56 protein-coding genes (2 of these 56 cut by a window edge) are annotated in these 57,671 nt (G+C 64.1%); 51 read left to right on the plus strand and 5 right to left on the minus strand.

From position 1 onward, the window contains the following. Positions 1-630, minus strand: the 5' portion of a protein-coding gene (locus ACN50D_RS04370) for a neutral zinc metallopeptidase (protein WP_042448761.1). The gene continues 294 nt to the left of window position 1, outside the view; the window shows 630 of its 924 coding nt (coding positions 1-630); the start codon lies at positions 628-630; its stop codon lies beyond the left edge, outside the window. Positions 631-793: 163 nt separating this feature from the next. Between ACN50D_RS04370 and aspS the strand changes: the two genes are divergently transcribed. The 3 genes from aspS (at position 794) to ACN50D_RS04385 (ending at position 4,959) form a co-directional block, all read left to right on the plus strand. Beyond that, a complete protein-coding gene (gene aspS / locus ACN50D_RS04375) occupies positions 794-2,602 on the plus strand; it encodes an aspartate--tRNA ligase (RefSeq protein ID WP_050656336.1) in 1,809 nt (602 codons plus the stop codon). 18 nt (positions 2,603-2,620) lie between these two features. Continuing rightward, complete coding sequence (locus tag ACN50D_RS04380; RefSeq protein WP_042448764.1) at positions 2,621-3,586, plus strand: DUF389 domain-containing protein; 966 nt, start codon at positions 2,621-2,623, stop codon at positions 3,584-3,586. 191 nt (positions 3,587-3,777) lie between these two features. Continuing rightward, positions 3,778-4,959 (plus strand): kinase, encoded by a 1,182-nt coding sequence (locus ACN50D_RS04385; RefSeq protein ID WP_042448767.1) that lies wholly within the window; start codon positions 3,778-3,780, stop codon positions 4,957-4,959. A 71-nt stretch (positions 4,960-5,030) separates the two neighbouring features. Here the strand turns inward: ACN50D_RS04385 and ACN50D_RS04390 are convergent, their stop codons facing one another. Continuing rightward, on the minus strand, positions 5,031-5,411 hold the full coding sequence (locus tag ACN50D_RS04390) for a nuclear transport factor 2 family protein (RefSeq protein ID WP_211920206.1): 381 nt from the start codon (positions 5,409-5,411) through the stop codon (positions 5,031-5,033). 96 nt (positions 5,412-5,507) lie between these two features. Here ACN50D_RS04390 and ACN50D_RS04395 point away from each other — a divergent pair, with 96 nt between their 5' ends. From ACN50D_RS04395 to aroQ, 11 genes are all read left to right on the plus strand, one after another. Continuing rightward, positions 5,508-6,947 (plus strand): replication-associated recombination protein A, encoded by a 1,440-nt coding sequence (locus ACN50D_RS04395; protein WP_370852743.1) that lies wholly within the window; start codon positions 5,508-5,510, stop codon positions 6,945-6,947. Between the two features lie 77 nt (positions 6,948-7,024). Next, a complete protein-coding gene (gene alaS / locus ACN50D_RS04400; RefSeq protein WP_030536427.1) occupies positions 7,025-9,697 on the plus strand; it encodes an alanine--tRNA ligase in 2,673 nt (890 codons plus the stop codon). A 2-nt stretch (positions 9,698-9,699) separates the two neighbouring features. After that, positions 9,700-10,233, plus strand: a complete 534-nt coding sequence (ruvX, locus tag ACN50D_RS04405; RefSeq protein ID WP_003944838.1) for a Holliday junction resolvase RuvX — start codon at positions 9,700-9,702, stop codon at positions 10,231-10,233. Then, the gene (mltG, locus tag ACN50D_RS04410; RefSeq protein ID WP_042445689.1) at positions 10,230-11,540 is read left to right on the plus strand and encodes an endolytic transglycosylase MltG; all 1,311 of its coding nucleotides are present in this window, start codon (positions 10,230-10,232) and stop codon (positions 11,538-11,540) included. The genes ruvX and mltG overlap by 4 nt, the downstream gene beginning before the upstream one ends. After that, on the plus strand, positions 11,530-12,369 hold the full coding sequence (locus tag ACN50D_RS04415) for a shikimate dehydrogenase (protein ID WP_003944839.1): 840 nt from the start codon (positions 11,530-11,532) through the stop codon (positions 12,367-12,369). The genes mltG and ACN50D_RS04415 overlap by 11 nt, the downstream gene beginning before the upstream one ends. A 197-nt stretch (positions 12,370-12,566) precedes the next feature. After that, complete coding sequence (locus ACN50D_RS04420; protein ID WP_307850397.1) at positions 12,567-13,073, plus strand: A24 family peptidase; 507 nt, start codon at positions 12,567-12,569, stop codon at positions 13,071-13,073. 225 nt (positions 13,074-13,298) lie between these two features. Beyond that, the gene (locus tag ACN50D_RS04425; protein WP_007728030.1) at positions 13,299-13,997 is read left to right on the plus strand and encodes a S1 family peptidase; all 699 of its coding nucleotides are present in this window, start codon (positions 13,299-13,301) and stop codon (positions 13,995-13,997) included. A gap of 111 nt (positions 13,998-14,108) precedes the next feature. Then, entirely contained in the window at positions 14,109-15,296 is a 1,188-nt protein-coding gene (aroC, locus tag ACN50D_RS04430; protein ID WP_063316721.1) for a chorismate synthase, read from the plus strand. A 13-nt stretch (positions 15,297-15,309) separates the two neighbouring features. Beyond that, entirely contained in the window at positions 15,310-15,819 is a 510-nt protein-coding gene (locus ACN50D_RS04435; protein ID WP_030536425.1) for a shikimate kinase, read from the plus strand. 25 nt (positions 15,820-15,844) lie between these two features. Further along, positions 15,845-16,954: a 3-dehydroquinate synthase gene (aroB, locus tag ACN50D_RS04440; protein WP_003944873.1), complete on the plus strand. Its 1,110-nt coding sequence runs from the start codon at positions 15,845-15,847 to the stop codon at positions 16,952-16,954. Then, entirely contained in the window at positions 16,951-17,379 is a 429-nt protein-coding gene (aroQ, locus tag ACN50D_RS04445; protein WP_003944916.1) for a type II 3-dehydroquinate dehydratase, read from the plus strand. Before aroB ends, aroQ begins: the two co-directional genes overlap by 4 nt. Positions 17,380-17,466: 87 nt before the next feature. Here the strand turns inward: aroQ and ACN50D_RS04450 are convergent, their stop codons facing one another. Beyond that, on the minus strand, positions 17,467-18,075 hold the full coding sequence (locus ACN50D_RS04450) for a B-4DMT family transporter (RefSeq protein WP_019748369.1): 609 nt from the start codon (positions 18,073-18,075) through the stop codon (positions 17,467-17,469). A gap of 111 nt (positions 18,076-18,186) precedes the next feature. Here ACN50D_RS04450 and ACN50D_RS04455 point away from each other — a divergent pair, with 111 nt between their 5' ends. The 19 genes from ACN50D_RS04455 to ACN50D_RS04545 all read left to right on the plus strand — a co-directional run bounded on the left by ACN50D_RS04455 (position 18,187) and on the right by ACN50D_RS04545 (position 39,064). Next, complete coding sequence (locus tag ACN50D_RS04455; protein WP_003944812.1) at positions 18,187-19,281, plus strand: M24 family metallopeptidase; 1,095 nt, start codon at positions 18,187-18,189, stop codon at positions 19,279-19,281. Positions 19,282-19,315: 34 nt separating this feature from the next. Further along, positions 19,316-19,879, plus strand: coding sequence for an elongation factor P (efp, locus tag ACN50D_RS04460; protein WP_003944958.1), 564 nt, complete (start codon positions 19,316-19,318; stop codon positions 19,877-19,879). Then, positions 19,880-20,377, plus strand: a complete 498-nt coding sequence (gene nusB, locus ACN50D_RS04465) for a transcription antitermination factor NusB (RefSeq protein ID WP_007728014.1) — start codon at positions 19,880-19,882, stop codon at positions 20,375-20,377. A 173-nt stretch (positions 20,378-20,550) separates the two neighbouring features. Then, positions 20,551-21,192, plus strand: coding sequence for a bifunctional pyr operon transcriptional regulator/uracil phosphoribosyltransferase PyrR (gene pyrR, locus ACN50D_RS04470; protein WP_003944977.1), 642 nt, complete (start codon positions 20,551-20,553; stop codon positions 21,190-21,192). Next, complete coding sequence (locus ACN50D_RS04475; RefSeq protein ID WP_003944883.1) at positions 21,189-22,133, plus strand: aspartate carbamoyltransferase catalytic subunit; 945 nt, start codon at positions 21,189-21,191, stop codon at positions 22,131-22,133. The genes pyrR and ACN50D_RS04475 overlap by 4 nt, the downstream gene beginning before the upstream one ends. Positions 22,134-22,159: 26 nt before the next feature. Continuing rightward, positions 22,160-23,467: a dihydroorotase gene (locus tag ACN50D_RS04480; protein WP_003944990.1), complete on the plus strand. Its 1,308-nt coding sequence runs from the start codon at positions 22,160-22,162 to the stop codon at positions 23,465-23,467. A 6-nt stretch (positions 23,468-23,473) separates the two neighbouring features. Next, a complete protein-coding gene (locus ACN50D_RS04485; protein ID WP_003944773.1) occupies positions 23,474-24,040 on the plus strand; it encodes a transporter in 567 nt (188 codons plus the stop codon). Further along, positions 24,037-25,212 (plus strand): glutamine-hydrolyzing carbamoyl-phosphate synthase small subunit, encoded by a 1,176-nt coding sequence (gene carA, locus ACN50D_RS04490; RefSeq protein WP_007728009.1) that lies wholly within the window; start codon positions 24,037-24,039, stop codon positions 25,210-25,212. The genes ACN50D_RS04485 and carA overlap by 4 nt, the downstream gene beginning before the upstream one ends. Beyond that, positions 25,212-28,568, plus strand: coding sequence for a carbamoyl-phosphate synthase large subunit (carB, locus tag ACN50D_RS04495; RefSeq protein ID WP_003945010.1), 3,357 nt, complete (start codon positions 25,212-25,214; stop codon positions 28,566-28,568). Before carA ends, carB begins: the two co-directional genes overlap by 1 nt. Continuing rightward, entirely contained in the window at positions 28,565-29,386 is an 822-nt protein-coding gene (pyrF, locus tag ACN50D_RS04500) for an orotidine-5'-phosphate decarboxylase (protein WP_007728008.1), read from the plus strand. The genes carB and pyrF overlap by 4 nt, the downstream gene beginning before the upstream one ends. Positions 29,387-29,443: 57 nt before the next feature. Next, the gene (locus ACN50D_RS04505; protein WP_230793238.1) at positions 29,444-30,643 is read left to right on the plus strand and encodes a glycosyltransferase 87 family protein; all 1,200 of its coding nucleotides are present in this window, start codon (positions 29,444-29,446) and stop codon (positions 30,641-30,643) included. Between the two features lie 369 nt (positions 30,644-31,012). Beyond that, positions 31,013-31,333, plus strand: coding sequence for an integration host factor, actinobacterial type (gene mihF / locus ACN50D_RS04510; protein WP_003944825.1), 321 nt, complete (start codon positions 31,013-31,015; stop codon positions 31,331-31,333). 36 nt (positions 31,334-31,369) lie between these two features. Next, positions 31,370-31,969, plus strand: a complete 600-nt coding sequence (gmk, locus tag ACN50D_RS04515) for a guanylate kinase (RefSeq protein ID WP_003944801.1) — start codon at positions 31,370-31,372, stop codon at positions 31,967-31,969. Between the two features lie 98 nt (positions 31,970-32,067). After that, a complete protein-coding gene (rpoZ, locus tag ACN50D_RS04520) occupies positions 32,068-32,367 on the plus strand; it encodes a DNA-directed RNA polymerase subunit omega (protein WP_003944996.1) in 300 nt (99 codons plus the stop codon). Then, positions 32,364-33,662, plus strand: coding sequence for a bifunctional phosphopantothenoylcysteine decarboxylase/phosphopantothenate--cysteine ligase CoaBC (gene coaBC / locus ACN50D_RS04525; protein WP_372450099.1), 1,299 nt, complete (start codon positions 32,364-32,366; stop codon positions 33,660-33,662). Before rpoZ ends, coaBC begins: the two co-directional genes overlap by 4 nt. Before the next feature lie 188 nt (positions 33,663-33,850). Beyond that, on the plus strand, positions 33,851-35,065 hold the full coding sequence (gene metK, locus ACN50D_RS04530) for a methionine adenosyltransferase (protein ID WP_003944827.1): 1,215 nt from the start codon (positions 33,851-33,853) through the stop codon (positions 35,063-35,065). Between the two features lie 25 nt (positions 35,066-35,090). After that, positions 35,091-37,109, plus strand: coding sequence for a primosomal protein N' (locus ACN50D_RS04535; RefSeq protein ID WP_080726519.1), 2,019 nt, complete (start codon positions 35,091-35,093; stop codon positions 37,107-37,109). Positions 37,110-37,281: 172 nt separating this feature from the next. Next, positions 37,282-37,950 carry a PadR family transcriptional regulator gene (locus ACN50D_RS04540; protein WP_372450105.1) on the plus strand — a complete coding sequence of 223 codons (669 nt, stop codon included), beginning with the start codon at positions 37,282-37,284 and terminating at the stop codon, positions 37,948-37,950. Between the two features lie 94 nt (positions 37,951-38,044). Beyond that, entirely contained in the window at positions 38,045-39,064 is a 1,020-nt protein-coding gene (locus tag ACN50D_RS04545; RefSeq protein ID WP_211920204.1) for an esterase/lipase family protein, read from the plus strand. Positions 39,065-39,121: 57 nt separating this feature from the next. On the opposite strand, the gene ACN50D_RS04550 is transcribed toward ACN50D_RS04545, so the two are convergent. Next, positions 39,122-39,328 carry a hypothetical protein gene (locus tag ACN50D_RS04550; protein ID WP_003944900.1) on the minus strand — a complete coding sequence of 69 codons (207 nt, stop codon included), beginning with the start codon at positions 39,326-39,328 and terminating at the stop codon, positions 39,122-39,124. Between the two features lie 288 nt (positions 39,329-39,616). Between ACN50D_RS04550 and fmt the strand changes: the two genes are divergently transcribed. From fmt to tpiA, 16 genes are all read left to right on the plus strand, one after another. Next, complete coding sequence (gene fmt / locus ACN50D_RS04555; RefSeq protein ID WP_064075328.1) at positions 39,617-40,540, plus strand: methionyl-tRNA formyltransferase; 924 nt, start codon at positions 39,617-39,619, stop codon at positions 40,538-40,540. Further along, a complete protein-coding gene (locus ACN50D_RS04560; RefSeq protein WP_003944903.1) occupies positions 40,537-41,985 on the plus strand; it encodes an RsmB/NOP family class I SAM-dependent RNA methyltransferase in 1,449 nt (482 codons plus the stop codon). The genes fmt and ACN50D_RS04560 overlap by 4 nt, the downstream gene beginning before the upstream one ends. A gap of 40 nt (positions 41,986-42,025) precedes the next feature. Then, on the plus strand, positions 42,026-42,373 hold the full coding sequence (locus ACN50D_RS04565; protein WP_003944924.1) for an MmcQ/YjbR family DNA-binding protein: 348 nt from the start codon (positions 42,026-42,028) through the stop codon (positions 42,371-42,373). 64 nt (positions 42,374-42,437) lie between these two features. Beyond that, the gene (gene rpe / locus ACN50D_RS04570) at positions 42,438-43,121 is read left to right on the plus strand and encodes a ribulose-phosphate 3-epimerase (protein WP_007727987.1); all 684 of its coding nucleotides are present in this window, start codon (positions 42,438-42,440) and stop codon (positions 43,119-43,121) included. Positions 43,122-43,129: 8 nt separating this feature from the next. Next, the gene (gene ribD / locus ACN50D_RS04575) at positions 43,130-44,182 is read left to right on the plus strand and encodes a bifunctional diaminohydroxyphosphoribosylaminopyrimidine deaminase/5-amino-6-(5-phosphoribosylamino)uracil reductase RibD (RefSeq protein WP_211920202.1); all 1,053 of its coding nucleotides are present in this window, start codon (positions 43,130-43,132) and stop codon (positions 44,180-44,182) included. A gap of 5 nt (positions 44,183-44,187) precedes the next feature. Next, complete coding sequence (locus tag ACN50D_RS04580) at positions 44,188-44,796, plus strand: riboflavin synthase (RefSeq protein ID WP_003944892.1); 609 nt, start codon at positions 44,188-44,190, stop codon at positions 44,794-44,796. A 110-nt stretch (positions 44,797-44,906) separates the two neighbouring features. Further along, positions 44,907-46,181 (plus strand): bifunctional 3,4-dihydroxy-2-butanone-4-phosphate synthase/GTP cyclohydrolase II, encoded by a 1,275-nt coding sequence (locus tag ACN50D_RS04585; RefSeq protein ID WP_003944833.1) that lies wholly within the window; start codon positions 44,907-44,909, stop codon positions 46,179-46,181. Then, positions 46,178-46,675: a 6,7-dimethyl-8-ribityllumazine synthase gene (gene ribH, locus ACN50D_RS04590; RefSeq protein WP_003944999.1), complete on the plus strand. Its 498-nt coding sequence runs from the start codon at positions 46,178-46,180 to the stop codon at positions 46,673-46,675. The genes ACN50D_RS04585 and ribH overlap by 4 nt, the downstream gene beginning before the upstream one ends. Further along, the gene (locus ACN50D_RS04595; protein ID WP_003944987.1) at positions 46,672-47,145 is read left to right on the plus strand and encodes a PH domain-containing protein; all 474 of its coding nucleotides are present in this window, start codon (positions 46,672-46,674) and stop codon (positions 47,143-47,145) included. The genes ribH and ACN50D_RS04595 overlap by 4 nt, the downstream gene beginning before the upstream one ends. Before the next feature lie 74 nt (positions 47,146-47,219). Continuing rightward, on the plus strand, positions 47,220-49,412 hold the full coding sequence (gene uvrC, locus ACN50D_RS04600) for an excinuclease ABC subunit UvrC (RefSeq protein WP_003944805.1): 2,193 nt from the start codon (positions 47,220-47,222) through the stop codon (positions 49,410-49,412). Further along, positions 49,409-50,308, plus strand: a complete 900-nt coding sequence (rapZ, locus tag ACN50D_RS04605; protein ID WP_003944872.1) for an RNase adapter RapZ — start codon at positions 49,409-49,411, stop codon at positions 50,306-50,308. The genes uvrC and rapZ overlap by 4 nt, the downstream gene beginning before the upstream one ends. Next, a complete protein-coding gene (locus ACN50D_RS04610; protein WP_083057211.1) occupies positions 50,305-51,369 on the plus strand; it encodes a gluconeogenesis factor YvcK family protein in 1,065 nt (354 codons plus the stop codon). The genes rapZ and ACN50D_RS04610 overlap by 4 nt, the downstream gene beginning before the upstream one ends. Then, complete coding sequence (gene whiA, locus ACN50D_RS04615) at positions 51,366-52,343, plus strand: DNA-binding protein WhiA (RefSeq protein WP_021344225.1); 978 nt, start codon at positions 51,366-51,368, stop codon at positions 52,341-52,343. Before ACN50D_RS04610 ends, whiA begins: the two co-directional genes overlap by 4 nt. A gap of 158 nt (positions 52,344-52,501) precedes the next feature. Continuing rightward, positions 52,502-53,521 carry a type I glyceraldehyde-3-phosphate dehydrogenase gene (gene gap, locus ACN50D_RS04620; RefSeq protein WP_003944851.1) on the plus strand — a complete coding sequence of 340 codons (1,020 nt, stop codon included), beginning with the start codon at positions 52,502-52,504 and terminating at the stop codon, positions 53,519-53,521. Positions 53,522-53,538: 17 nt separating this feature from the next. Beyond that, a complete protein-coding gene (locus ACN50D_RS04625; RefSeq protein WP_003944901.1) occupies positions 53,539-54,750 on the plus strand; it encodes a phosphoglycerate kinase in 1,212 nt (403 codons plus the stop codon). Positions 54,751-54,756: 6 nt separating this feature from the next. Continuing rightward, positions 54,757-55,542, plus strand: coding sequence for a triose-phosphate isomerase (tpiA, locus tag ACN50D_RS04630; protein ID WP_030536413.1), 786 nt, complete (start codon positions 54,757-54,759; stop codon positions 55,540-55,542). Positions 55,543-55,631: 89 nt separating this feature from the next. On the opposite strand, the gene ACN50D_RS04635 is transcribed toward tpiA, so the two are convergent. Then, positions 55,632-56,432, minus strand: coding sequence for a tyrosine-protein phosphatase (locus ACN50D_RS04635; protein ID WP_211920200.1), 801 nt, complete (start codon positions 56,430-56,432; stop codon positions 55,632-55,634). 209 nt (positions 56,433-56,641) lie between these two features. Between ACN50D_RS04635 and secG the strand changes: the two genes are divergently transcribed. Next, positions 56,642-56,875, plus strand: a complete 234-nt coding sequence (secG, locus tag ACN50D_RS04640; protein ID WP_003944946.1) for a preprotein translocase subunit SecG — start codon at positions 56,642-56,644, stop codon at positions 56,873-56,875. Positions 56,876-56,978: 103 nt separating this feature from the next. After that, positions 56,979-57,671: the 5' end (the start) of a phosphoenolpyruvate carboxylase gene (gene ppc, locus ACN50D_RS04645; protein WP_211920199.1), read on the plus strand. Its footprint extends 2,082 nt past the window's final position; 693 of the gene's 2,775 nt are visible here — the first part of the coding sequence; its start codon is at positions 56,979-56,981; its stop codon lies off the right edge, out of view.

A 57,671-nucleotide genomic window follows, 5' to 3' on the forward strand; every position in this document is an offset into this window, starting at 1 on the left:
GTAGCAATCGGCCTGGAGTTCGGTGCGAACCGCACCCGACTGCTCACCCTGCGGGTCGGCCTGCGCGCGGCCGATGTCGCCGAGCTGATTCTGGATGTGATGTCCGAACTCGTGCGCGACCACGTACTCCTGTGCGAGCGGTCCGGCGCTGGAACCGAAACGGTCGACGAGTAGTTGGAAGAAACTCGTGTCGAAGTACGCCGTTTGGTCCGCCGGGCAGTAGAACGGACCGACGTCACTCGACGCCTGGCCGCAACCGGTGTTGACCGAACCGCTGAACAAGACAACTTCGGGACGCACGTACGCCGTGCCGGTCTGCTTGACCAACTGCTGTTCCCAAACGTCGTCGAGGCTTCCGACGGTCAGCGTTACTCGGCAGTTCACATCGGCGTTGGCCTGAGCGCCGGTGCACTCGTCGACCGACGACAGTCCGGTCGACGAACTCGAAGTCTCGGTGGACGTGCCCAGTAATGAGCCGGGGTCACCGCCGAACAACAGCGCCAGGATCAGAACGATGATGCCGCCCGCGCCACCGCCGATCGCGATTTTGCCGCCGCGGCCACCGCCACCCCCGCCGCCTTGAACCTGAACGCGTCCCGCTTCGCCGCGGGCCCCCTCGTTGAAGGTCATCTATGTCCGCTTTCTGCTGTCGTGAACAAGTGCTTGCCGTCACTTCTGGAGATAGCTTCGCATGCGATGCGGGTCCGCGTTTCCGCTCTGTGCAGTTCGCTCCGTAGGATCGCAGGCAAAGTAGTCGGTCGTCGGTTATTGGAAGTAGTTCGAAAGGAATCCCGTGCTGCGCACACATCTCGCCGGTTCATTGCGACCCGAGCAGGCAGAGCAGACCGTAACGCTCACCGGTTGGGTAGCCAGGCGTCGTGATCACGGCGGAGTGATCTTCATCGATCTCCGTGATGCATCCGGAGTTGCGCAGGTAGTTTTCCGGGCAGGTGACGTGGCCGAGCAGGCGCACCGTCTGCGCGCGGAATACTGCGTTCGCGTGACCGGAACGGTCGAGGTTCGCCCCGAGGGCAACCAGAACTTCGAGATCCCCACCGGAGCGATCGAGGTCAACGCCACAGAACTCGAGGTTCTCAACGAAAGCGCACCGCTGCCGTTCCAGCTCGACGATCAGGTCGGCGAAGAAGCGCGCCTCAAGTACCGCTACCTCGACCTGCGTCGTGAAGGCCCCGGCTCCGCAATTCGCTTGCGCTCCAAGGTAAGTGCTGCAGCGCGCGGCGTTCTCGCGCATCACGAGTTCGTCGAGGTCGAGACTCCGACGCTCACGCGCTCGACGCCCGAGGGTGCCCGTGACTTCCTGGTGCCGTCGCGCCTTCAGCCCGGTAGCTTCTACGCACTGCCGCAGAGCCCGCAGCTGTTCAAGCAGCTCCTCATGGTCGGCGGCATCGAGCGCTACTACCAGATCGCACGTTGCTACCGCGACGAGGATTTCCGCGCCGATCGCCAGCCCGAGTTCACTCAGCTCGACATCGAGATGGCTTTCGTCAACCAGGACGACATCATCCTGCTCGCCGAGGAAATCCTCACGGCGCTCTGGAAGCTCGTCGGCCACGAGATCAAGACGCCGATCGACCGCATGACCTACACCGAGGCAATGCGTCGTTACGGCAGCGACAAGCCGGACCTGCGTTTCGACATCGAACTCGTCGAGTGCATGGACTTCTTCAAGGACACGACGTTCCGCGTGTTCCAGGCGGAGTACGTCGGCGCCGTTGTGATGCCCGGCGGTGCAAGCCAGCCGCGCAAGCAACTCGACGCCTGGCAGGAATGGGCCAAGCAGCGTGGGGCCAAGGGTCTGGCGTACGTGTTGGTCGGTGAAGACGGCACTCTCGGTGGACCTGTTGCCAAGAACCTGACCGACGCCGAGCGTGAGGGCCTGGCCGCCCACGTCGGAGCTCAGCCGGGAGACTGCGTCTTCTTCGCAGCTGGTGCAACGAAGCCGATGCGCGCCCTCCTCGGCGCTGCCCGTGGTGAGATCGCCCGCAAGAAGGACCTCATCGATCCTGACGCGTGGGCCTTCGTGTGGATCGTCGACGCTCCGATGTTCGAGCCGACCGCCGACGCCACTGCATCCGGTGACGTCGCTCTCGGCCACTCCGCGTGGACCGCCGTGCACCACGCGTTCACGTCGCCGAAGCCGGAGTTCTTCGACACGTTCGACACCGATCCGGATTCCGCTCTCGCCTACGCGTACGACATCGTCTGCAACGGCAACGAGATCGGCGGCGGCAGTATTCGTATCCACCGCAAGGACATTCAGGAACGAGTGTTCAAGGTGATGGGTATCTCCGAGGACGAGGCGCAGGAGCAGTTCGGCTTCCTCCTCGACGCCTTCGCCTTCGGTGCGCCGCCGCACGGCGGAATCGCATTCGGCTGGGACCGCATCACCGCGCTCCTCGCCGGCATGGATTCCATCCGTGAGGTCATCGCGTTCCCGAAGTCCGGCGGCGGCGTCGACCCGCTGACGGATGCTCCGGCACCGATCTCGGCTCAGCAGCGCAAGGAATCGGGTATCGACGCGAAGCCCGAGAAGAAGTCAGAGGACAAGAAGTCCGAAGGCGACACCGGCGAAGCCAAGTAGAGCCGACACCGGATCGCCATGCTGCATTTGCGGGTGATCTGCCCGACCGAGCGCACCGAGCAAGTTCTCGGTGCGCTCGCGTCGCAGCGGGGCGCGACACACATCGTCGTGATGCGCGATGTCGCGGTTCATCCTGCCGGCGACATGGTGGAGGCCGACGTCGCCCGTGAGGCGGCAAACGACGTCGTCGATGCCCTGAACGAACTCGGCGTCGCCGAAGACGGCGGAATGACGCTCGTACCGGTCGAGACGGTGTTGTCGGCGTCGGCGCGCAAAGCCGAGCGTGACGTGCCTGGTGATCCCGCGGATTCCGTCGTGTGGGAGGAATTGCTGTCCCGCACTCGCGAAGAGTCGACTCTCAACGGATTGTTCGTCGCGTTCCTGACCATTGCGTGTCTGCTGGCCGCGATCGGCGTCGTCACCGACTCTCAGATCACGATCGTCGGCGCCATGGTCGTCGGTCCGGAGTTCGGTCCGCTGGCTGCTTTGGCAGTCGCACTCGTACGGCGAGATCGACGGTTGCGTCGACGTTCGATTCTCGCGCTTGCCGTCGGATTCCCCATCGCGATGGGCGTGACGCTTGCCGCAACGTTCGTGGTGAAGTTCTTCGGATGGATGGACGTCGTCAGTCTCGAGTCACTCCACGAGGTCGATTTCGTATACAAGGTCGGGCCCATTTCGTTTGTCGTCGCGCTTCTTGCCGGTGCGGCTGGGATGCTGGCACTCGTCTCGTCGAAGTCCGCTGCCTTGGTCGGGGTGTTCATCTCTGTCACCACGGTTCCTGCCGCCGGTTTCGCGGTGGTTGCGGCAGCAAACGGAGAATGGCGGATCGCCGGGTTGTCGTCTCTGCAACTGGCTGTCAACCTGCTCGGGATCGTCACTGCCTGCGTGCTTGTTCTCTGGCTCAGAACCCGGGCCGACGAGGAATTCGAAGCAGCGTTGAAAGGCATTTCTCGATTTGTCGACGAGGACAAGACTCCATGACGTCGCCGGTTCGGAGTTCTGCTCACCGACAGCAAAATTCTCGAGAGAACTGTGTGCCGGTGTGGCGATTGGGGACTTTTGTCATCGCCGCAGGTAGTCGGCAATTTCTGTTGCTGTGAGGCCTTGAATTCTCCGCTGCGAGCGGACGAGCTGGGCATGATCGGAGTCACTAACGGGTAAGTTGGTCGGTGATGACCGCATTACTGGCAGACCCCGTTTCCGAAGTCGTCGCAGCTGCTGAGCAGTTGCTGACACGCCGCACAGGGGCACCCGTAACCCTGGTGGATCCCGTAGATCTCGGGGGGAGTGGCCGCACCGTCGTGCTGCGCGTTCGTGTCGCCGAGAACCCGTTCTCCCTGCCCCGAACTTTGGTGATCAAGCAGGTCCGCGACAACTTCCAGGGAGCTACCAAAACAGCGATTGCGCTCCCGGCCGCGTCCGAAGGTGACTTCGACGTCGAGACCGCATTCCTTCGTGAAGCGGTGTCGTATCAGTTCGCCAACGCGCTTGCCAAGGACGCACGCCCCGGCGCCGAACTGTTGGCGTCCGACCTCGATGCTCGCCTCCTGATCCTGAGTGATCTCGGCGACGCCACCGCAATCAGCGTCCGACTCGAAGACTCCGACCCGGACACCGTCACTTACACGTTGATGGCCATGGCTCAGGCAATGGGACGCATGCACGCCGCGACCGTCGGCCGGGAGGACGACTTCACCGCACTGCTGCGTCGAGCCGAGGTTGCCCATTGCTCCGATGAAGTTGCGGATCAGGTGGGACGCGCAGTGGCCGGTGTTCCCGCGATGCTGGTGGAAAGTCTCGGCATCGATGTGAGTTCGGACATTCTCGAGCAGGTTCAGCACGCGCAGACACTGTTCAGTGGCGGTCGGTTCCGTGCCTTCAGTCCGTCGGACCTGTGCCCCGACAACATCATCGTCAACGACGACGGCGTGCAGTTCCTCGACTACGAGTGGGGTGGCTACCGCGACGCTCTCCTCGACATCACCTACGCGTTGGTGTCTTTTCCCGGCTGCCTGTGCAACATCGACCTGACCGAAGAGCGGGCGTCGGCGATGGTCGATGCCTGGCGGGCCGAGGTAGTGGGGATGTGGCCCGCCCTGGCCGACGAGGCCGAATTGGGGCGCAGGATCGTCGAGGCCCAACTCATCTGGGTCTGGCTCAGTACCTATCTGTACCTGCCCGAGGATCATTCGCGTATCGCCGCCGTCCGCGAACATTATCTCTCGATTCCACGCGCCGACGCACTGGTCGGACGCTGGGCCAGGCTCGCACGCTCGGCTCAGCTCGCCGGCAACGACGCCGTCGAGGCACACGCCCGCGACGTCGTGGCGGCGCTGCGGACCGAGTTCAGCTGAGGCCCTGACCGATCACACACGGAAGGGCGCCCGTGCACGAAGCACGAGCGCCCTTTCTCGGTCGAGTCCGCTCAGTTGTCGGAGACCAGATCGTTCTCGGACAGGTCCGTCGCCGCGAGCGCCGTCGCCAGATCGGGATGCCGGAACGTCGACGTCACCTGGTCGGCCACGACTCGGAAAGCAGAGGCCAGGGTCGCGGACTTGTCCGGTTCGGTCGCCCACGTTGCGGTCTGTTCGACGACGACCACGCCGTGGTGGACGTACATCTTTCCGGGGACGAGCGTGATGCCGGCGTTGGTGGCCCACTCGCGCAGGGCAGCGAGTCCCTGGCTCGCGCCCTTGGGGCCGCCTACCTCGATGTCGTCACTCGACAACTGCAGCAGAGTGTCGACGTCTTGGGAGTTGAGTGCATCGTGCCACGCGAGGACGGTGGCGATCTCGGAGGTGCTCATGGCGACAACGCTATCCAATGCGGATTCACGACTGGGTGAGGGCTGGCGGAACAGCGGATTGTGTCGGGCGTCGGTGGTCTCTAGTAGCGTCGATTCGTGAGCGATTGGCAAGCGGAAGACAGTGTGGGGGCGAAAGACGGCGTGGTGGCGGAAGACGGCCTGTTCGAGGCAACTCCGGAGGAATCCGCGATCGTCGACGAACCAGATGTCGTGTCTGTAGCCGAGCGCGCCCTGTCCTCGGTGCCGCCCGGAGCTCCTCTGGCTGTCCGCATGCGTCCGCTCACTCTTGGTGAAGTTGTCGGTCAACAGCACTTACTCGGGCCCGGCGCGCCACTCCGCAGAATGGTCGAGGGGTCCGGCGCCGCATCGGTACTTCTGTACGGACCTCCCGGCACCGGCAAGACCACGCTCGCATCGTTGATCTCGGGTGCTACCGGCCGCCGGTTCGAGGCTCTGTCGGCTCTGTCCGCCGGAGTCAAAGAAGTCCGCGGCGTCATCGAACTCGCGCGCCGCCGCCTGCTGAACGGCGAACAAACCGTCTTGTTCATCGACGAAGTTCATCGCTTCTCCAAGACCCAACAGGACGCCTTGCTGGCCGCGGTCGAGAACCGCATCGTGCTCTTGGTCGGCGCGACCACCGAGAACCCGTCGTTCTCGGTCGTCTCCGCTCTGTTGTCGCGCTCGTTGGTCCTGCAACTGCAATCGCTCACCGCTGCGGATGTCCAGGAACTGCTCGAGCGCGCTGTCGCCGACGAACGCGGGTTCGGCGGAGCGATCACTATCGACGACGACGCGATGGAACACCTCGTTCGTCTGGCGGCCGGCGACGCCCGCCGAGCCCTGACGGCACTCGAGGCTGCCGCCGGGGCTGCACTGGACACCGCAGGTGACGCTTCGGGCCCGGTGGTGCTCGACCTCGCGACCGTCGAGGCCAGTGTCGACAAGGCCGCGGTTCGGTACGACCGTGCCGGAGATCAGCACTACGACGTCATCAGTGCATTCATCAAGAGCATTCGTGGATCAGACGTCGACGCCGCCCTGCACTACCTCGCACGGATGCTGACCGCGGGCGAAGACCCTCGCTTCATCGCACGGCGTCTGGTGGTTCACGCCAGCGAAGACATCGGCATGGCTGATCCGATGGCGCTGCAGACTGCCACCGCCGCGGCGCAGGCAGTGCAGCTGATCGGTATGCCGGAGGCTCGTCTGGCGCTGGCACAGGCCACCATTCATCTGGCGACGGCTCCCAAATCGGGTGCGGTCATCGCCGCACTCGGCGCGGCCATGGCCGACGTGGCCGCCGGAAAATCCGGACTGGTACCGCCGCACCTGCGTGACGGGCACTACAAGGGCGCCGAGCAATTGGGCAACGCAGTCGGATACAAGTACCCGCACGACACACGTGATGGTGTTCTGCGGCAACAGTATCCACCGGACGATCTGGTGGGTGTCGACTATTACCAGCCCACCGCGCACGGCAACGAGCGGGAGATCGCCGATCGGGTGAGCAAACTTCGCCGAATAGTTCGTGGCTGACGCCTGCCAGGTTCCACCGGCCGACGCGTTAGTCTGGACACCCATAGCTCGACGCTCTTGAAGGTAAGGACCGGTTAGTGCAAACCCACGAGATCCGCAGGCGATTCCTCGACCACTTCGTCAAGGCCGGCCACACCGAGGTGCCCAGCGCCTCGCTGATTCTCGACGACCCGAACCTTCTGTTCGTCAACGCGGGCATGGTTCCGTTCGTGCCGTTCTTCCTCGGGCAGCAGACGCCGTCCTACTCACGGGCGACGTCCGTGCAGAAGTGCGTCCGCACCCTGGACATCGAAGAGGTCGGCATCACCACCCGCCACAACACCTTCTTCCAGATGGCGGGCAACTTCTCCTTCGGTGACTACTTCAAGAAGGAAGCCATCTCCCACGCCTGGCAGTTGCTGACAGGTTCGGTCGAGGACGGCGGATACGGCATCGATCCCACGCGCCTGTGGGCCACCGTCTACCTCGACGACGACGAAGCGTTCTCGATCTGGCGCGACGAGGTAGGAGTGCCCGAAGAGCGCATCCAGCGCCGCGGCATGAAGGACAACTACTGGTCCATGGGCATTCCCGGGCCGTGCGGCCCCTGCTCGGAGATCTTCTACGACCGCGGCGCCGAATACGGCGTCGAGGGTGGCCCCGAAGCCGACGAGGATCGCTACATCGAGATCTGGAACCTCGTGTTCATGCAGAACGAGCGCGGCGAGGGCACCAACAAGGGCGACTACCCGATCCTCGGACCGTTGCCGAAGAAGAACATCGACACCGGCATGGGCGTCGAGCGCGTTGCGTTCCTCCTGCAGGGCGTCGAAAACGTCTACGAGACAGATCTTCTCCGCCCCGTCATCGACAAGGCCGCCGAACTGACCGGCAGTGTCTACGGGACCGACCACACTTCAGATGTCCGTTTCCGCGTCATCGCCGACCACGCACGCACCGCAGCGATGTTGATCGCCGACGGTGTAAATCCGGGCAACTACGGCCGCGGCTACGTCCTGCGCCGGTTGCTGCGTCGCATCGTGCGTTCGGCCAAACTGCTCGGCAGCGAGCAGCCCACCATGCGCGAGTTCATGGTCGTCGTCCGCGACACGATGGCGCCGTCGTACCCGGTTTTGGAAACCGACTTCACGCGCATCGAGAACGTCGCCGTCGGCGAGGAGACCGCGTTCCTCAAGACGCTGGCTTCGGGTTCTGCTCTGTTCGAGAATGCTGCCGAGACGGTCAAGTCGTCCGGAAAGTCGGTCATCGCCGGCGATCAGGCATTTGCACTGCACGACACCTACGGCTTCCCGATCGATCTCACGCTCGAGATGGCGTCCGAGGCCGGTCTCACCGTGGACGAGGACGGCTTCCGCACGCTCATGGCCGAGCAGCGCAAGCGCGCCAAGGACGACGCTCAAGCGCGCAAGCACGCCCATGCCGACCTCACGGTCTACAAGGAACTGCTCGACCGAGGCGCCACCGAGTTCACCGGTTTCGACGAGCTCGTCTCCGAGGCTCACGTCCTCGCACTGATCGTCGACGGTGTCCGCGTGCCGGTCGCGAAGGCCGGTCAGGACGTCGAGGTCATCCTCGACCGCAGCCCGCTTTACGCAGAGTCCGGTGGACAGATCGCCGACATCGGTTCGCTCACCGCGCCGGGCCTCGAAGCCAAGGTCAACGACGTACAGAAGATCGCCAAGAAGGTCTGGACGCACAAGGTGACGGTGCAGAAGGGTGAGATCACCGAGGGCGACGTCGTGCTCGCGCACGTCGACGCCGAGTGGCGCAAGGGTGCAACCCAGGGGCACTCCGGTACCCACATGGTGCACGCGGCGCTGCGTCAGGTGCTCGGCCCCAACGCGGTGCAGGCAGGCTCGCTCAACAAGCCGGGTTACCTCCGCTTCGACTTCTCCTGGCAGGGCGCGCTGTCCGACTCCCAGAAGCAGGACATCGAGGCACTCACCAACGAAGCCGTGGCGTCGAACTACGCGGTCAACACATTTGTCACGGATCTCGACAAGGCCAAGGCGATGGGTGCGATGGCACTCTTCGGTGAGAACTACGGCGACGAGGTTCGCGTCGTCGAAATCGGCGGCCCGTTCTCGATGGAACTGTGCGGTGGCACTCACGTCGGAAGCTCCGCACAGATCGGTCAGGTAACGCTGCTCGGTGAACAGTCGGTCGGCTCCGGAATCCGACGCGTCGAGGCGTACGTCGGTTTGGACTCCTACCGCTACCTCGCCAAGGAACGCGCGCTCCTGGCCGGACTCTCCTCCTCGCTGAAGGTTCCTTCGGAAGAGGTGCCCGCCCGCGTCGAGGCGCTCGTCGAGCGACTCAAGGTGGCCGAGAAGGAACTCGAACAGACAAAGGCCAAGGCAGTGCTGGCGTCAGCAGGCGAGTACGTCGCCAAGGCCAAGCGCATCGGCAGTGTCCTCGTCATCGCCGAGCCTGCTCCCGCCGGAGTCGGCGGAAACGACCTGCGCAGCCTAGTCACGGACATCAAGGGTCGCCTCGGCTCCGAACCTGCCGTCGTAGCTCTGCTCGGTGACGTCGACGGCAAGGTTCCGTTCGTGGTCGCCTCGAGCAAGGCAGCTCAAGGTCTCGGTGTGAAGGCCGGTGAGCTGGTCGCGTCGTTCGGTCCCAAGATCGGCGGCCGCGGCGGCGGAAAGCCCGACATGGCCCAGGGTTCGGGTTCGGACTCCGCCGGAATCCCGGCGGCGCTCGATGCGATCCGGGACAGAGTCGGAGAGCTGGCGGGCGGCAGCTGACGGTGGTGGCTACGCAGCAGGGTCCCGATCGCCCCGGCATCGACGACCCTGGTCGCGGGCGGCGCATCGCCATCGACGTGGGCAGTGTTCGCATCGGCGTCGCGTCCAGCGACCCCGACGGCATCCTCGCGACACCGGTGGAAACGGTTCCACGCTCGAAGGAGCGTGGGCCCGACGCGCCGGATATCCGGCGCATTATCGCCATCGTGTCCGAATACGAGGCCGTTGAGGTTATCGTCGGACTGCCACAGACGCTGCGCGGTGAGCAAGGTAAAGCCGCCGGTATCGCGACTGCATTCGCCAAACGACTGCAGCGGGCCGTCGAACCGATCCCGGTGAGACTGTCCGACGAACGACTGACGACCGTCACGGCTGCGCGCAATCTCCGCGAAAGTGGAGTCAAGGCACGCGGCCAGCGACCGATGATCGATCAGGCTGCGGCGGTGGAAATCCTGCAAGGCTGGCTGGACGAGCGGAGTAGAGCTGTGAAACCAGGGGAGTCGTCGAAGGACGCTGCACTGGAGGGCGATCTGTGAACGCGCGGTGGGATGAGGGCGGCGGAAGCCGGCCCACCAGTTCGTTCGACTTCGACAACGACGAGACCATGGTCATGCGTGCACTGCCGCAGAACATCGATCCGCCGCATATGTCGCGAGCCGAGGCACGCAAGCAACGCGAAGCGCGCAACAAGCGCGCCAAGCGTGGCAAGAAGGTCGGCGTTCTCGCCCTGCTGGTGTTGGTGATCGCAGTCCTCGGTGTCGGTGCATACGGCGCTCTCTGGTACATGGATCGCAACAAGACCGCGGAGGATTTTGCCGGCCCCGGCGGCGCACCCGTGGTCATCCAGATCAACAGTGGAGAAACCGCATCGGAGATCGGTGCGACGCTCGAGGCGAAGAACGTCGTCGCGAGTTCCGCTGCTTTCTACAACGCGGCGATCGCCAATCCGTCTGAGATCCAGAAGGTGCAACCCGGCTTCTACCAGGTGCCGGTGCAGAGTAGCGCCGCGAGCGCACTCGACACCTTGGTTGCCCCGGACTCCCGAGTCGGCAGTGTTGTCATCGCCGAAGGGCGTCAGCTGCACGACAGTTCGGACGCGCAGACCGGCTCGCTCAAGAAGGGCATCTACAACCTCATTTCCGAGGCGAGTTGTGTCGGCCCGGTTTCCGCTCAGAAATGTGTCTCGACAGACGAATTGAACACTGCGGGAGCATCTTCCGATCTGGCTTCGCTCGGCGTGCCCGAATGGGCGATGTCGTCGGTCAAGAGCGTGCCGGACAAGGACCGTCAGCTCGAAGGCCTGATCGCCGCCAGCAGTTGGGATTTCGATCCCACCGCGACGCCCACCGAGATCCTGCGGTCGTTGGTCGAGGGTAGCGCCGCCAAGTACGAGGCCACGGGAATTCTGACAGCCGGCAGCGGGGTCGGAATGTCTCCGTACCAGTTGTTGGTGGCAGCGTCGCTGGTCGAGCGTGAGGCGTTGCCCGCAGACATGGCCAAGGTCGCGCGGGTGATCGTCAACCGACTCGCAGTCGATCAGCCTCTGCAGTTCGACTCCACGGTCAACTACTCACTCGACACCACCGAGGTCGCAACCACGGATGCCGACCGTGAGCGCGTCACGCCGTGGAACACGTACGCAATGCCGGGTCTGCCTGCAACGCCCATCGCTTCGCCGAGCATCGACGCGCTGAAGGCCGTGGAATCGCCGGCGGCCGGTGACTGGTTGTACTTCGTCACAATCAACAAGGAAGGCCAGACGCTCTTCACCAAGAGCTACGAGGAGCATTTGGCCAACATCGAACTGGCACAGCAAAGTGGGATTCTCGACAGTGGACGGTAGTACCGCGACTTCGCTCGCGACGCCACGTAAGGCGGCAGTTCTCGGAAGCCCGATCGCTCACTCGAAGTCCCCGTTGCTGCATCTTGCGGCGTACGCGGCTTTGGGGCTGAGCGATTGGACCTACGAGCGGATCGAATGCACCGGCGAGCAGTTGCCTGCCCTCGTCGACTCACTCGGCCCCGAATGGATCGGCCTCTCGGTGACGATGCCGGGCAAGATCGCAGCACTCGAATATGCCACCGAACGCACACCGCGAGCGGTGACCATCGGCTCGGCCAACACCCTGGTTCGCATCGACGGCGGTTGGCGTGCCGACTGCACGGACGTCGACGGAGTCAGCGGTGCGTTGATCGCCGGCGGTGTCGGCGATCTCAGCGGCACTTCGGCGGTAGTTGTCGGCGCGGGCGGCACCGCGCGGCCGGCATTGGTCGCGTTGGCCGACATGGGAGTTCGGACAGTCACCGTGGTCGCGCGTGATCCGGGGCGCGCATCCGGTGCCATCGAATGCGGCGGCGCGGTCGGGTTGGACATTGATCTGGTCGCCTTCGACGACGCACGGCTAGGCGGGATCTGCGCCGAATCCTCGGTCTTGGTCAGTACCGTTCCCGCGGAAGCGGCAGCGCCCTTTGCCCAGCAATTGGGGAAGGCGCGATTTGTCCTCGACGCGATCTACAACCCCTGGCCGACGCCACTTGCTTCGGTTGTCGAGGCGGCCGATGGCACGGTGATCGGTGGCCTTGAGATGTTGCTCAATCAGGCCTTCGGGCAGGTAGAGCAGTTCACGGGCAAGCCCGCTCCGCGAGAGGCGATGGCAGCCGCTATCGCTTAGGTCTGTTCACAGTGTCGAGGTAGTCCACAAGACGATTCGTAGTCTGCCGCTGGCGAACGGCAGACGCCAAGCTCGAAACCATGTGGACGTTGATGGTCTTGGCAGGCTCGGGGGTAGTCGCTGGCTTCGGAGCTCGGGCGATCGTCGACAATTGGTTGCGGCGACACGGTTATCGACCAGTCGTGACTTTCTGTTGTGTGCCGCAGTGCGCCGTCGCAACAGGCTGGGTTGTCGTCGGTGCGCTGAATACCTCGGTGGTGCAGTTATTTTCCGGTCTCGCCGTGGTGTGGTGGTGCGTCGCGATCTCGACTGTCGACCTGGCTGTGCGTCGGCTGCCCAACAGTTTCACGCTGCCGGGCTACGCCGTCGTGATGGTCTACGCGACGGTGTCGGGAACGGTGTGGGTGGCGGTGGTGGGGTCGGCACTGCTCGCCGGAATCCACCTCCTGGCGCACGTGATGTCGCCTGGTTCCATGGGCGTCGGCGATGTGAAGCTCTCGCTTCCTCTGGGCGCCGTGACCGGATTGGTGGGAGCGGACGCCTGGCTGTGGTCGTTGGTGTCTGCCTCGGTGCTCACCGCAACGCTGGGCACCGCGCTGGAACTGCGAAGACGAGGGCTGGTAGCCCACAATTCGCCCATTGCGCACGGACCCTCGATGTGCCTGGCAGCCTGCGGTTCGATTGCGTTTGCCTGGCTGACGTGACGAGTGCAACATCCGCGAGAAGTCTGGCGTTATTGACCGTTCAACGACGGACGGTGAACTGCAGGAAAGACGTAACCGTCGGTTTCATAAATGCGGGTATTGCCAGCGCGCGGTCCCAGTATGCGGCGAGTCGGACTTGCCGAATGTCCACACCCTGACGTTCACTGAGGTTTCGGAAATGGGACAAAACGAATCTCGTTTCGCACTCGATTATCGGGGGAACCTATGCGCACAAGGCTTTTCGTCGCTGCGGCAGCCTGTTTGGCGGCTGTGGCTGCAGGAGCGGGCGTCGCCGGCGCCGCGCCTGCACCTTCATCGGTGGCACTGGGCGGGGGCTCAGGAATCCTGCTGCCGGACGTGGATCACTCCGATCCTGACCGAGTTGCAGCATGCACGTTGACCGCGGTCGGCTACGACAACGCCGGTTCTCTCGTGGCACTCACCGCCGGACACTGCGGAGTTGTCGGGGACCGGGTGTTCGCCGAGTACCTGCCCGAGGCCGGACCCATCGGTCGGTTCTCTTACTCGAGTCCGGTCTCGGACATCGCCGTGATCGATCTCGACGACGCCAAGGTAGCTCCGCTGCGTACCGTCGGCGGCACGACGATCAACGGAATCGGCGCCCCGCCGGCACCGGGCACGATCGTGTGCAAGGAAGGCCGTTCGACCGGCAACACGTGCGGTATCACCTGGGGTTACGACTCCGTCTACGGTGAGATCGTCGAGCACACGTGCTCGATTCCCGGTGATTCCGGTGGACCGCTCGTCGTCGGTGACCGCCTGGTGGGCTTGATCAGCAACGGCTACCCGCCGTACTGCTTCGAGCCGCTTCCGCCGCCGTTCCACGCTCCCGACAACTCGGCGGACATCAACATCGGTTTGGCTGACATCAACGCAAACGGTGGAGGATTCCGCCTGTTCTAGACCCACAGGTACCTCTGAGATGGCCCACACGCCTCGTGCGTGTGGGCCATCTGTGTTCACCGGGAGGACCACTGTGACAACTGAGGTCTGCGACGTGGAAAGATGGTCGGCGTGCTGCGTTGGATAACTGCCGGAGAATCCCATGGTCCCGCCCTCGTCGCGATGCTCGAGGGCATGGTCGCGGGGGTCGAAGTGACCTCTGAGGCCATCTCGTCCGAACTTGCCCGTCGTCGACTCGGTTACGGCCGTGGCGCACGGATGAAGTTCGAGGCCGACAAGGTCACCATCATCGGCGGTGTCCGCCACGGATTTACGCTCGGTGGCCCCGTGGCCATCGAGATCGGCAACACCGAGTGGCCCAAGTGGGAAACCATCATGTCCGCCGACCCGGTCGACCCGGACCTGCTCGCCGATCAGGCTCGCAATGCCCCGTTGACGCGCCCGCGTCCCGGACACGCCGATTACAGCGGCATGCTCAAGTACGGCTTCAACGACGCGCGTCCCGTCCTCGAGCGTGCCAGCGCTCGCGAGACCGCGGCCCGCGTGGCCGCTGGAACCGTCGCACGGTCCTTCCTGCGTCAGGTATTCGGTGCCGAGGTCGTTTCACACGTTATTTCCATCGGTGCTTCCGAGCCGTACGTCGGCCCCGTGCCGGCGGGCAAGGATCTCGACGCGATCGATGCGAGCCCGGTCCGCGCATTCGACAAGGCTGCAGAAGAGTCGATGATCGCCGAAATCGAATCGGCGAAGAAGGACGGCGACACCCTCGGTGGCGTGGTGGAGGTCGTCATCCACGGCCTGCCGGTCGGACTCGGCACTTTCGTCAGCGGCGCCGAGCGTCTCGATTCACGACTTGCTGCTGCTCTCATGGGAATTCAGGCCATCAAGGGCGTTGAGGTCGGTGACGGCTTCGAGACCGCGCGACGTCGTGGCAGCGAAGCTCACGACGAAATCCGCCCGGGCCCGGACGGCATCGTGCGCTCCACGAACCGCGCAGGCGGAATCGAAGGTGGCATGACCAATGGTGAGGCTCTTCGAGTTCGCGCCGCGATGAAGCCGATCTCGACGGTTCCGCGCGCTCTGGCGACGGTCGACATGGAGAGCGGCGAGGAAGCGGTTGCCATCCACCAGCGCAGCGACGTGTGCGCGGTTCCGGCCGCCGGCGTCGTCGCCGAGTCGATGGTCGCGCTTGTCGTGGCTCAGGCTGCACTCGAAAAGTTCGGTGGTGATTCCATTGCTGAAACCACTGCCAACTACCGTCGTTACGCCGAGGGCATCGCAGCCCGACCGCCTCGATAGGACTCACGTATCGATGAAGCCGAAGGCTGTACTCATCGGTCCGCCCGGTGCCGGCAAATCGACCATCGGTCGACGTCTCGCGCAGGCACTCGAACTCGAATTGGTCGATACCGACGCCGAGATCGAACGGACCACGGGTAGGACGATCCCGGAGATCTTCACCCATGACGGAGAGCCTCGGTTTCGTGAGATCGAGGAATCGGTGGTTCGCGAAGCGTTGCAGGCCACCGACGGAATCGTCTCGCTCGGCGGTGGTGCGATCCTCTCCGATCGCACGCGCGAACTGCTCCAGGGGCACACGGTCATCTACCTCGAGATCAGTGTCGCCGAAGGGCTTCGCCGCACGGGGGCGAACAATCATCGCCCGCTGCTGGCCGGCGGAGATCCCAAGGTCAAGTACCAGGAGTTGATGAGGCGTCGTCGTCCGCTGTACCGGCGTTCGGCCACGATTCGGATTCGGACCGACGGCCGAAGTCCGGCGCGTGTCGTCGGGCAACTGGTGTCGAAACTTCAAGACAAATGAACAACCGGAGCGGAGTAGTGGAGCAGTGACCGAACCCGTACGTGTAGAGGTGAAGACCGCAAGTCCTTACCCGGTCGTGATCGGCCGCGGCCTGCTCGGTGATCTCGTTGCCGAGTTCGACGGCGCGCGCACTGTCGCGATCTTCCATCAGCCGCCGCTGGCAGAGACCGCGGAGGCCGTACGGGCTGCGTTGGCGGAGAAGGGAATCGACGCCCACCGTATCGAGATCCCCGATGCCGAGGACGGCAAGGATCTTGCTGTCGCGGGCTTCTGCTGGGACGTGCTCGGCCGGATCGGCCTGACTCGCAGCGACGCGATCATGAGCTTGGGCGGGGGAGCGGCGACCGACCTCACCGGCTTCGTCGCGGCTACGTGGATGCGCGGTGTCAAGGTAGTTCACGTCCCCACCACCTTGCTCGCGATGGTCGACGCAGCAGTGGGCGGCAAGACCGGTATCAACACCGAAGCGGGCAAGAACCTCGTCGGTTCGTTCCACGAACCGGGAGCGGTGTTCATCGATCTCGCGACGCTCGAGACTGTGCCGCACAACGAGATCGTTGCAGGCATGGCCGAGGTCATCAAGACCGGATTCATCGCCGACCCGGTGATCCTGGATCTCATCGAAGCCGATCCCAAGGCAGCTCTCGATCCGTCGGGAACTGTTCTGCCCGAGTTGATTCGGCGCTCCGTAGAGGTCAAGGCCAAGGTCGTGGCCGCGGATCTGCGCGAGTCGGATCTGCGCGAAATCCTCAACTACGGCCACACCCTCGGCCACGCGATCGAACGTCGTGAGCGCTACAAGTGGCGCCACGGTGCCGCTGTCTCCGTCGGCCTGGTCTTCGCTGCCGAACTCGGACGGCTCGCGGGCCGACTCGACGACGCCACCGCGGATCGTCACAAGTCGATCCTCGATCTCGTCGGGCTGCCGACGTCGTACGACGGTGATGCGTTCGGCGATCTGATGAAGGGAATGCAGACCGACAAGAAGAACCGTGCCGGGCTGCTGCGTTTCGTGGTCCTCGACGGACTGGCCAAGCCGGGTCGCCTCGAGGGGCCGGATCCGAGTCTGCTGGTTGCGGCGTACTCCGCGATTGCCCGCGATGCGCGGCCGGCCGGCGGAACGGTCCTGTTGTGAGGATCAACGTCGTCAACGGACCCAATCTGGGGCGTCTGGGTAAGCGTCAGCCCGAGGTCTACGGCGCGACCACACACGACGATCTGATCGAATTGTGCGTCGCGGCAGGCAAGGAGCTCGGCGTCGAGGTGATCGTCCGTCAGAGCGATCACGAAGGCGATCTGCTCGGTTGGATCCACGACGCGGCGGACGCGGGGGAACCGGTGATCCTCAATGCCGGTGGCTTGACGCACACGTCGGTGGTCCTGCGAGATGCATGCGCCGAACTGACCGCAGGTCTCGTCGAGGTACACATCTCGAACGTTCATGCGCGAGAAGAGTTTCGGCACCACTCCTACCTGAGTCCGATTGCGACCGGAGTGATCGTCGGACTCGGCGTCGCCGCGTATCCGCTGGCGATCAGGTTCCTCGCCGAGCGAGGCTGAACGAGGGAAGTCGAAAAAACAGCCACACGAATGCGGCCCCGAGGAAAATATCCTCGGGGCCGCATTCGGTTGTGTGGACGGTGGGCGTTACTGCTCGCGCTTGCCCAGATCGATCGCCGGGAAGACCGCGGTATCGGCGTCGGATTCCTCGACGGACATCGCGGCTCCGCTGTATGCGTGCTGCTCGGTGGGGGAGTCGTAGCCCTCGCTGACGGGCACCGGTTCGTGGTGACGCTCGTGGGACGGGGTCTGCGGAGCTGTTCCGTTCTTGCGCTGTTCACGGCTGACGAAGAAGCGTCCGACGGTGATGGCGATCATGGCGGGGACGAAGATGAGAAGGATCGTGAACGCCGCACCGGAGGTCACCTCGAAGAACAAGCCCTGCTGGGTGAGTTCGAGGGAGGGGACCAGGCTGAGTGCCCAGCTGGCAGCGCCGGCGACGAACCCGCCGACCAATGCGGCCTTGAGCCACAGCATGGTCAGATCGGCGCCGTCCTCGGGTTCGGGGAAATTCCGGCGGTCACGAATGCCGTCGATACCACCCCAGATCGCGGCGAAGACGATGACGATCAACAGGGACAGCCAGCGCAGGGTGGACCCCTGAAGTGGCCACTGTGCGATCGCTGCACCGAGCAACGCACGAAACACAACATGTATCAGGGCCATGCCGAGGCCACGTACCAACCACGCATTCATGGGTACAGCCTAACTAGAACCCATTACACCTTGTGGCCTAACCCACACTTATTGCTGTAACCGCGAGTTTCGAGTTGATCGGCAGGTCTGCGCGGGCGGTAGGTTCGAGGGATGCCGGTCGACTTCAGAACACGCCGTGAATCCCTCAGACGCCTCCTCTCGGAGCGCGAACTCGACGCGATTCTCGTCACAGATCTCCTCAACATCAGATACCTCACCGGTTTCACCGGTTCCAATGCGGCGCTCGTCGTCAGTGCATCCGATTCAGCGTCCGACGAGCGTGAGACGGTGATCTGCACCGACGGCCGCTACGTGACGCAGGTGTCAGAGCAGGTGCCGGACCTTCGGGCCGAAATCGCCCGTTCGAGTGCTGCGCACTTGATCGAGAAGTCCACGGCGCCCGTTCTCGCGTTCGAGTCACATGTGGCGACGTTCGCCGAACATCGGGCTTGGACCGAAGCAGCGCCGAAGATCCGGTTCGAACCGGTGAGTGGACTCGTCGAACAATTGCGCATGGTCAAGGACGAGTACGAGGTGGAGTTGTTGCGAGCCGCGTGCACCGCAGCCGATGTCGCGTTGGCGCAGTTGATCGCTCGCGGCGGTCTGCGACCTGGCCGAACGGAACGAGAGGTCGGCCGCGAGCTGGAAAATCTGATGCTCGACAACGGGGCGGACGGTATTTCCTTCGAGACGATCGTGGCGGCCGGCGCCAACTCGGCGATTCCGCATCACCGACCGACCGACGCGATCCTGGCGTCGGGTGACTTCGTGAAACTCGACTTCGGCGCCCAGGTCGGTGGGTACCACTCGGACATGACACGGACCTACGTGCTCGAGTCCGTTTCCGATTGGCAACGGGAGATTTACGAGCTCGTCGCGCGTTCGCAAGCTGCCGGTTGCGACGCGCTCGCGCCGGGTGTCGAATGTGCGGCAGTCGACGCCGTCGCCCGTGCGGTGATCGACGATGCAGGCTACGGCGAGTTGTTCCTGCACGGCCTCGGCCACGGTGTGGGGCTCGAAATCCACGAAGCACCGGGGATCGGCAAGCTCGGCACCGGTACACTTCTTTCCGGCGCGGCGGTGACCGTCGAGCCGGGCGTGTACTTCTCCGGGCGCGGAGGTGTACGGATCGAGGACACGCTCGTTGTTCGTGAGCAGGGGCCAGAGCTGCTCACACTGACCGCAAAAGACCTTACCGTCGTCTGAGACGGTTTCCCGACCCCTAGGAGACGCGAAGCAAGTGGCTTCCACCAGTGATTTCAAGAATGGTCTGGTTCTGCAGATCGAAGGCCAGCTGTGGACGATCATCGAGTTCCAGCACGTCAAGCCCGGCAAGGGCCCTGCCTTCGTGCGCACCAAGCTCAAGAACGTGCTCTCGGGCAAGGTAGTGGACAAGACGTTCAACGCCGGTGTGAAGGTCGAGACCGCCACGGTCGACCGTCGTGACATGACGTACCTGTACCACGACGGCAGCGACTACATCTTCATGGACGGCGACACCTACGACCAGGTGTCGATCAGCGAATCCACCGTCGGCGACCAGTCGCGTTTCCTGCTCGAGAACATGGCAGTCCAGGTCGCGACCCACGAAGACGTTCCCCTCTTCGTCGAGCTTCCGGTCACCGTCGAGCTCGTCGTCAAGCACACCGATCCGGGCCTGCAGGGCGACCGCTCCACCGGCGGCACCAAGCCTGCGACCCTCGAGACCGGTGCCGAGATCAACGTCCCGCTCTTCATCAACACCGGTGACAAGCTCAAGGTCGATTCTCGTGACGGCAACTACCTCGGGCGTGTGAATTCCTGAGTGTCCGGCACACATAAGAAACTCGGTGCACGCCACAAGGCGCGCAAGCGTGCCGTCGACTTCCTCTTCGAAGCCGAGGCACGTGACCTCGATCCGGTCGCACTGGCGTCGGAGCGTTCCGATCTGTCCGTCAAGGACGACGCGGTAGCACCCGTCGCGGCCTACACCGTCACGTTGGTGTCCGGCGTTGCGGAGAATCTGGACCGGATCGATCAGGTCATCTCCTCGCATCTGCAGGACTGGACGCTCGAGCGTCTGCCCGCCGTCGACCGTGCGATTCTGCGTATCGCCGTGTGGGAGCTCTTCCACGCGACGGACGTTCCCCCGGTTGTCGCCGTGGACGAGGCCGTCGAACTCGCGAAGCAGCTCTCGACGGACGACTCTCCGGGATTCGTCAACGGAATCCTCGGCCAGGTCGTTCTCGTTGCGCCGCAGGTTCGATCGGCTGCGGCCGCGACCTCCCAGCGCGCGCAGGAATCGGATTCGGGTACCGAGTAGCAAGTTTTGTTCCACCACCGCCGTGCGAGTGTCACCGAGCGCGTTGTGTGTCTGCACACAACCGGTCGGAGTCGCTGCTCGCACGGCGGGATCAGGTCTGTCGGCTGATAGGGTGGGGACCGTCAGACATCCTTTAACGATCCGTCCAGTGAGGCGGAGAAGGAGGTCGCTGCATGAGCGTGCCCGAAGGGTCTCGCCCATCCGATCTTGCAGGTCCAGGTAACTCGAAGGCGCCGGTCGGTGCCGAGGCAGGTAGCGAAACCCGCGAATTGTTGTCCGCCCAGGATGTGGGCCGGACCATCGCGCGGATCGCTCACGAGATCATCGAGAAGACCGCACTCGACGGACCCGAGGGAACTGCCCCTCGTGTGGTCCTGATCGGGATCCCGACGCGTGGAACCACCCTCGCCACGCGACTGCGCGCCAAGATCGAAGAATTCTCCGGTGTGCGTCTTCCCATCGGATCTCTCGACATCACCCTCTACCGCGACGATCTCCGGAACAAGCCGCACCGCCCGCTCGAGCGCACGTCCGTCCCCGAGGGTGGCGTCGACAATGCGCTGGTCGTTCTCGTGGACGACGTCCTCTTCTCCGGTCGCACCGTGCGCTCGGCACTTGACGCGTTGCGCGATCTGGGCCGCCCCCGCGCGGTCCAACTCGCAGTGCTCGTGGATCGTGGTCACCGCGAACTCCCGCTGCGCGCCGACTACGTCGGCAAGAACGTCCCGACCGCGAGGTCCGAGGACGTCAAGGTTCTCCTCCAGGAGCACGACGGCAGGGAAGCGGTAGTCATCTCCGGGGGTAAGAGCGCGTGAAGCACCTACTTTCCATCGCGGACCTCGATCGTGAGTCCGCGGTAGAACTTCTCGACGAGGCAGAACGGTTCGAGCAGGCACTTCTGGGACGAGAGGTACGCAAGCTCCCGACGCTGCGCGGACGCACGGTCATGACGGTGTTCTTCGAGAACTCGACGCGCACCCGGGTGTCTTTCGAGGTGGCAGGCAAATGGATGAGTGCCGACGTCATCAATGTCAGCGCATCCAGTTCCTCGGTGTCCAAAGGTGAATCCCTGCGCGATACCGCGATGACCCTGCGCGCGGCCGGTGCCGACGCACTCATCGTGCGCCACCCGGCTTCGGGCGCCGCCCACCAGATCGCAAAGTGGACCGGAGCGGCCGACGACGGTGGCCCGGCAGTCATCAACGCAGGTGACGGCACGCACGAGCACCCCACTCAGGCGCTTCTCGACGCTTTGACCCTTCGCCAGCGTCTCGGCGACATCGAGGGCAAGCGGATCGCCATCGTCGGCGACATCCTGCATAGCCGTGTCGCCCGGTCCAACGCACTGCTGCTCTCGATGCTCGGTGCCGAGGTTGTTCTTGTTGCGCCGCCGACACTGCTGCCGGTCGGTGCGCACACGTGGCCGGTCACGGTCTCGCATTCGCTCGACGCGGAACTGCCCGGACTCGACGCGGTGCTGATGCTGCGGGTTCAGGCCGAACGCATGAACGGTGGCTTCTTCCCGTCGCAGCGCGAGTACTCGATCAACTACGGCCTGTCCGAGAAGCGGCTGGCGATGCTGGCCGATCACGCGGTGGTCCTGCACCCCGGCCCGATGCTGCGCGGCATGGAGATTGCATCCGCCGTTGCGGATTCCTCCAAAACTGCTGTACTGCAACAGGTTACCAACGGCGTACACATGCGCATGGCTGTCTTGTTCCGACTGCTGGTCGGGTCGGAGGACGGTGCGCTGTGACCAGAAACGAGAACGGAGAATCACCCGTGAGTGTCCTGCTCCGCGGAGTCCTGATCTACGGAGAAGGTGAGCCCACCGACGTACTCGTCGGCGACGGCACGATCCTCGAGATCGGCGTGGACCTCGATCCGGCCACGGCATCCGAGGTGATCGATGCCGGCGGGCAGATCCTGCTTCCCGGCTTCGTGGACCTGCACACACATCTGCGTGAGCCCGGCCGCGAAGACACCGAGACCATCGAAACCGGAAGCTCGGCAGCGGCTCTGGGTGGATACACCGCGGTCTTCGCGATGGCCAACACGAGTCCCGTCGCCGATTCGGTGGTCATCACCGATCACGTCTGGCGACGCGGGCAGGAAGTCGGCCTCGTCGACGTCCACCCCGTCGGCGCAGTCACAGCAGGCCTGGAAGGCAAGCAACTCGCCGAGATGGCGACCATGGCCGCAGGCGTCGGCAAGGTCAAGATGTTCTCCGACGACGGCCACTGCGTCTACGACCCACTGATCATGCGTCGCGCGCTCGAATACTCCAGTTCACTGGGCGTCCTGATCGCCCAGCACGCGGAAGAGCCGCGCTTGACCGTCGGTGCGGTCGCCCACGAGGGCCCCACGGCCGCGCGTCTCGGCCTGGCCGGATGGCCGCGCGCAGCCGAAGAATCGATCGTGGCCCGCGACGCACTGCTCGCGCGTGACGCCGGCGCCCGCGTTCACATCTGCCACGCCTCCACCGCCGGAACCGTCGAACTCGTGAAGTGGGCTCGCAGCCAAGGGATTTCGATCACCGCCGAGGTCACCCCGCATCACCTGCTCCTCGACGATTCACGGCTCGAGACGTACGACGCGATCAACAAGGTCAACCCGCCCTTGCGTGAGGCCAGTGATGTTGCCGCGCTGCGCAAGGGTCTGGCCGAGGGAATCATCGACTGCGTCGCGACCGACCATGCTCCGCACGCCGAGCAGGACAAGTGCTGCGAGTTCGCAGCCGCTCGCCCTGGAATGCTCGGCCTCGAGACCGCACTCTCGATCATCGTGCAGACGATGGTCCAGCCCGGCTTGTTGGACTGGCGCGGTGTTGCCCGGGTCATGAGCGAGCGCCCCGCGGCAATCGTCGGCCTCGACGATCAGGGCCGTCCCATCGAGGTGGGGGAGCCCGCGAACCTGACATTGGTCGATCCGTCGGCCGAGTGGACGGTCCACGGTCCCGACCTGGCGAGTGTCGCGCATAACACTCCGTACGAGTCGATGACATTGCCCGCTCGGGTCACGACCACACTGTTACGTGGCCGCATCACCGCACACGACGGGAATGTGCGGCTGCGGAGTAGCGAGGAGTAGCGCGTCATGGACAGAGCACTGTGGATCATCGGTCTGGCGATCTTCTGGGTCGCGATGATCGGCCTGATGTACGTCGGCTGGCGTGGACGCGCTCGACGCCAGAAAGACAAGATCGGCGAACTGCCGACGGTACCGGCAACCCTGGGTGAACTGCTCGTCCTGCCGACCACCGGCCTGTACGTCGGCAGCACCATCGCACCCAGTTGGCAGGACCGTATCGCCGTCGGCGACCTCGGTTTCCGCGCCACCTGCGAGATCAGCCGCTACAGCGGCGGAATTCTGGTCGAGCGTGACGGCGCGTCGGCGATCTGGATTCCGGAGAAGTCGATCCGCGCGATCCGCACGGAGAACGGTCTTGCCGGCAAGGTCATGAGCAAGGACGGCGTCCTGGTGATTCGCTGGGAATTGCCGAGCGGAACCGAGATCGACACGGGCGTGCGCGGTGACGACAAGACGGTTTATCCGGACTGGGTCAAGCCGGTGACTGCTTCGAACAAGACCGCTTCGAACAAGACGAATGACAACGAAGACGCAAGCTCTGGCGACATCGAGCAGAACGGAAAGAACGCATGAGCGGCTTTGACAACAGCCCCGCAGTACTGGTCCTCGAAGATGGACGGGTGTTCCGCGGAACCACCTTCGGTGCGGTTGGACAGACCCTGGGCGAAGCGGTGTTCAGCACCGGAATGACCGGCTACCAGGAAACGCTCACCGATCCCAGCTACCACCGCCAGATCGTCGTCTCCACCGCACCGCAGATCGGCAACACCGGCTGGAACGACGAAGACGACGAGTCGGTCGGACCGACCGGCGAGCGTGCCGGCGCCAAGATCTGGGTTGCCGGGTACGTCGTTCGTGACCCCTCGCGCGTCACCTCGAGCTGGCGTGCAACCGGTTCGCTGCAGGCCAAGCTCGAAGAGCAGGGCATCGTCGGAATCGCCGGGATCGACACCCGCGCCCTGGTTCGCCACCTGCGTACTCGCGGTTCGATGAAGGCCGGAATTTTTTCCGGTGAAGCCATCGCCGCCGATGACGAACTGGTCCGACGGGTTCAGGATCAGCCGACCATGCTCGGCGCCGATCTTGCCGGTGAGGTCAGCACCACCAGCGGCTACGTCGTCGAGCCGAAGGGCGGGGAGGCGCTGTACACGGTTGCCGCCATCGACCTCGGTATCAAGACCAACACCCCGCGCATGTTCGCCGAGCGCGGTATCCGCGTCCATGTGTTGCCGTCCAACGCGAGTCTCGAACAGATCCTCGACCTGAAGGCCGACGGAGTGTTCCTCTCCAACGGTCCCGGTGACCCAGCCACCGCCGACGGCGCAGTCCACCTCACGAAAGAGGTCATCGGACAGGGCTTGCCGCTGTTCGGTATCTGCTTCGGCAACCAGATCCTGGGCCGCGCCCTGGGCCTGAGCACCTACAAGATGAAGTTCGGCCACCGCGGAATCAACATCCCGGTGATCGAGCATCAGACCGGTCGCATCGCGATCACCGCTCAGAACCACGGCTTCGCGCTCGAAGGCGAAGCCGGTCAGGAATTCGACACCCCGTTCGGCCGCGCGGTGGTCAGCCACACCTGCGCCAACGACGGAGCCGTCGAAGGTGTTCGCCTGCTGGACGATTCGGCCTTCTCGGTGCAGTACCACCCCGAGGCGGCAGCCGGCCCGCACGACGCCGCGTACCTCTTCGACCGCTTCACCAGCCTGCTCTCCGCACGGAAAGAAACCGGAGTCAAGAACTAATGCCACGCCGTACAGATCTCAAGCACATCCTGGTAATCGGCTCCGGTCCGATCGTCATCGGTCAGGCCTGCGAGTTCGACTACTCGGGCACCCAGGCCTGCCGCGTCCTCCAGGAGGAGGGCCTGCGCGTCAGCCTGGTCAACTCCAACCCGGCCACCATCATGACGGACCCCGAGTTCGCCGACGCCACGTACGTCGAGCCGATCACGGCCGAGTTCCTCGAGAAGGTCATCGCCAAGGAAGCCTTGCAGGGCAACAAGATCGACGCCGTCCTCGCGACGCTCGGCGGTCAGACTGCGCTCAACGCCGCAGTGGCGCTGCACGAGCAGGGCATCCTCGAGAAGTACGACGTCGAACTGATCGGCGCAGACTTCGACGCCATCCAGCGCGGCGAGGATCGCCAGAAGTTCAAGGACATCGTCGCCAAGGTCGGTGGCGAATCCGCGAAGTCCGCAGTTTGCTACACGATGGACGAAGTACACGCCACGGTCGCCGAACTCGGTTACCCGGTTGTCGTGCGTCCGTCCTTCACCATGGGCGGCCTCGGTTCCGGCATGGCGTACGACGTCGACGATCTCAACCGCATCGCCGGTGGCGGTCTGGCCGCGTCGCCGACGGCGAACGTCCTGATCGAGGAATCCATCCTCGGTTGGAAGGAATACGAACTCGAGCTCATGCGTGACAGTCGCGACAACGTCGTGATCGTCTGCTCCATCGAGAACGTCGACCCGGTCGGTGTCCACACCGGAGACTCGGTCACCGTCGCCCCGGCGATGACGCTGACCGACCGCGAGTACCAGGCGATGCGCGACCTTTCCATCGACATTCTGCGAGAGGTGGGCGTCGACACCGGCGGCTGCAACATCCAGTTCGCGATGGACCCGAAGGACGGCCGCCTGGTCGTCATCGAGATGAACCCGCGTGTCTCCCGCTCGTCGGCTCTGGCGTCGAAGGCGACCGGTTACCCGATCGCGAAGATGGCGGCCAAGCTTGCCATCGGCTACACGCTCGACGAGATCGTCAACGACATCACCAAGGAAACCCCGGCTTGCTTCGAGCCGACACTCGACTACGTCGTCGTCAAGGCTCCGCGGTTCGCTTTCGAGAAGTTCCCCGGTGCCGACGGAACTCTGACCACCACGATGAAGTCGGTGGGCGAGGCCATGAGCATCGGCCGCAACTTCACCGAGGCTTTCGGCAAGGTCATGCGTTCGCTCGAGACCAAGCGTGCGGGTTACTGGACCGGCGCCGACATCGAGACGGAGAGCCTGGATGCACTGCTCGCCGATCTGAGCGTTCCGCAGGACGGCCGCATGTACGGCATCGAGAAGGCATTCGCGCTCGGCGCAACTGTCGAGCAGCTCTTCGACGCCACCAAGATCGATCCGTGGTTCCTCGACCAGTTCCAGCAGATTCACGAGCTCGGTGAAAAGCTGCGCGCTGCAGAGTCTTTCGACGAGGCTTCCCTGCGTCAGGCCAAGTACCACGGCATCTCGGACCGCCAGATCGCGGCTCTGCGCCCCGAACTCGGTGGTGACACGCACGCAGGTGAGGACGCCGTTCGCGCTCTGCGTGATCAGCTGGGCGTGCGCCCTGTCTACAAGACCGTCGACACCTGCGCCGCAGAGTTCGAGGCCAAGACGCCGTACCACTACTCGACCTACGAGCTCGATCCCGAGGCCGAGTCCGAAGTTGCTCCGCAGACCGAGCGACCCAAGGTTCTGATCCTCGGATCCGGCCCCAACCGCATCGGTCAGGGCATCGAGTTCGACTACTCGTGTGTCCACGCGGCGCAGACGCTGTCCGAGGCCGGGTACGAGACCGTCATGGTCAACTGCAACCCCGAGACCGTCTCCACGGACTACGACACCGCTGATCGCCTGTACTTCGAGCCGCTGACGTTCGAGGACGTCTTCGAGGTCTACCGCGCGGAGGCGCAGTCGGGCACCGTTGCCGGCGTCATCGTCCAGCTCGGCGGCCAGACCCCGCTCGGACTGGCGAAGCGTCTCGAAGCTGCCGGCGTCCCCATCGTGGGAACCAGCCCCGCAGCCATCGACCTGGCGGAGGACCGCGGCGAATTCGGCCGCGTACTGACCGAAGCCGGTCTGCCCGCACCGAAGTTCGGTACCGCCACCACGTTCGACGGCGCCCGCGAGATCGCGGCAGGTATCGGCTACCCGGTGCTGGTGCGTCCGTCGTACGTGCTCGGTGGTCGCGGCATGGAGATCGTCTACGACGAGGCTTCCCTCGCCGACTACATCTCGCGCGCCACGGAGATCTCCGACGATCGTCCGGTCCTGGTCGACCGCTTCCTCGAAGACGCGGTCGAGATCGACGTCGACGCTCTGTGTGACGGCACCGAGGTGTACCTCGGCGGCGTCATGGAGCACATCGAGGAAGCCGGCATTCACTCCGGTGACTCGGCGTGTGCGCTCCCGCCCATCACTCTGGGCCGGGCGGATCTCGAGAACGTCCGCCGCTCCACCGAGGCTCTCGCGAAGGGCATCGGCGTCAAGGGCCTGCTCAACGTCCAGTACGCCCTCAAGGACGACATCCTCTACGTGCTGGAAGCAAATCCCCGCGCCAGCCGCACGGTTCCGTTCGTGTCCAAGGCGACGGCCGTCCAGCTGGCCAAGGCATGCGCCCGCGTCATGCTCGGCGAATCCATCGCGGAACTGCGTGCGAGCGGCATTCTGCCGGCGAAGGGCGACGGCGGAAACACCCCGGCCGGTGCACCGATCGCGGTCAAGGAAGCTGTGTTGCCGTTCAACCGCTTCCGCCGCGCCGACGGTACCGGCGTGGATACCTTGCTCAGCCCGGAAATGAAGTCCACCGGTGAAGTCATGGGAATCGACTTCGACTTCGGTACGGCTTTTGCCAAGTCGCAGACTGCCGCCTACGGTTCGTTGCCCACCACGGGCGCGGTGTTCGTCTCGGTCGCCAACAAGGACAAGCGTTCGCTGATCTTCCCGGTCAAGCGCCTGGCAGACCTCGGATTCACCATTCTTGCCACCGAAGGAACCGCAGATGTTTTGCGGCGCAACGGTATCGAGTGCAAGCAGGTGTACAAGCAGTCGGGTGAAGATGTTCCGGCCGGTGCCGAGACCATCGTCGACCAGATCCGCAGCGGCGAGGTCGCCATGGTCATCAACACGCCGTACGGCAACAACGGCCCGCGTGTCGACGGCTACGAGATCCGAAGCGCAGCGGTTGCGTCGAACATCCCGTGCATCACGACGGTGCAGGGCGCCTCGGCTGCCGTGCAGGGCATCGAAGCAGCCATTCGCGGCGACATCGGAGTTCACTCCCTGCAGGAATTGCACGCAGGTCTTCGTCAGCCGGCACAGCAGTCGTGAGTCACAGTTGGGGGCAGCGTCTCCGGTCCGCGATCGCGGACCGGGGGCGGCTGTGCGTCGGTATCGACCCGCATCCCGCGCTTCTCGACGCGTGGGGACTGCCGCGTACGGCCGAAGGTCTCGAGACTTTCGCCGAGATCTGCGTCGAGGCCTTCACCGGTGAGGTCGGACTGGTCAAACCTCAGGTCGCGTTCTTCGAGGCTTACGGCAGCGCCGGCTTCGCCGTGTTGGAGCGGACCATCTCGGTTCTTCGTGATGCGGGAACTCTGGTCGTCGCGGATGCCAAGCGCGGTGACATCGGTTCGACGATGGACGCGTACGCGCAAGCCTGGTTGGGTGATTCGCCGTTGGCCTCCGACTCGGTCACCGTTTCGCCGTACCTGGGATTCGGGGCGCTGACTCCGACACTCGAACTGGCACGGCAGAACGCCCGCGGGATCTTCGTCCTGGCACGAACCTCCAATCCGGAAGGCGGCGTACTTCAACAGTCGTCGACTGACGGTGTGAGCGTGGCTCAGTCGATCGTCGACGCTGCGGTCGATGCGAACGGCGACGGCCGTGACACCGTCGGACTGGTGGTCGGTGCAACTCGGGACCACGGTCTGGACCTGTCGCAGTTCAACGGCCCGATTCTCGCTCCGGGACTCGGCGCGCAGGGTGCGACGGCAGCGGATCTCGCAGACATCTTCGCGGGATCGACCGAGCTCCTGCTGCCGAACACTTCCCGTGGGGTGCTCAAGCATGGTCCTTCGGTATCGGCACTTCGGGAGGCAGCAATGCGTGACCGAGACGAGATCGAAGCCGCATTGGCGAACTGATCCGTGAGTGACCTCGAGGCTCGTTCGAGCGGTGGAACCCGGTGGTACCGTCCGTCGGTGAATCGTTGGTGGCAGATCGGACTTCTCGTCGCGGCGTGCGCGCTGCTGGCCACCGGGTTCCAATCCGTCACCGGCGTACACGGCGACGATCTCGCCGTGTACCGGACGGCGGGTCAGGCCGTCCTCGACGGCTCGAACCTGTACGACGAGTCGTTCAACGCGAGACTGCCGTTCACGTATCCGCCCTTCGCTGCGCTCGTCGCCGTTCCAGTCGCCCTGGGTTCCTGGGGTGCGGTCCAGTGGGGATGGAGTTTCGTCAGCCTCCTGATGCTGGCCGCGATCATCGTGCTCAGCTATCGCGAAGTCCCGTTCACACGTAAGCGGCCAGTCGTCGTCTACGTGGGTTTCCTGGTCCTGTGGACGGCGGCATCGCCGATCTCCGATCACCTCGGGTACGGCCAGGTCGGGTTGTTTCTGACTCTCCTGTGCTTGATCGACGTGCTGGCTCGACCACGGTGGATTCCCGAGGGTGTGCTGGTGGGGATCGCCGGCGCGGTCAAACTGGTGCCACTCGTCTACATCGGTTACTACGTGATCACCGGGCGCTGGAAAGCAGTTGCGGGCGGCCTCGCCGGCTTCCTCGGCGCCACGGCTCTGGGCTTTGCGGTTCTCCCGCGCCAGACGATCGACTACTTCGGCGACATCGCCTCACTCTCGGGGCGCGTCGCCGTCGGTGACCCGTCCGTGTTCGGTAACCAGTCCGTGCGTGGAATGGCCTTGCGGCTACTTCCCGAGGGCCTGGTGGGTCCGGCATGGCTCGTCGCCTGTGCGGTGTTGGGTGTCCTCGGAATTGTCGCGACGCGGCGCGCTCAGCGCCTGCGGGGCCATCTCGCCGGTTTCACGGTGGTGGCTCTGCTGGCGGCAATCGTGACTCCCATTGCCTGGACGCACCACTTCGTGTGGTTGGTGCCGGCGGTCGGTGTACTCCTCGTTCCGATCAAGTCGGGCGTGGGGGAGGGCACTCGATCGGTCCCTGTGTGGTCCTGGATCGCGATCGGTCTCACCGCTGTCGTAGTGCTGTTTCGGCTTCCTCGAGTCGGCGCGGACATGGATATCCCGGTAGTCGGCTTCGTGCTGGAGAATTCATTGCTCTGGGCGAGCCTCGCGGTAGTGCTCGCTCTGGCCGCCCCCGGCGTGAGTCGCATCGAACCCGAGACGGTCGACGCCGGCGATCCGAAATCGTCGCTGCAGACCTGAAAACGGGCCGCGACACGCGCATAGGCGTCGAAAATGCTCGAAAATTTTGGATGTGTCGGCGACCACGTTCATTCCCGCAGGTAACGATTTCGCACACTCGCACGGGGGTGTCGCACGCTATGGGTCGAAATACATTGTGTTACAGTCTATTTCGGTACTGTACGCACGTTCGTGTGGCGTCGAATTCGTCTCGATCCAGCCGAAAACGGTGACGATCCGTGACATCGATTCGACGCGCATAACCCACCGCGATCTGCATCGGACCGCGGGGGGTGGGTTAGCAATTCGCGCCAGGCGTGAGTACGGTCGCTATCGCTGCTGGTTATCAGCGGAATAGACAAAATTTGCACACGACGAGACGGAGGAACCGTGGCCCTTCCCCAGTTGACTGATGAGCAGCGCGCTGCTGCTTTGGAGAAGGCAGCTGCTGCCCGCAAGGCCAGGGCTGAGCTCAAGGAGCGCCTGAAGCGTGGCGGCACCGACCTCAAGCAGGTCCTCAAGGACGCCGAAGACAACGAAATCTTGGGCAAGATGAAGGTTTCGGCACTGCTCGAGGCGCTGCCCAAGGTGGGCAAGGTCAAGGCTCAGGAGATCATGACCGAGCTGGAGATTGCACCGACCCGTCGCCTTCGTGGCCTCGGTGATCGGCAGCGCAAGGCTCTGCTCACCAAGTTTGACTTCGAGGCCTGAGCCGACAAGTGATGATTGCTGACGCGGCAGTGTCTGATGATTGCTGACGCAACAGTGTCAGAGAGCAAGACCGCAGTGCGGAGGGGTCGGCTGGTTGTACTGGCCGGCCCTTCGGCTGTCGGTAAGTCCAGCGTCGTTCGCGAGCTGAGAACTCGGTTGCCTGAACTCGTTTTCAGTGTTTCGGCGACCACTCGCGATCCCCGTCCAGGTGAAGTGGACGGCAAGGACTACCGATTCACCTCCCGTGAAGAATTTCAACGGATGATCGACTCCGGTGAACTTCTCGAATGGGCGGAAATCCACGGCGGCCTGCAGCGCTCCGGCACCCCCGCAGCTCCGGTCGAAGAAGCGCTCGAAGCTGGAAAGCCCGTTCTCGTCGAGGTCGATCTCGCCGGAGCACGAGCTGTCCGCAAGGCGATGCCCGAGGCTCTGTTGGTGTTCATGGCTCCACCGAGCTGGGACGTTCTGGTGCAACGGCTGACCGGACGTGGAACCGAAACGGAAGACGTCGTGGCGCGCCGACTCGAGACGGCCCGAGTGGAATTGGCCGCACAGGACGAGTTCGACACGGTCATCGTGAACGAGGATGTAAGCCGTGCTTGCGATGAGTTGGTATCCTTGTTGGTTGGGAACTGATTCCGCACCCTTCGGGAACCGATTTCCACCCCGTTTCTCAGATATCCGGATCGATAAAACTAGTTCTTCAATGAAGATCTAATTCAGGAGACACAAGAGTGAGCAGCACTTCAGCCGCGTCCGCAGCAGGTCAGGGCGCTCTGCCTGCCTACGACACCCCGCTCGGCATCACCAACCCGCCGATCGACGAGTTGCTCGAACGCACCTCTTCCAAGTACGCCCTGGTCATCTACTCGGCCAAGCGCGCGCGCCAGATCAACGACTACTACAACCAGCTCGGTGACGGCATCCTCGAATACGTCGGACCTCTGGTCGAGCCCGGTCTGCAGGAAAAGCCGCTGTCCATCGCGTTGCGTGAAATCCACGCTGATCTCCTCGAGCACACCGAAGGCGAGTGAGCACCACATCTGCCGCACCCGAACCTCGTTCGGGTGTCGGGGGAGTGTCCGACGCGCCCACATCGATACGTAAGCGCATTGTCGTCGGTGTCGGTGGGGGTATCGCCGCCTACAAGGCGTGCTCGATCATCCGCAGCTTCACCGAGAGCGGTCATCACGTCCGCGTGATTCCGACTGAATCCGCTCTGGAGTTCGTCGGGCGCGCGACGTTCGAAGCACTCTCCGGCAACCCGGTTCACACCGGCGTCTTCAACGACGTCCCGCAGGTTCCGCATGTCCGTCTCGGACAGGAAGCCGATCTGGTCGTCATCGCGCCGGCAACCGCTGATCTGATGGCGCGAGCGGTCATGGGTCGCGCAGACGACCTGTTGACGGCCACTTTGTTGACCGCGCGCTGTCCGGTCGTCTTCGCCCCAGCAATGCACACCGAGATGTGGGAGCACCCCGCATCGGTCTCGAACGTGGCGACACTGCGTTCGCGCGGCGTCCACGTGATCGAACCTGCCTCCGGGCGTTTGACAGGGAAAGACACCGGAGCCGGTCGACTTCCCGAACCCGACGAGATCGTCGGGTTGGCATCGTTGCTCCTCGAGCGCTCGGACGCGTTGCCGCGCGACCTGGAGGGTCGCCGCATTCTGGTCACCGCCGGCGGTACTCGCGAGCCGCTCGATCCCGTGCGCTTTCTCGGTAATCGCAGCTCGGGCAAACAGGGCTACGCGCTCGCCCGTCTTGCCGCGCAACGCGGCGCGCACGTGACACTGATCGCCGGGTACACGGCTGATCTCGCCGACCCCGCCGCTGTCGACGTCGTGCACATCAAGACGGCCGAAGATCTCCGGTTGGCAGTGGAAAAGCACGCACCGGGACACGACGGAGTCGTCATGGCTGCGGCTGTCGCGGACTTCCGCCCCACCACCGTCGAAGGCAGCAAGATCAAGAAGGGCGCAAACGAACCCGACTCGATCAGCCTCACCAGAAATGCCGACATCCTCGCCGGTCTCGTCGAAGCGCGTCGTGACGGCGACTTGGATGCTCGAACGGTGATCGTCGGATTCGCCGCTGAGACCGGTGACGCCCATGGTGACGTTCTCACCTATGCCCGCTCCAAGCTTGCCCGCAAAGGTTGCGATCTCCTCGTGGTCAATGCGGTCGGCGAGGGCAAGGCGTTCGAGGTCGATCACAACGACGGTTGGTTGCTCGGTTCCGACGGCTCGGAGTCCGCTCTCGAACACGGATCCAAGGCTTTGATGGCCAGTCGAGTACTCGACGCCCTGGTCAAGCTCTTTCCCGAGTAGCGACACGCGCCCGGTGGTGAGAGTTACCCCACGATAATCGGGTGAGTACAAGGGTGTTGCGCAGGCGGTCCAACCGTTATCGTCGGCTCAGCCCCCAGCTAACAAAGCATGACAAAACGGTCACCGAACGGTGATTCGGATACTTCAATAAGCTGTAGTCAAGAACTCAGTCGTCGAGAGGGAGATCTGTGAGCAAGTCCGGCAGTCGGCTATTCACCAGCGAGTCCGTCACCGAGGGGCACCCGGACAAGATCTGTGACGCGATCAGCGACTCGATCCTCGACGCGCTGCTCACCCAGGACCCGCGCGCCCGCGTGGCCGTCGAGACACTGGTCACCACCGGCCAGGTTCACGTAGCCGGTGAGGTCACGACCACTGCGTACGCGGACATTCCGAAGATCGTGCGCGACACGGTCCTCGAAATCGGCTACGACAGCTCCGCAAAGGGCTTCGACGGAAATTCGTGCGGCGTCAACGTCGCGATCGGCGCCCAGTCGCCCGAGATCGCGCAGGGTGTCGATCACTCGCACGAGGCTCGCGTCGACGGAATCAGCGACGACGAGATCGACCGTCAGGGTGCGGGCGACCAGGGCCTGATGTTCGGCTACGCCACCACCGACACGCCGGAACTGATGCCGCTGCCCATCGCGCTGGCTCATCGTCTCTCTCGCCGGTTGACCGAGGTCCGTAAGTCCGGCGTGCTGCCGTACCTGCGCCCGGACGGCAAGACCCAGGTCACCATCGAGTACGACGGTGACAAGGCTGTCCGTCTCGACACCGTGGTCATCTCCACCCAGCATGCCGCTGACATCGACCTCGACAACCTGTTGACGCCCGATCTTCGCGAGAAGGTGCTTCACTCGGTGCTGACCGACGTCAACCTCACCGATCTCGACACCTCCGATGTTCGTCTGTTGGTGAACCCGACGGGCAAGTTCGTCCTCGGTGGCCCGATGGGTGACGCCGGTTTGACCGGCCGCAAGATCATCGTCGACACCTACGGCGGAATGGCTCGCCACGGTGGCGGCGCGTTCTCCGGCAAGGACCCGTCAAAGGTCGACCGCAGCGCTGCCTACGCCATGCGCTGGGTGGCCAAGAACGCTGTTGCCGCAGGTCTGGCCGACCGCATCGAGGTTCAGGTCGCCTACGCCATCGGCAAGGCAGCTCCGGTCGGACTCTTCGTCGAAACCTTCGGCACCGAGAAGACCGATCCGGCACGGATCCAGAAGGCGATCACCGAGATCTTCGACCTGCGTCCGGGAGCGATCATCCGCGACCTCGACCTGCTGCGCCCGATCTACGCGCAGACGGCGGCATACGGTCACTTCGGTCGCACCGACATCGACCTCCCGTGGGAGAGCACCGATCGCGCCGACAAGCTGCGTAGCGCAGCTGGTCTCTGATCACTGACGTACAGACGGGGCGCGGGTGGGCGCGGAAAGAGTAGCGGCAGAAGTCGATCCGGTCGCCCGGGTGCTGCCGATGCTCCCGCTCGCTCACCTCGACCGTGAATTCGACTACCTCGTTCCTCGTGAACTCGAAGCGGATGCGCAGCCCGGAGTCCGGGTGCGCATCCGCTTCGCTGGTCGTCTGGTGGACGGTTTCATCGTCTCGCGCGAGGCGACCAGTGACCATCAGGGGAAGTTCGGCTGGCTCGAACGCGTCATCTCGTCCGAGCGGGTCTTGACGGCCGAAATCGCGCAAGTCGTCGATCGTGTGGCGGAGCGTTATGCCGGAACCCGCGCCGATGTTCTCCGTTTGGCGGTACCGCCGCGCCACGCGAAGGTCGAGGCGGAACCGTGGGAGCCCGCCGAGTCACCGTCCGCTCCTGAACCGATCGAAAATGGTTGGCATCTCTACAGATTCGGTGACGCCTTCCTATCCGCCATTCGCGAGTCGAAAAGCCCGCGTGCGGTCTGGCAGGCGTTGCCTGGTGAAAACTGGCCACTGCGCCTGGCCGAACTGGCCGGGGCCGTAGCGGCAAGTGGTAAATCCGCGATCCTGGTTGTGCCCGATCAACGCGACCTGGACCGCGTCGTCGCCGCTTGTACCGAACTCTCCGGAGCGGATGCGGTGGTAGGTCTGTCCGCGGGCCTGGGGCCGGCCATGCGATATCGGAGGTGGCTCGCTGCACTGCGCGGGACCGCCCGGATCGTCGTCGGCACACGGAGTGCTGTTTTTGCGCCGACGCCCGAGACCGGTCTTGTCGTCGTCTGGGACGACGGCGACGACAACTTGTCCGAGCCGCGGTCGCCGTATCCACATGCCCGCGAAGTTGCCGTCCTGCGTGGCTACGTCGCCGGGTGCGCCGTCGTGATCGGTGGGTTCTCCCGTACGGCAGAAGCGCAGGTACTCGTCGACTCGGGATGGGCGCACGATCTGGTCGCTACGCGGGACGTCGTTCGTGCCCACGCACCCAAGATCACCGCGCTTGCCGACAGCGATCAAGCCTTGGCCCGCGATCCGGGAGCCAGAGCGGCTCGTTTGCCCGCTATTGCATTCGCGGCCGCCCGGCGCGCTCTGGGTGAGGGCAACGGAGTCCTGGTACAGGTGCCTCGGCGGGGGTACGTACCGACCCTGGCCTGCGGAAAGTGCCGTGCCCCGGCACGGTGCCGTCGGTGCAACGGCCCACTGGCTCTTCCCGCTGCGGCAGGTCCCGACGGCGCCGGGACACCGGCGTGCCGCTGGTGCGGGGTTGCCGATGCCGCCTACCGATGTCACGCGTGCGGGGCGAAAGCGTTGCGCGCGGTGGTGGTCGGTGCCGGCCGGACCGCCGAAGAACTCGGGCGGGCGTTTCCCGGTGTGAAAGTTGTTCTGTCCGGGGGCAGTGATGTGGTCAAGGAACTGCCACACGGGCCCGCGTTGGTGGTCTCGACAGTGGGTGCGGAGCCGGTGATGACCGGCGGCTACGGCGCCGCGCTCTTGCTCGACGGCTGGGCACTGCTCGGCCGACCCGATCTTCGCGCCGCCGAGGAAACACTCAGACGCTGGATGTCGGCTGCTGCCATGGTGATTCCGCTGTCCGAAGGCGGTGAAGTTGTGGTTGTCGCAGACTCGGGTATCCCGACGGTGCAGGCGTTGGTCCGATGGGATCCAGTGGGGCACGCACAGTCTCAATTCGAGGAACGGGACGAGGTCGGCTTTCCTCCGGCCGTTCACATGGCTGCGATCGACGGTGGATCCGCAGCAATTGCGGAGTTGGTGGACTCGGCTGATCTGCCGGCAAGTGCTGTACTGCTCGGACCAGTGGAACTGCCTGCGGGGGAGAGGCTTCCGTATTCCGGTGAGGACGAGAGCGGTGTCGCGCCGGAGCGAATGCTGGTCCGCGTTCCACGCAAGGACGGTCGCGGCCTTGCGGACGCTCTGGCACATGCGAGGGCCGCGCGCAGTGCGCGGAAGTCTTCGGGTCCGGTCCGCATTCAGATCGACCCACGCCGCATCGGCTAAGTTTCGAGTTGTCGGAGGAATCCTTGCGCTACCCGATATGACGATATATCGTCGAACTATCAACGATAGTGATGGAGGTTCGACGATGGATGCAAGTTTCCCGAACGAGGGGATGTTCGGCCGGCGCGGTTTCTTCGGCGGTTTCGGCCGTGAGCAACGGCCACCATTTGTGATGTGGGTGCCGACGGACGACGGCGCGTCGGGCGATGGTCCCGGCGATCGAGACGGTGGACGACGCGGTCGACCGCACGAGCGGCCGGGCTTCGGTGACATGCCACGCAGAGGCCACCGGCGGGGGCGTTTCGGTCCAGACGGCGGACCCGGCCCCGGCTTCGGTCCGGGCGCTCAATTCGGTCGCGGGCGAGGACGTGGCGGACGAGGTCGTCGAGGAGATGTGCGCGCTGCGATTCTGCTGTTGATCGCCGAAGAGCCGATGCACGGCTACGAATTGATTCAGCAGATCGTCGAGCGCAGCGGCGGCGTCTGGAAGCCGAGTCCGGGTTCCATCTATCCCGCCCTGTCCCAACTCGAGGACGAAGGACTCGTCATCATCGAAAAGGTTGCCGGCCGCAAAACCGCCAAGCTGACAGAAGAAGGCGTCGGGTACGTCGAGGAACATCGCGCCGATCTCGGGGCGCCGTGGGATGACGTTCGTCTCAGCGTAGGGGAGCCGGAGCAGGACCTTCGAGAACTGATCGGCCAGCTGATGGGCGCGGCCGGTCAAGTGGCTGCTGTAGGCACACCAGCGCAGGTCAAGGCCGCAGCCGACGTACTTGTCGAGGCGCGCAAGTCGCTCTACCGAGTGCTTGCCGGTGATGACGCCGATGAAGGCGGCAATTGAGGCGTCGGATACCTACTGTTCGGTAGGGTATGCGCCTCGAAGTTTCTGGTGTTACGGTCAGCTCCCTCGTAGGATCAGAGCAGGAGCAGGAACAATGGCTGGCGTCAAACGGTCTGTGGGACTGACATTTTCGGTAGCAGTGGCGCTGCTGATCGGAGCACCGCCGGCTATATCGGGTGCCGCACCGACGCTTCCGTCTGCGAGTGCCGACGCGATGGACGTTCCTCTCGACATCGGTCCGGGTCAGGCGACCCGTTCCGTTGCTACGGCATATGCGCATGCTCATCCAGGATCCGCACCTGCCGGATCGAACGATTTCGGCTGTGAGCCTTCCGCCACGCATCCCCGACCGGTTGTACTCGCGCACGGAACCGACACCGAGGCGTACGCGGATTGGGCGGCCCTGTCGCCGGCACTGGCAGCTGACGGCTACTGCGTCTTCGCTCTCAATTACGGCGGTGCGATCAAAGAAGAAGACGGGGACGTCGCACACGAGACCTACGGCGTCGGCGACATAGTCGGTAGTGCCACCGCGTTCGGTTCTTTCGTCGATCAGGTGCTGACCGCGACCGGAGCGGACAAGGTCGACGTGATCGGCTATTCCCAAGGCGCGACGGTGACGCGGTACTACGTCAACAAGATGGGCGGCGACGCCTACGTCGATCATTGGGTCGGTTTGGCTTCGCCGACCTACGGTGGGGTGATGTTCGGGTTGGTTCCCATTGTCCGTGCGATCCCCGGCGGAGAAGCCTTTGTCGAAGACGTCTTTTCGCGAGCTGTCCGTGAGCAGATGCAGGGGTCGGATATGTTGAACACCCTCAACGCCGGCGGTGACACCGTACCCGGAGTGCGCTACACGACCATCGGGTCCACTGTCGACGAGATGATCCAGCCGTCCTCGAACATCGCGCTCCGCGGTGCCGGTGCAGAAAACATCGTCCTCCAGGATCTGTGCCCGTCTAACCTGACCGGCCACTTCCGCATGCCGTACGACCCCTACGTGATCGACGTCATCCGGACGGTCCTCGACCCCGATGCCGAGCGGCACGCTTCGTGCAGCGTGGTGCCGCTCGGCACGGATATTCCGCAAGTGGTCATCGACGCAAATTCGTGAGCTGCAAATTCGTGAGCTGCTAACTCGTGAGCACCGAGATCACGTGGGTCGGGATGTTTACTCGGCGAGCTTGGCAGTGGCCTGCGCCCACAGGAAGAACTTGTTCGTTCCGAGGTCGCGGACGGTCTTGATGTTGAACGCTGCCTTCAAATGTTCTGCGTCCGAATCGCTTACGCCGTTGAGTGCCGCGACCGGGGCGTCCGCCAATTCTTCGACGGACTTTCCTGCGTAGGCCTTGTCGAACTTACTGTCGATGCCTGCCATCTAAGTTCCTCCGTGTGATCGGTGTATCCCGTATCAGCCTCCGCCGAGTGGCGACGACAGAAACAGTCAATACCGAGGACCGGTGAATGTGCAGGGTTCTGATCAAAGAAATTGCTGAGAAAGTGGTTCGGTGCGGCGCGAGGTAGGTCGTAGCTCTCGCAGTCCTTAGACTGACAGTTCCACCCACCGACACATCCGGGAGCATTTTCGTGAGTTGCAGTCCACCGCGTTCGACAGGCCGATCGGCTGATCAGAGTCCGAAGAGCCCAACGAAACGGGAGAGCTGACATGCGCGTCGTGTTCGCCGGAACACCCGAACCCGCGGTTCCTTCACTGCGTCGGCTCATCGAATCCGCCAACCACGAAGTGGTAGCCGTCGTCACGCGTCCGGACGCTGTGGCGGGCCGCGGTCGAAAAGTCACCCGATCGCCGATCGGTCTGCTTGCCGACGAGCACGGCATCCCGGTGCTGACGCCGGCCAAGGCGTCCGATCCCGACTTCGCGGCCGAACTCGCCCGCCTCGAACCGGACTGTGCACCCGTCGTCGCCTACGGAAACCTGTTGCCACAGAACGTCCTCGACATTCCGAAATACGGTTGGGTCAATCTGCATTTCTCGTTGCTTCCCGCGTGGCGCGGCGCCGCGCCGGTGCAGGCCGCGATCAGTGCCGGTGACGAGGTGACGGGTGCGAGCGCGTTCCGTTTGGAAGCCGGGATGGATACCGGCCCCGTGTACGGAGTGATGACCGAGCGGATTCGCGACACCGATACGGCAGGCGACCTGCTCGGGCGTCTGGCGGAAAACGGCGCTGCCCTGCTCGAATCGGTACTCGACGGCCTGGAGGCCGGAGAGATCAACGCGGTTCCGCAGTCTGACGACGGCGTCTCGTACGCCCCCAAGGTGACGGTGGACGCGGCCCGCGTGCGATGGGAACTGCCCGCTCGCACGGTGGACCGGCACATCCGAGCCGTCACACCCGCACCCGGGGCCTGGACGATGATCGGTGATCTTCGAGTCAAGGTCGGCCCGATCACCGTCACGGACGAGACCCTGGCAGTCGGTGAGATCTCGGTACGCAAGGATGGTCTGTACATCGGTACCGCGACCACCGCGGTGCGACTCGGGCAGATTCAGCCCCCGGGCAAGAAATTGATGTCGGCAGGGGACTGGGCACGCGGTGCCCGACTCGACGCGGAGGTACGAGCACAGTGACCGAATCACGACGACCGGCACGGCGGACACAGGGTCCCGGAGCCAAGAACGGCGGCGGCGCCAAGAACACCAAGCCGAAGCAGGCCAAGCGGCCTGATCCGGCAACCGCCGGGCTCGATCAACCGCGTCTGGCGGCGCGTGACGTCCTGCGCGCGGTCCGTGAGCGTGACGCGTACGCGAACCTGGTTCTGCCAGGGCTCCTGCGTGACCGCAAACTCGACGCACGCGACGCGGCGCTGGCAACCGAACTGGCGTACGGCGCGGCACGTGCTCAGGGACTGCTGGATGCGGTGATCGCCCATGCAGCGGGTCGGCCGATCGAAGAGATCGACGGAACTCTGCTCGATGTTCTCCGACTCGGCTCGTACCAATTGCTGCGCACTCGTGTCGCACCGCACGCTGCCGTCGCAACCTCGGTCGATCTGGTCCGCGCCGAAAACGGCCAGGGCCGAGCAGGATTCGTCAATGCGGTCCTGCGCCGTGTTTCCGAACGCACCCAGGAGGAGTGGGTCGAGCTGCTGGCCCCGAAGGACCCGGTCGGCCGGCTCGCCTTCGAGCACGCTCACCCCCTGTGGATCGCGCAGGTATTTGCCGACTCGCTCGGCGCTGCTGCCGGTGAACTCGAAGACGTCCTGATCGCCGACGACGCCCGCCCTGCAGTACACCTCGTCGCCCGCCCCGGCGAGATCTCCGCCGAGGAGCTTGCACTGGTGACCGGCGGCGAGATCGGGCCGTACTCGCCGTACGCCGTGCATCTCGACGGCGGTGACCCCGGACAGCTCGAGGCGGTCCGCCAAGGCTTGGCGGGCGTGCAGGACGAGGGCAGTCAGCTGGTGGCCCGCGCCCTCAGCATTGCTCCTCTCGAAGGTGAAGACTCCGGACGCTGGCTCGATCTCTGCGCAGGTCCGGGCGGTAAGGCAGCGCTTCTCGGCGCTCTCGCCGGTATCGAAGGCGGGCGACTCGACGCCGTCGAGCCCGTCGAACACCGTGCCGAGTTGATTCGCAAGACCACTCGCGAGCTTCCCGTGGACGTACACGTGGCGGACGGCCGCGAATCCGGGCTCGAACCCGGATACGACCGGATCCTCGTCGACGCTCCCTGCACCGGGTTGGGTGCGCTGCGTCGGCGCCCGGAGGCACGTTGGCGTCGCCAGCCGTCCGATGTGGCTCCGCTCGTGAAGTTGCAGCGTGAATTGCTTGCTGCCGCAATCGAACTGGTTCGCCCCGGCGGAGTGGTGCTGTACTCCACGTGCTCGCCGCACTTGTCGGAAACGCTGGCAGTGGTCGCCGATGCGGTGCGGCGTCATGGCGTCGTGGAACTCGACACCAAGGAATTGGTGCCAGGTGTCCCGGACGTCGGAGACGGATCGTCGGTTCAGTTGTGGCCGCATCGACACGGCACGGACGCTATGTTCATGGCCGCTTTGCGCAAGCCGCTGGCCTGATCGGATGACTTCTGGGCATCGGTAGTCGTATGGTGCCTACATGGTTACGTGGGAACAGGTTGTAGTACTGGGTTCGGCTCTTCCCTCCGTGGAAGAGTCGACCTCGTACAACACCCCGGCACTCAAGGTGGCAGGTAAAACTTTTGCACGGCTCCGCACCGAAGCGGAGGGCGCTTTGGTCGTGATGTGCGGTCTGGACGAGAAGGAGGCGCTACTCGCCAGTGGCGAGGCGGCTTTCTTCACCACCGATCACTATCACGGGCACGGCTCGATCCTCGTGCACCTCGAACTGATCGACGAGGTGCAGTTGGGTGAGATGCTCGAAGACGCGTGGCGTATCAAGGCACCGGCCAAGGTGCGAAAGCTCCACACCGTCGTCAAGAACTGATCTGATTGCACCGGCTCCGATGTGCATGCACGGTCGGCAATGAGACACAGCTAAACTCGGCGTCGTGGCTTCCCCGATGATTGCACCGTCCATTCTGTCCGCAGATTTTGCTCGACTCGCTGATGAAGCGACTGCCGTGTCCGGCTCCGACTGGCTTCACGTCGACGTGATGGACGCGCATTTCGTTCCCAATCTCACGCTGGGTCTGCCGGTGGTCGAGAGTCTGCTGAAGGCGACGGATATTCCGCTCGACTGCCATCTCATGATCGAGAATCCGGAGCGCTGGGCGCCGCCGTACGCCGAGGCCGGTGCGTACAACGTCACGTTTCACGCCGAGGCCACCGACGATCCGCGTTCGGTTGCCCGCGATATTCGTGCAGCTGGTGCCAAGGCGGGGCTGAGCATCAAGCCTGGAACCCCGATCGACGACTACCTGGAAATCCTCAAGGACTTCGACACCCTCTTGATCATGAGCGTCGAACCCGGATTCGGTGGTCAGTCCTTCATGCCTCAGGTGCTCGACAAGGCACGCGCAGTTCGAAAGCTCGTCGACTCGGGTGAGCTGACGCTCCTTGTCGAAATCGACGGCGGCATCAACGCTTCCACGATCGAGCAGGCCGCTGAAGCAGGGATCGACTGCTTCGTCGCCGGTTCGGCGGTGTACGGAGCGAGTGATCCCGGTGATGCGGTGCGCAAGCTGCGCGCGCAGGCCGCCTCGGCGTCGCCGCACCTGACGCTGTCGGTCTGAGCCGCTCGATGGCAAAGGGTGGACAGGCGTCGAAGGCTGATCTCGACGCCGCGATGCAGATCGCGCTGGCCGCAGCTGATTCCGCGCGCGGATTCACCAGCCCCAACCCACCGGTCGGCGCGGTCATCCTCGCTGCCGACGGAACCATCGCGGGCGTCGGTATGACGCAACCGCCCGGTGGACCGCACGCGGAGGTCGTGGCTCTCGACGAGGCCGGCGATGCGGCACGTGGCGGTACGGCCGTGGTGACACTGGAACCGTGCAATCACCAGGGACGAACCGGCCCTTGCTCGCAGGCATTGATCGACGCCGGAGTCTCGGCGGTTGTCTACGCCGTCGGTGATCCCAATCCGGAGGCTTCCGGCGGCGCAGCGACCCTCATGCGCGCTGGAATCAGCGTCACGGCCGGACTGCGAGCACCCGAGGTGGAGGCTGGTCCACTGCGGGCCTGGCTGCACAAACAGCGCACCGGTCGCCCGCACATCACGTGGAAGTACGCGGCCAGTCTGGACGGACGCAGCGCCGCCGAGGACGGAACGAGTCAGTGGATCACCGGTCCGCAGGCGAGGGCGCGCGTGCATGCGCAGCGAGCGCAGATCGATGCGATCGTGGTCGGTACCGGCACCGTGTTCGCCGACGATCCGTGGCTGACCGCACGTCAGCCCACCGGTGAGCTCGCGGCGCACCAGCCCGTTCGCGTCGTCGTCGGGAAGCGCGAAATACCCTCGACGGCAAGCATTCTCGACGAAACCGCACCGACTCTGGTGCTCAACACCGACAACATCGACGAAGTAGTCGAGGCGTTGGGGGAGTACACGGACGTACTTCTCGAGGGTGGGCCCCGTCTGGCCGGAGCATTCCTTGCCGCCGGATATGTCGACGTCATAGAGGCATACATCGCTCCGATCCTGCTCGGCGCGGGCGCCTCCGCACTCGTCGATGCCGGAGTGCACACCATCACCGACGCCCACCGATTCCGTTTGGAGTCTGCGGTAACGATCGGCCCCGATATTTTGTTGAGTCTGGTTCCGGAGAGTTCTGCTCCGGGGAACGAGGAGTAGGGCGCGTGTTCACAGGAATTGTGGAAGAACTCGGCGAAATTGTCGCCAAGGAAGAACTGGTCGATGCTGCACGTTTCACGGTGCGCGGGCCACTGGTCACCTCCGACGCCGGCCACGGTGATTCGATCGCGGTCAACGGAGTGTGCCTGACGGTGGTCGACGTGCTTGCCGACGGTTCGTTCACCGCAGATGTCATGCAGGAAACCCTGAACCGCTCGAGCCTGGCGAAATTGGATGTCGGCTCTCGCGTCAACCTCGAGCGTGCCGCGGCGCTGAACAGCCGACTCGGCGGCCACCTGGTTCAAGGGCATGTCGATGGAACAGGCCACGTCATTTCCCGCTCGCCGTCCGAGAACTGGGAGGTAGTGCGGATCGCACTGCCCGACTCCATTTCCCGTTACGTCGTGGAGAAGGGTTCGATCACCGTCGACGGAGTCTCGCTGACGGTCTCCGCGCTGGGCGGAGACCGCGGGTTCGAGTACTTCGAGATCTCGCTGATCCCGACAACGCTCGAGTTGACGACGCTCGGAACCGCTGTGGTCGGTACGCCGGTCAACCTCGAGGTGGACGTGATCGCCAAGTACGTCGAGCGGCTTCACTCTGCCGGTCGGTAGGACCAGGCTGATCGGACCCGTCCGATTGGTCGTAGGGTTGTCAGTGCATCCGTCGGATGCACTTGTTGTATTCGATGATGTGAAAAGTCAAGACTTTGGAGTGCGAGCACGTGACCAGGTTCGACAGTATCGAGCGCGCAGTAGCAGATATCGCTGCAGGTAAAGCTGTTGTCGTCGTGGACGACGAGGATCGCGAGAACGAGGGCGACCTCATCTTCGCCGCCGAGAAAGCCACCCCGGAACTGGTGGCGTTCATGGTCCGGTACACCTCCGGCTACCTGTGCGTGCCGCTCGACGGTGACGATTGCGATCGGCTGGGCCTGCCCCCGATGTACGCCACCAACCAGGACAAGCACGGCACGGCGTACACCGTCACCGTCGACGCCCGTGAGGGAATCGGTACCGGCATCTCGGCGTCGGACCGCGCTGCGACGATGCGTCTGCTCGCCAACCCCGAATCCGGTGCCAACGATTTCACTCGCCCCGGTCACGTCGTTCCGCTCCGCGCGAAGGAAGGCGGAGTACTGCGTCGTCCTGGCCACACGGAAGCTGCAGTCGACCTCGCCCGCATGGCGGACCTGCGTCCTGCCGGCGTCATCTGCGAAATCGTCAGCCAGAAGGACGAAGGCGCGATGGCTCAGACCGACGAGTTGCGAGTCTTCGCCGACGAACACAACCTTGCTCTGATCTCGATCGCCGACCTCATCGCGTGGCGTCGCAAGCACGAGAAGCACGTGCTGCGCATCGCCGAGGCCCGCATCCCCACCCGCCACGGTGAGTTCACCGCTGTCGGCTACACGAGCATCTACGACGAGGTCGAGCACGTTGCGCTGGTGCGCGGCGACATCGCAGGCCCCGACGGCGACGGTAGCGACGTACTCGTCCGCGTTCACTCCGAGTGCCTCACCGGCGACGTCTTCGGTTCGCTGCGGTGCGATTGCGGCCCGCAGCTCGACGCCGCACTGGACATGGTCGCCCAGGAGGGCCGCGGCGTTGTTCTGTACATGCGCGGGCACGAGGGTCGTGGCATCGGTCTCATGCACAAGCTGCAGGCCTACCAGCTCCAGGACGCCGGTTCCGACACCGTCGACGCCAATCTCGAACTCGGCCTACCGGCGGACGCCCGCGACTACGGCATCGGTGCGCAGATCCTCGTCGATCTGGGGATCTCGTCGATGCGTCTGCTGACCAACAACCCGGCCAAGCGTGTGGGTCTGGACGGCTACGGCCTGCAGATCACCGATCGTGTTCCGATGCCGCTGCGCGCGAATGCGGAGAACCTCACCTACCTGCGCACCAAGCGCGATCGGATGGGTCACGATCTGATCGGACTGGACGAGTACGAGGCGAACCAGAACACCGCACAGCCGGGAACCGCACTGTGAGCGGCGAAGGTCAGCCGCAGCTCGCGATCGCCGAGGCCAAGGATCTGAAGCTGGCGATCGTTGCCGGGCAGTGGCACGCGACGATCTCCGAGGCTCTGATCGCCGGCGCGCAGCGCGTCGCGCAGGAGGCGCAGATCAAGGACGTGACACTGGTCCGTGTCGCCGGCGCGATCGAACTGCCGGTCGTTGCGCAGGCATTGGCGCGCACGCACGACGCCGTCGTCGCACTCGGTGTTGTCATCCGCGGCGGCACGCCGCACTTCGAGTACGTGTGCGACGCGGTCACCGCGGGCCTTACACGCGTCTCGCTCGACGAAAGCACTCCCGTGGGGAACGGTGTCCTGACCACCGACACCGAGCAGCAAGCTCTTGACCGTTCGGGTCTGCCGGGTAGCGTCGAGGACAAGGGCGCACAGGCCTGCGCCGCCGCACTGGACACCGCAGTGACCCTGCGCCATCTCCGAGCACCATGGACCGAGGATTCGTTTCGATGAGTACACCCGGCGACAACGAGAACTGGGAACTGATTGCGTCACCGCGTAAGTCGACGCGATACGCGATCGGAGTTGCCGTCCTCCTGGTGATCGTTCACGTCACACTGGCACTCCTGCTTCGCCAGGGGTCCACCGGCGTGTACTTCCGTGCCGCGGACCAGATCGCGATGGCAGGCATCGGCACCATTCTGGCTCTCGGTGTGCTGATGTTGACGCGGCCCCGGGTCAAGGTGGGCAAGCAGGGTATTGCCGTACGAAACATCTTGGGCGAGAAGATCGTCGACTGGGATCTGTTCGAGGGACTCTCGTTCCCCGACGGTGCCGCCTGGGCACGCATCGAATTGCCCGACGACGAGTACATGGCAGTGATGGCGATCCAGTCCAACGACCGCGAGTACGCCGTCGACACGGTCGGTAAGTTCCGCGAACTGGCCGACCGCTACGCACCGGTCGCGCACAAGAGCAACTGACGTCTTCCGACCGGTTCGGTGCCCGCATCCTGCGCGTTTCCGAGTCGGTCGGTGGCGGCGACTAACCTGAAACCGTGCCGGATCCCTCGACTTACCGCCCCGCTACCGGAACCATTCCGGCTGCGCCGGGCGTCTACAAATTTCGCGATCCGCATGGTCGGGTCATTTACGTCGGAAAGGCGAAAAGCCTCCGTTCACGTTTGAACTCGTACTTCGCGGACGTCACGACACTTCATCCCCGTACTCGGCAGATGGTGACCACCGCCGGCAGCGTCGAGTGGACCGTCGTCAGTACCGAAGTCGAAGCGCTTCAGCTCGAGTACAACTGGATCAAGGAATTCGATCCGCGGTTCAACGTCCGGTACCGCGACGACAAGACGTATCCGGTTCTCGCTGTGACGCTCAACGAAGAGTTCCCGCGCTTGTTCGTCTACCGCGGTCCGCGGCGCAAGGGTGTCCGGTACTTCGGTCCCTACTCCCATGCCTGGGCCATCCGCGAAACACTCGATCTGCTGCTACGAGTGTTTCCCGCACGAACGTGCTCGTCCGGAGTCTTCAAACGACACAACCAGATCGGCCGGCCGTGTCTGCTCGGCTACATCGACAAGTGCTCGGCGCCCTGCGTCGGGCGAGTCAGCGCCGAGGAGCATCGTCAGATCGTCGAAGATTTCTGCGACTTCCTCGCCGGCCGCACGGACAAGTTGGTCAAAGATCTCGAAAAGCGCATGCAGCAGGCTTCCGAGGACCTCGACTTCGAGACCGCGGCCCGTCTGCGTGACGATATCGGGGCTTTGCGCAAGGCGCTCGAGAAGCAGGCCGTCGTACTCGGTGACGGCACCGACGCCGATCTCGTCGCCTTTGCCACCGATGATCTCGAAGCCGCCGTTCAGGTGTTCCACGTGCGGGGCGGACGCGTGCGGGGTCAGCGTGGATGGGTCGTGGAGAAGGCAGGCGACGCCATCGACTGGGCCGCACTCGACGCCGAGTCCGACCTGCCGATCCTGGTCGAGCAGTTCCTCACCCAGTTCTACGGGGAGCAGGCGGCCCTCGACCCGGGAGCGGGTTCCGAGGCCGGGATCAGCGCAGTTCCCAAGGAAGTTCTGGTGCCGGTTCTGCCGGCAAACGCGACCGAGATCCAGGCGTGGCTGAGCAAGCTTCGGGGATCGCAAGTGCAACTGCGGGTTCCGCAACGCGGCGACAAGAAAGACCTCGCCGAAACAGTCCAGCGAAACGCGAAAGAGGCTCTGGCGCAGCACAAGCTCAAGCGCGCCGGCGATTTCACTTCGCGTTCTGCGGCGCTGCAGGGCATCCAGGAAGCACTGGACCTGGACTCGGCTCCGCTACGAATCGAATGCATCGACATCAGTCACGTCCAGGGAACCGACGTCGTGGCGTCACTGGTCGTGTTCGAGGACGGGCTCCCGCGTAAGTCGGACTACCGCCACTACGCGATCAAGGAAGCTGCCGGCGACGGTCATTCCGACGACGTCGCGAGTATCGCGGAGATCACGCGTCGGCGGTTCCTGCGCCACAACCGCGACCTGGGCGTCCTCGCGGCGTCGGCGTCGACCATGGACTCGGACGGTGGTGATCTGGCTCCCGAAGCGGCGATCGACCCGGCGACGGGCCGGCCTCGGCGGTTCGCGTATCCGCCCAATCTGTTTGTCGTGGACGGCGGCGCCCCTCAGGTCACGGCGGCAGCGGCGGTCCTCGACGAGCTGGGGGTGACCGACGTCGCGGTAGTCGGGTTGGCCAAAAGACTCGAAGAGGTATGGGTACCGGGGGAAGAAGATCCGGTCATCCTCCCTCGGACGAGCGAGTCGTTGTACCTACTGCAGCGCATCCGAGACGAAGCCCACCGCTTCGCGATCACGTTCCATCGCAGCAAACGCTCGAGGCGGATGACGGCTTCGGCTCTGGATTCGGTCAAGGGGCTCGGTGAAACTCGTCGAACCGCTCTGGTGGCTCACTTCGGTTCCGTGGCGAAGCTGAAAACGGCAACGGTCGAGGAGATCATGCAGGTCCCCGGTATCGGTGAGACCACCGCCACAGCAGTTCTGGCCGCACTCGGCACGGATTCGGCTGCAGCCGACGCGGGTGCTGAAGCTCGAGCGCTGCCAGCCGCGGTAGGGGATGATGAGCTGGACACGGAATCCGAATCGTCTGTTACGTCTGCTGACGCGCCCAGCGCCGAATCCGGTAGCGGTGACGAAGGCTCCGAGTCGCGAGAATTGTCCATGCCGACGACGGGGCCGAGTGCACAGTGACTACCGACAGCGCCAAAGACAGTCGAACGATGGATTTCCTGCTGGTGACGGGATTGTCCGGAGCAGGTTTGAGTACCGCTGCCAAGGTGCTCGAAGACCTCGGCTGGTATGTCGCGGACAATTTGCCACCTGAGCTCATTTCCCGAATGGTCGGTCTGAGCCTGACCTCCGACCCGCCGGTCGATCGTCTCGCCGTCGTGATCGACGTGCGGAGTCGACTCTTCACCGGCGATCTCGGGTGGGTGCTCACCGAACTCGAGGCGGAACCGATCCATACTCGGGTGCTGTACCTCGAAGCGTCGGACGACGTGTTGATCCGACGGTTCGAACAGGTGCGCCGCAGTCATCCGTTGCAGAACGACGGCATCGACGGCACATTGTCCGAAGGGATCGCAGCCGAGCGTCGGCAGTTGGCCGTGGTGAAGGCGGCCGCCGATCTGGTCATCGACACGTCGGCGCTGAAGGCGCATCAGCTGCGTCAGAAGATCGAAACGGCGTTCGGGAACGATGCCAACCGCACGATGAAGGTGACGGTCCAGTCGTTCGGATTCAAGTACGGCCTGCCGATGGACGCCGATCTCGTCTGTGACGTTCGTTTCCTGCCCAATCCCCACTGGATCCCTGAACTTCGCCCGCACACCGGTCAGGATGCCGACGTCCGCGACTACGTGTTGTCCCGCGAGGGCGCGGAAGACTATCTCGACACCTACCGACATCTGGTGGATTTGACGATCGCCGGATATCGACGAGAAGGAAAGCGCTACATGACAATTGCGGTCGGGTGCACCGGCGGTAAGCACCGAAGCGTGGCCATGTCCGAAGCTCTCGCGAGGCGTTTGGGTTCCGAGGACGACATCTCGGTCAGCATCGTGCACCGGGATCTGGGGCGCGAATGAGTGAACCGACACATCGCTCGCGGGAGACAACCGAGGGGCCGGCCATCGTCGCGCTCGGCGGCGGGCACGGATTGTTCGCCACGCTCCAGGCCGTCAGACGCTTGACGGTCGACGTCACCGCCGTGGTCACGGTCGCCGACGACGGTGGTTCGTCGGGCCGGCTACGCGCCGAACTCGGCGTCATCCCGCCTGGAGACCTCCGGATGGCGCTGGCTGCTCTCGCGTCGGACGAACCCGAGATAGTCGACTGGACTCGGACCATTCAGCATCGCTTCGGCGGTGTCGGCGCACTTGCCGGGCATTCGGTGGGCAATCTCATCCTGGCCGGACTGACCGAGGTGCTCGGCGATCCGGTCGTCGCGCTCGACGAGATGGCGCGACTGCTGCGAATCCGTGGCCGTGTGCTGCCGATGTCGCCGATCGCGCTCGAGATCGAAGCCGACGTTCAGGGACTCGAAGAGGACCCCCGCGTCAGCCGCTGCATTCGTGGACAGGTTGCCGTCGCGACCACCCCGGGCAAGGTTCGGCGTGTGAGACTGCTCCCGTCCAATCCGCCCGCGTGCCCCGATGCCGTGACTGCGATCGATCGTGCCGATCTCGTGGTTCTCGGCCCGGGATCGTGGTTCTCGAGCGTGATCCCACACGTCCTGGTACCCGAACTCGTCGAATCACTGTCGTCGACGAAGGCTCGAAAGGTACTGGTGCTCAATCTCGCACCCGAGCCGGGGGAGACCGCCGGATTCTCCGCGGAGCGTCACCTGCACGTACTCTCCCAACACGTGCCCGATTTCCGGGTCGACTACGTGGTGGTCGACTCGGCGTCGGTACCGGCCGGGCGTGAACGTGAACATCTGCAGCGTGCGGCGGATCAATTTTCAGCCGAAGTCAGGTACGCGGATGTCGCGGACACCTCACCGGGCGCAGCGCATGTACACGATCCGGCAAAACTGGCCGATGTACTGGCTGAACTGTCGAGCAGTGCGGCAGTAGGGGATTCGACACAGTCTTCCCTGCAAGAACAGCAATCCGAAGAACAGAGGGAGAACGCTTCGTGGCAATGACAGCGGAGGTCAAGGACGAACTGAGCCGGTTAGTGGTGACTCAGGTCAGCTGCCGCAAGGCAGAGGTCTCCGCGTTGCTGCGCTTTGCCGGTGGGCTCCACATCGTCGGCGGCCGGGTGGTCGTCGAAGCAGAGGTGGATCTGGGCTCCACGGCGCGACGTCTGCGCCGGGAGATATTCGACCTGTTCACCTACAGTGCCGACGTGCACGTACTCAGTGCGGGCGGGCTTCGAAAGTCCGCTCGCTACATCGTGCGTGTGGCGAAGGAGGGTGAGGCCCTCGCGCGCCAGACGGGACTGCTCGATCTTCGCGGGCGCCCGGTTCGCGGCTTGCCTGCGCAGGTCGTCGGCGGAAGTGTCGGCGATGCCGAAGCAGCGTGGCGCGGTGCGTTCCTCGCGCACGGTTCCCTGACCGAACCCGGCCGTTCGTCGGCGCTCGAAGTGAGCTGCCCGGGCCCGGAAGCCGCACTTGCTCTGGTTGGAGCTGCGCGGCGTCTGGGGATCTCGGCGAAGGCACGTGAGGTTCGCGGAACGGATCGTGTGGTGATCCGCGACGGTGAGGCCATCGGCGATCTCCTGACCCGAATGGGAGCCCAGGACACACGTCTGGTGTGGGAGGAGAGGCGGATGCGACGCGAGGTCCGCGCCACCGCCAATCGTCTCGCCAATTTCGACGACGCAAACCTGCGACGCTCTGCTCGCGCTGCCGTTGCGGCTGCTGCGCGCGTCGAGCGTGCGTTGGAGATCCTCGGTGAGGACGTGCCCGATCACCTCGCGGCGGCGGGTGCACTGCGCGTCGAGCATCGGCAGGCGTCCCTCGAAGAACTCGGCCAGTTGGCCGACCCGCCGATGACCAAGGACGCCGTTGCCGGACGTATCCGTCGCCTGCTGTCCATGGCTGATCGCAAGGCCAAGGAAACGGGCATACCCGACACCGAATCCGCAGTGAATGTGGAGCTACTCGAAGAGGGGTGACCTGCCCTCCGTCAGGGTGGGCTGCGCACGTTCGGGCCACGCGCATTAGGGTATGAGTCACATCGACCGATGAACCCCACGTCCGCGTCGTGCACACACGGATTCGGAGTATGCGTGGGTCAAGTTGCACACCAGAATCATGGTCAAAGGAGCGAATTGTGACTGTCCGGGTTGGCGTAAACGGTTTCGGCCGTATCGGACGTAACTTCTTCAGGGCGGTGGATGCGCAGAAGGCGCTCGGAACCACCGATATCGAGATCGTGGCAGTCAACGACCTGACTGACAACGCGACGCTCGCTCACCTGCTGAAGTACGACTCCATCCTCGGCCGTTTGCCGTACGACGTGTCGCTCGACGGTGACGACACGATCGTCGTCGGCGATCAGCGCATCAAGGCCCTCGCACACCGTGGCCCGTTGAACGAACTTCCCTGGGGCGAGCTGGGCGTCGACGTCGTCGTCGAGTCCACCGGCATCTTCACCGACGCCGCAAAGGCCAAGGGACACCTCGAAGCCGGCGCCAAGAAGGTCATCATCTCGGCTCCGGCCAAGGGTGAAGACATCACCATCGTGATGGGCGTCAACGACGACAAGTACGACGGCAGCCAGAACATCATCTCCAACGCGTCGTGCACCACCAACTGCCTCGGCCCCATCGCCAAGGTTCTCGACGACGAGTTCGGCATCGTCAAGGGTCTGATGACCACGATCCACGCGTACACCCAGGATCAGAACCTGCAGGACGCTCCGCACGCAGACCTCCGTCGCGCCCGCGCAGCTGCCCTCAACATCGTTCCCACCGGTACCGGTGCAGCCAAGGCAATCGGCCTGGTTCTCCCGCAGCTGCTAGGCAAGCTCGACGGCTACGCACTGCGCGTGCCGATCCCCACGGGCTCGGTCACCGACCTCACCGCGAACCTGAAGAAGTCGGCCACCGCCGACGAGATCAACGCTGCGATGAAGGCTGCTGCCGAGGGACCCCTCAAGGGCATCCTGAAGTACACCGACGCACCGATCGTCTCCTCGGACATCGTCACCGACCCGCACTCGTCGATCTTCGACTCGGGTCTGACGAAGGTCATCGACGACCAGGTCAAGATCGTCTCCTGGTACGACAACGAGTGGGGCTACTCCAACCGCCTCGCCGACCTCATCGGCCTCGTCGCCAAGTCTCTCTGAGCGGAGTTTCGATAACAGTGGCAGTTCAGACGCTGAAGGATCTGCTGGACGCTGGGGTCGAGGGGCGCACCGTACTGGTGCGTTCCGACCTCAACGTCCCGTTGGATGGCGGAGAAATCACGGACCCGGGTCGCATCGTCGCGTCCGCTCCCACCCTGCGGGCACTCGCCGAGGGTGGAGCGAAGGTCATCGTGACCGCGCACCTCGGGCGCCCCGACGGTCAGCCCGATCCCAAGTTCTCCCTCGCACCGGTTGCCGCGAAGTTGGCCGAAATCCTCGGTCGCAACGTGCAACTCGCCGGTGACGTCGTGGGACAGGACGCGCTGGCTCGTTCCGAAGGACTCACCGACGGTGACGTCCTGATGCTCGAGAACATCCGTTTCGACCCTCGCGAGACCAGCAAGGACGAAGCCGAGCGGGTCAAGCTCGCCAAGGCTCTCGTCGAGCTGGTCGGTGACGACGGCGCATTCGTCTCCGACGGATTCGGTGTTGTTCACCGTAAGCAGGCGTCGGTCTTCGACGTCGCGAAGCTGCTCCCGCATTACGCCGGATACCTGGTCGGCGCCGAGGTCGAGGTGCTCGCCAAGCTCACTCAGGACGCAGCGCGTCCGTACGCGGTGGTGCTCGGTGGCTCCAAGGTCTCGGACAAGCTGGCCGTCATCGAGGCACTGGCGCCGAAGGTCGACACTCTGGTGATCGGCGGCGGAATGTTCTACACGTTCCTCGCGGCTCAGGGTGTGTCCGTGGGCAATTCGCTGTGTGAAGAGTCCATGATCGAGACCTGCAAGGATCTCCTCGACCGGTACGCCGACGTCATCCACATCCCTCAGGATGTTGTCGTCGCGGACTCCTTCTCGGCCGATGCCGAGTCGAAGATCGTTCCGTTCGACAAGATTCCCGACGGCTGGATGGGTCTGGACATCGGACCGGAGTCGGTCAAGCGCTTTGCCGCGATCCTGACCGGCGCCAAGACGGTGTTCTGGAACGGCCCGATGGGCGTGTTCGAGTTCCCGAAGTTCGAGGCAGGCACCCGCGGTGTCGCCGAGGCAATCGTGGAGGCAACCGAGAAGGGCGCCTTCAGCGTCGTCGGCGGCGGCGACTCCGCAGCAGCCGTTCGTCAGCTCGGTATCCCGGACGAGGGCTTCTCGCACATTTCCACCGGTGGTGGCGCTTCCCTCGAGTACCTCGAGGGCAAAGAGCTGCCTGGCATCGCAGTACTGGAAGGCTGATCCGACATGGCACGTAAGCCGTTGATCGCCGGCAACTGGAAGATGAATCTGAACCACCTCGAGGCTATCGCCCTGGTGCAGAAGATCGCTTTCTCCTTGCCTGCGAAGTACTTCGACAAAGTGGACGTCACGGTCATCCCGCCGTTCACCGACATCCGAAGCGTCCAGACGCTGATCGAGGGCGACAAGCTCCTCCTCACGTACGGCGCGCAAGATGTCTCGGCTCATGACTCGGGTGCGTTCACGGGCGAGATCAGCGGCTCCATGCTGGCCAAGCTCGGTTGCACCTTCGTCGTGGTCGGTCACTCCGAGCGTCGCACCCTTCACGGTGAGACCAACGAGACCGTCCTCGCGAAGACGAAGGCTGCTCTCAAGAACGGCCTCACGCCGATCGTGTGCATCGGCGAAGGCCTCGAGATCCGCGAAGCGGGCGAGCATGTCGCCTACAACGTCGACCAGCTCAAGGGTTCGTTGGCGGGCCTGAGCGCGGAGGAGATCTCCAAGATCGTCATCGCGTACGAACCTGTCTGGGCCATCGGCACCGGCCGTGTCGCTTCTGCCGCCGATGCACAGGAAGTGTGTGCTGCGGTACGAGCAACAGTGGCCGAACTTGCCGACGCCGAGGTCGCGGCCGGCGTTCGCGTTCTGTACGGCGGTAGCGTCAGCTCCAAGAACGTCGGAGAGATCGTCGGCCAGGCCGACGTCGACGGCGCTCTTGTCGGCGGCGCGTCACTCAAGGCTGACGAGTTCGCGACACTGTCTGCGATCGCTGCAGGCGGTCCACTCCCGTGATGATCGGGTAGTGAGCTGAAACTGCTCGAGACTAAGACTGCGGGTGTGTGACCGACTAGGTCACACGCCCGCAGTTTTTTGTTCGCGAGTCAGCTCAGGAGTTTGGTTTCCAGAGCGCCGACGAGTTCGGGAGCAAGCTCCAACCCGGCGGTCAGATAGTTCTCAACGGTTCCGTAGTGGTGCTCGACCTGCTCGAAGGCAGCGCCCAGGTAACTCGCGTCGACGGAAAGCAGCAACCGGATCACCTCGCCCTTGTCTGCATCTGTGGCAGCGGCGATCTTCGCGACTGTTGCCTCGATGTACTCGGCCGAGTACGTGTTCGTGAGCAGGTAGTCCGCCGTGATCGTTTCGCGCGGTACACCAGCGAGTGTCTGCAGTAGTGCTGCCGCCCAACCTGTTCGGTCCTTGCCCGCCGTGCAGTGGAAGAGTTGCGGCCCCGCGGTGGTCGCCAGGGCGGCGAACAACTGCGAAAATCCGTTCCGAGTGACGGGGTCTGCGACAAAGCTGCGATTGATGTTCTGCATGAAAGCTGTTGCAGCGTCCGCTGTTCGGAGAGCCATCGCTTCGGCGTGGATGTTTCCGGACAGGATGGGAATGTGGGCGTACATCGCCGGCGCCGGCACGATGTCGGGAGTTTCGTTCGCCTCGGTTTCGGAGCGCACGTCATAGACGGCGGTCAGCCCCAGCGATTCCACGATTGCAAGATCCTCGGGCGAGGGCGTCAGTACGTTTGCACGGTAGAAGACTCCGCGGCTCATCGCCTGTCCGCTGGTCGTGACGTACCCGGGGCCGGCCACGTCGCGGAAGTTGTGAATCGAAGCCAGACGCGGTGTGTCAGGCAGGGGTGTGTCGGGCAGGGCAGTGTTGGGCAGGGCAGTGTCGGAAAGCATGGAGCCGGCCTTTCGGAGGTAGAGTCGCGTCAACTGAAAAACTACTGAATCGGTATCTCGACAGTGTGATCGATGCCACTGACCAAGAATCGTGCCTGGCCGGGTGCAAAGTCATGTGCGAGGCGGGTATGTGGTCAGGCTATCTGCGCGCGCCTGTATGGTGTTATCGGTTGTAGTTGTCCCTATTGGATTGGTGGACGTAGACAGACATGAAACTGTTCCTGGATATCCTGCTGGTCATCACCAGCTTGCTCCTCATCGCCTTGGTGCTCCTGCATCGCGGTAAGGGCGGCGGTTTGTCGAGTCTGTTCGGTGGCGGTGTCCAGTCCAGCCTGTCCGGATCGACTGTTGTCGAGAAGAACCTCGACCGGTTGACGGTCTTCACCGCGTTGATCTGGCTCATTTCGATCGTCGGCATCGGCCTGGAGATCAAGTTCGCCTGATTCTCGGCTCATGACTTACAGCCGGTAGTTTTTCACACACGAATTTCAGACACGGAACCCCGCCTATCGAGCGGGGTTCTTTGTTTCGGTCGATAATTGTGTGATGACTGAAACCGCGTCGCATCGAGAAACACCGCGAGAGGCCACCGAGCCGCTGCGCGAAGACATCCGGCTTCTCGGCGGAATACTCGGACAAATAGTGCGAGAGCAAGCCGGCGACAATGTGTTCGATCTGGTCGAGCGAGCCCGTGTCGAGTCGTTCCGAGTCCGTCGTTCGGAGATCGATCGCGCCGAACTGGTGTCGCTGTTCGCCGAAATCAGTACGGACGACGCCATTCCCGTCATCCGGGCGTTCAGTCACTTCGCACTGCTCGCCAACCTGGCCGAGGACATCCATCGCGAGCGTCGACGGGCCATCCACGTCAACGCGGGGGAACCGCCCCGCGACAGCACTCTCGCGGCCACGTACACCAAACTTGATGCAGCCGATATCGATTCGGCCACCGTCGAAGAAGCGCTTCGGGGCGCCCTGGTCTCACCCGTCATCACCGCTCACCCGACGGAGACTCGACGCCGTACGGTGTTCGAGACGCAGAGTCGGATCACCGAGTTGATGCGATACCGCGAGCGCACGGCGCTGAGCGTCGCAGAAACCGCTGATGTCGATCTGCAATTGCGCCGTCAGATCCTGACCCTGTGGCAGACGGCTCTGGTCCGGCTCAGCCGCCTCCGCATCCAGGATGAAATCGAGGTAGGCCTGCGCTACTACGACGCAGCGTTGTTCGAGGTGATTCCG

This window comes from Rhodococcus sp. SB1D, from assembly GCF_048573875.1.
GTDB lineage: Bacteria > Actinomycetota > Actinomycetes > Mycobacteriales > Mycobacteriaceae > Rhodococcus_F > Rhodococcus_F qingshengii.

Coding starts and splice junctions, on each gene's coding strand:
- ACN50D_RS04380 (WP_042448764.1), top strand. CDS start 2,621: ATGCTGCATTTGCGGGTGATCTGCCCGACCGAGCGCACCGAGCAAGTT.
- ACN50D_RS04385 (WP_042448767.1), top strand. CDS start 3,778: ATGACCGCATTACTGGCAGACCCCGTTTCCGAAGTCGTCGCAGCTGCT.
- ACN50D_RS04390 (WP_211920206.1), bottom strand. CDS start 5,411: ATGAGCACCTCCGAGATCGCCACCGTCCTCGCGTGGCACGATGCACTC.
- ACN50D_RS04425 (WP_007728030.1), top strand. CDS start 13,299: ATGCGCACAAGGCTTTTCGTCGCTGCGGCAGCCTGTTTGGCGGCTGTG.
- ACN50D_RS04435 (WP_030536425.1), top strand. CDS start 15,310: ATGAAGCCGAAGGCTGTACTCATCGGTCCGCCCGGTGCCGGCAAATCG.
- ACN50D_RS04450 (WP_019748369.1), bottom strand. CDS start 18,075: ATGAATGCGTGGTTGGTACGTGGCCTCGGCATGGCCCTGATACATGTT.
- ACN50D_RS04455 (WP_003944812.1), top strand. CDS start 18,187: ATGCCGGTCGACTTCAGAACACGCCGTGAATCCCTCAGACGCCTCCTC.
- pyrR (WP_003944977.1), top strand. CDS start 20,551: ATGAGCGTGCCCGAAGGGTCTCGCCCATCCGATCTTGCAGGTCCAGGT.
- ACN50D_RS04485 (WP_003944773.1), top strand. CDS start 23,474: ATGGACAGAGCACTGTGGATCATCGGTCTGGCGATCTTCTGGGTCGCG.
- carA (WP_007728009.1), top strand. CDS start 24,037: ATGAGCGGCTTTGACAACAGCCCCGCAGTACTGGTCCTCGAAGATGGA.
- carB (WP_003945010.1), top strand. CDS start 25,212: ATGCCACGCCGTACAGATCTCAAGCACATCCTGGTAATCGGCTCCGGT.
- gmk (WP_003944801.1), top strand. CDS start 31,370: ATGATTGCTGACGCAACAGTGTCAGAGAGCAAGACCGCAGTGCGGAGG.
- ACN50D_RS04540 (WP_372450105.1), top strand. CDS start 37,282: ATGTGGGTGCCGACGGACGACGGCGCGTCGGGCGATGGTCCCGGCGAT.
- ACN50D_RS04545 (WP_211920204.1), top strand. CDS start 38,045: ATGGCTGGCGTCAAACGGTCTGTGGGACTGACATTTTCGGTAGCAGTG.
- ACN50D_RS04550 (WP_003944900.1), bottom strand. CDS start 39,328: ATGGCAGGCATCGACAGTAAGTTCGACAAGGCCTACGCAGGAAAGTCC.
- fmt (WP_064075328.1), top strand. CDS start 39,617: ATGCGCGTCGTGTTCGCCGGAACACCCGAACCCGCGGTTCCTTCACTG.
- ACN50D_RS04565 (WP_003944924.1), top strand. CDS start 42,026: ATGGTTACGTGGGAACAGGTTGTAGTACTGGGTTCGGCTCTTCCCTCC.
- ribD (WP_211920202.1), top strand. CDS start 43,130: ATGGCAAAGGGTGGACAGGCGTCGAAGGCTGATCTCGACGCCGCGATG.
- ACN50D_RS04595 (WP_003944987.1), top strand. CDS start 46,672: ATGAGTACACCCGGCGACAACGAGAACTGGGAACTGATTGCGTCACCG.
- ACN50D_RS04610 (WP_083057211.1), top strand. CDS start 50,305: ATGAGTGAACCGACACATCGCTCGCGGGAGACAACCGAGGGGCCGGCC.
- whiA (WP_021344225.1), top strand. CDS start 51,366: ATGACAGCGGAGGTCAAGGACGAACTGAGCCGGTTAGTGGTGACTCAG.
- tpiA (WP_030536413.1), top strand. CDS start 54,757: ATGGCACGTAAGCCGTTGATCGCCGGCAACTGGAAGATGAATCTGAAC.
- ACN50D_RS04635 (WP_211920200.1), bottom strand. CDS start 56,432: ATGCTTTCCGACACTGCCCTGCCCAACACTGCCCTGCCCGACACACCC.
- secG (WP_003944946.1), top strand. CDS start 56,642: ATGAAACTGTTCCTGGATATCCTGCTGGTCATCACCAGCTTGCTCCTC.